This is a genomic window from Pseudomonas morbosilactucae (assembly GCF_023241665.1).
GTDB classification, from domain to species: Bacteria; Pseudomonadota; Gammaproteobacteria; order Pseudomonadales; family Pseudomonadaceae; genus Aquipseudomonas; species Aquipseudomonas morbosilactucae.
On record NZ_JALQCX010000022.1, the window covers coordinates 1 to 57,671 of the forward strand.

Annotated in this window: 46 protein-coding genes, 2 pseudogenes and 1 riboswitch (1 of these 49 running past the window's edge); of the genes and pseudogenes, 29 read left to right on the forward strand and 19 right to left on the reverse strand. The window is 64.2% G+C overall.

The annotated features are described in order from the left end of the window. Nucleotides 1-98: 98 nt before the first annotated feature. Together M1B35_RS13160 and M1B35_RS13165 are read right to left on the reverse strand one after the other, a co-directional pair. On the reverse strand, nucleotides 99-1,370 hold the full coding sequence (locus tag M1B35_RS13160; RefSeq protein WP_268262138.1) for a Zn-dependent hydrolase: 1,272 nt from the start codon (nucleotides 1,368-1,370) through the stop codon (nucleotides 99-101). A 218-nt stretch (nucleotides 1,371-1,588) separates the two neighbouring features. Further along, on the reverse strand, nucleotides 1,589-3,076 hold the full coding sequence (locus tag M1B35_RS13165) for an NCS1 family nucleobase:cation symporter-1 (RefSeq protein ID WP_268262139.1): 1,488 nt from the start codon (nucleotides 3,074-3,076) through the stop codon (nucleotides 1,589-1,591). Between the two features lie 623 nt (nucleotides 3,077-3,699). On the opposite strand from M1B35_RS13165, the gene hydA reads away from it, so the two are divergent. From hydA to preA, 3 genes are all read left to right on the forward strand, one after another. Further along, complete coding sequence (gene hydA / locus M1B35_RS13170) at nucleotides 3,700-5,139, forward strand: dihydropyrimidinase (RefSeq protein ID WP_268262140.1); 1,440 nt, start codon at nucleotides 3,700-3,702, stop codon at nucleotides 5,137-5,139. Nucleotides 5,140-5,319: 180 nt separating this feature from the next. Beyond that, complete coding sequence (locus tag M1B35_RS13175) at nucleotides 5,320-6,687, forward strand: NAD(P)-dependent oxidoreductase (RefSeq protein WP_268262141.1); 1,368 nt, start codon at nucleotides 5,320-5,322, stop codon at nucleotides 6,685-6,687. Continuing rightward, nucleotides 6,688-7,974 carry an NAD-dependent dihydropyrimidine dehydrogenase subunit PreA gene (preA, locus tag M1B35_RS13180; protein WP_123332005.1) on the forward strand — a complete coding sequence of 429 codons (1,287 nt, stop codon included), beginning with the start codon at nucleotides 6,688-6,690 and terminating at the stop codon, nucleotides 7,972-7,974. Between the two features lie 75 nt (nucleotides 7,975-8,049). Here preA and M1B35_RS13185 read toward each other — a convergent pair. Further along, nucleotides 8,050-8,669: pseudogene (locus M1B35_RS13185) on the reverse strand (TetR/AcrR family transcriptional regulator). 172 nt (nucleotides 8,670-8,841) lie between these two features. On the opposite strand from M1B35_RS13185, the gene M1B35_RS13190 reads away from it, so the two are divergent. From M1B35_RS13190 to M1B35_RS13205, 4 genes are all read left to right on the forward strand, one after another. After that, entirely contained in the window at nucleotides 8,842-9,282 is a 441-nt protein-coding gene (locus M1B35_RS13190; protein WP_268262142.1) for a GNAT family N-acetyltransferase, read from the forward strand. Between the two features lie 133 nt (nucleotides 9,283-9,415). After that, nucleotides 9,416-10,786 (forward strand): MFS transporter, encoded by a 1,371-nt coding sequence (locus M1B35_RS13195; RefSeq protein WP_268262143.1) that lies wholly within the window; start codon nucleotides 9,416-9,418, stop codon nucleotides 10,784-10,786. A 19-nt stretch (nucleotides 10,787-10,805) separates the two neighbouring features. After that, entirely contained in the window at nucleotides 10,806-13,184 is a 2,379-nt protein-coding gene (locus M1B35_RS13200) for a glycoside hydrolase family 3 C-terminal domain-containing protein (RefSeq protein WP_268262144.1), read from the forward strand. Between the two features lie 38 nt (nucleotides 13,185-13,222). Further along, nucleotides 13,223-14,170, forward strand: a complete 948-nt coding sequence (locus M1B35_RS13205; RefSeq protein ID WP_268262145.1) for a helix-turn-helix transcriptional regulator — start codon at nucleotides 13,223-13,225, stop codon at nucleotides 14,168-14,170. A gap of 61 nt (nucleotides 14,171-14,231) precedes the next feature. Here the strand turns inward: M1B35_RS13205 and M1B35_RS13210 are convergent, their stop codons facing one another. Both M1B35_RS13210 and M1B35_RS13215 read right to left on the reverse strand, forming a co-directional pair. Continuing rightward, complete coding sequence (locus M1B35_RS13210) at nucleotides 14,232-15,365, reverse strand: HlyD family secretion protein (protein ID WP_268262146.1); 1,134 nt, start codon at nucleotides 15,363-15,365, stop codon at nucleotides 14,232-14,234. Continuing rightward, nucleotides 15,362-17,020 (reverse strand): MFS transporter, encoded by a 1,659-nt coding sequence (locus tag M1B35_RS13215; protein ID WP_123331991.1) that lies wholly within the window; start codon nucleotides 17,018-17,020, stop codon nucleotides 15,362-15,364. The genes M1B35_RS13210 and M1B35_RS13215 overlap by 4 nt, the downstream gene beginning before the upstream one ends. Before the next feature lie 432 nt (nucleotides 17,021-17,452). On the opposite strand from M1B35_RS13215, the gene M1B35_RS13220 reads away from it, so the two are divergent. From M1B35_RS13220 to M1B35_RS13235, 4 genes are all read left to right on the forward strand, one after another. After that, nucleotides 17,453-18,424, forward strand: coding sequence for a TRAP transporter substrate-binding protein (locus M1B35_RS13220; protein ID WP_268262147.1), 972 nt, complete (start codon nucleotides 17,453-17,455; stop codon nucleotides 18,422-18,424). An 80-nt stretch (nucleotides 18,425-18,504) separates the two neighbouring features. Then, complete coding sequence (locus tag M1B35_RS13225; protein ID WP_123331987.1) at nucleotides 18,505-19,032, forward strand: TRAP transporter small permease; 528 nt, start codon at nucleotides 18,505-18,507, stop codon at nucleotides 19,030-19,032. Further along, the gene (locus M1B35_RS13230) at nucleotides 19,033-20,313 is read left to right on the forward strand and encodes a TRAP transporter large permease (protein WP_268262148.1); all 1,281 of its coding nucleotides are present in this window, start codon (nucleotides 19,033-19,035) and stop codon (nucleotides 20,311-20,313) included. Nucleotides 20,314-20,386: 73 nt separating this feature from the next. Beyond that, the gene (locus tag M1B35_RS13235) at nucleotides 20,387-21,256 is read left to right on the forward strand and encodes an aldose 1-epimerase (RefSeq protein ID WP_268262149.1); all 870 of its coding nucleotides are present in this window, start codon (nucleotides 20,387-20,389) and stop codon (nucleotides 21,254-21,256) included. Nucleotides 21,257-21,262: 6 nt separating this feature from the next. Here M1B35_RS13235 and M1B35_RS13240 read toward each other — a convergent pair whose 3' ends face one another. Next, nucleotides 21,263-22,741 carry a DASS family sodium-coupled anion symporter gene (locus M1B35_RS13240; protein ID WP_123331981.1) on the reverse strand — a complete coding sequence of 493 codons (1,479 nt, stop codon included), beginning with the start codon at nucleotides 22,739-22,741 and terminating at the stop codon, nucleotides 21,263-21,265. A 255-nt stretch (nucleotides 22,742-22,996) separates the two neighbouring features. On the opposite strand from M1B35_RS13240, the gene M1B35_RS13245 reads away from it, so the two are divergent. Continuing rightward, the gene (locus M1B35_RS13245) at nucleotides 22,997-24,199 is read left to right on the forward strand and encodes a cyclic di-GMP phosphodiesterase (RefSeq protein WP_268262150.1); all 1,203 of its coding nucleotides are present in this window, start codon (nucleotides 22,997-22,999) and stop codon (nucleotides 24,197-24,199) included. A 27-nt stretch (nucleotides 24,200-24,226) separates the two neighbouring features. Here the strand turns inward: M1B35_RS13245 and bkdR are convergent, their stop codons facing one another. Then, the gene (bkdR, locus tag M1B35_RS13250; protein ID WP_123331977.1) at nucleotides 24,227-24,715 is read right to left on the reverse strand and encodes a Bkd operon transcriptional regulator BkdR; all 489 of its coding nucleotides are present in this window, start codon (nucleotides 24,713-24,715) and stop codon (nucleotides 24,227-24,229) included. 196 nt (nucleotides 24,716-24,911) lie between these two features. On the opposite strand from bkdR, the gene M1B35_RS13255 reads away from it, so the two are divergent. From M1B35_RS13255 to M1B35_RS13295, 9 genes are all read left to right on the forward strand, one after another. Beyond that, entirely contained in the window at nucleotides 24,912-26,147 is a 1,236-nt protein-coding gene (locus M1B35_RS13255) for a 3-methyl-2-oxobutanoate dehydrogenase (2-methylpropanoyl-transferring) subunit alpha (protein ID WP_123331975.1), read from the forward strand. Between the two features lies 1 nt (nucleotide 26,148). Continuing rightward, a complete protein-coding gene (locus M1B35_RS13260; RefSeq protein ID WP_123331973.1) occupies nucleotides 26,149-27,207 on the forward strand; it encodes an alpha-ketoacid dehydrogenase subunit beta in 1,059 nt (352 codons plus the stop codon). Then, complete coding sequence (locus tag M1B35_RS13265) at nucleotides 27,208-28,503, forward strand: dihydrolipoamide acetyltransferase family protein (protein ID WP_268262151.1); 1,296 nt, start codon at nucleotides 27,208-27,210, stop codon at nucleotides 28,501-28,503. Nucleotides 28,504-28,520: 17 nt separating this feature from the next. Then, nucleotides 28,521-29,912, forward strand: a complete 1,392-nt coding sequence (gene lpdA / locus M1B35_RS13270; protein WP_123331969.1) for a dihydrolipoyl dehydrogenase — start codon at nucleotides 28,521-28,523, stop codon at nucleotides 29,910-29,912. A 192-nt stretch (nucleotides 29,913-30,104) separates the two neighbouring features. Next, entirely contained in the window at nucleotides 30,105-31,124 is a 1,020-nt protein-coding gene (locus M1B35_RS13275; RefSeq protein ID WP_123331967.1) for a branched-chain amino acid aminotransferase, read from the forward strand. Between the two features lie 177 nt (nucleotides 31,125-31,301). Beyond that, complete coding sequence (locus M1B35_RS13280) at nucleotides 31,302-31,823, forward strand: sigma-70 family RNA polymerase sigma factor (RefSeq protein WP_123331965.1); 522 nt, start codon at nucleotides 31,302-31,304, stop codon at nucleotides 31,821-31,823. Continuing rightward, a complete protein-coding gene (locus M1B35_RS13285) occupies nucleotides 31,820-32,320 on the forward strand; it encodes a DUF4880 domain-containing protein (protein WP_268262152.1) in 501 nt (166 codons plus the stop codon). Before M1B35_RS13280 ends, M1B35_RS13285 begins: the two co-directional genes overlap by 4 nt. Continuing rightward, on the forward strand, nucleotides 32,227-32,808 hold the full coding sequence (locus M1B35_RS13290) for a FecR domain-containing protein (RefSeq protein ID WP_268262153.1): 582 nt from the start codon (nucleotides 32,227-32,229) through the stop codon (nucleotides 32,806-32,808). Before M1B35_RS13285 ends, M1B35_RS13290 begins: the two co-directional genes overlap by 94 nt. An 83-nt stretch (nucleotides 32,809-32,891) precedes the next feature. Further along, entirely contained in the window at nucleotides 32,892-35,321 is a 2,430-nt protein-coding gene (locus M1B35_RS13295; RefSeq protein ID WP_268262154.1) for a TonB-dependent siderophore receptor, read from the forward strand. A gap of 78 nt (nucleotides 35,322-35,399) precedes the next feature. Here M1B35_RS13295 and M1B35_RS13300 read toward each other — a convergent pair whose 3' ends face one another. The 4 genes from M1B35_RS13300 to M1B35_RS13315 form a co-directional block, all read right to left on the reverse strand. Further along, complete coding sequence (locus M1B35_RS13300) at nucleotides 35,400-36,086, reverse strand: hypothetical protein (protein WP_259740379.1); 687 nt, start codon at nucleotides 36,084-36,086, stop codon at nucleotides 35,400-35,402. A gap of 25 nt (nucleotides 36,087-36,111) precedes the next feature. Further along, nucleotides 36,112-36,978 (reverse strand): TIGR03915 family putative DNA repair protein, encoded by an 867-nt coding sequence (locus M1B35_RS13305; protein ID WP_268262155.1) that lies wholly within the window; start codon nucleotides 36,976-36,978, stop codon nucleotides 36,112-36,114. Further along, entirely contained in the window at nucleotides 36,975-38,195 is a 1,221-nt protein-coding gene (locus tag M1B35_RS13310; RefSeq protein ID WP_123331955.1) for a putative DNA modification/repair radical SAM protein, read from the reverse strand. The genes M1B35_RS13305 and M1B35_RS13310 overlap by 4 nt, the downstream gene beginning before the upstream one ends. Nucleotides 38,196-38,316: 121 nt before the next feature. Next, the gene (locus M1B35_RS13315) at nucleotides 38,317-39,486 is read right to left on the reverse strand and encodes an acetyltransferase domain-containing protein (protein WP_268262156.1); all 1,170 of its coding nucleotides are present in this window, start codon (nucleotides 39,484-39,486) and stop codon (nucleotides 38,317-38,319) included. 181 nt (nucleotides 39,487-39,667) lie between these two features. Further along, a riboswitch (cobalamin riboswitch) is annotated at nucleotides 39,668-39,865 on the forward strand. A 151-nt stretch (nucleotides 39,866-40,016) separates the two neighbouring features. Between M1B35_RS13315 and M1B35_RS13320 the strand changes: the two genes are divergently transcribed. The 4 genes and pseudogenes from M1B35_RS13320 to M1B35_RS13335 all read left to right on the forward strand — a co-directional run bounded on the left by M1B35_RS13320 (nucleotide 40,017) and on the right by M1B35_RS13335 (nucleotide 43,313). Beyond that, nucleotides 40,017-41,033 (forward strand): ABC transporter substrate-binding protein, encoded by a 1,017-nt coding sequence (locus M1B35_RS13320; RefSeq protein WP_268262157.1) that lies wholly within the window; start codon nucleotides 40,017-40,019, stop codon nucleotides 41,031-41,033. Beyond that, a pseudogene (locus M1B35_RS13325) lies at nucleotides 41,030-42,072 on the forward strand (FecCD family ABC transporter permease). Before M1B35_RS13320 ends, M1B35_RS13325 begins: the two are co-directional and overlap by 4 nt. Beyond that, entirely contained in the window at nucleotides 42,069-42,860 is a 792-nt protein-coding gene (locus M1B35_RS13330; protein WP_268262158.1) for an ABC transporter ATP-binding protein, read from the forward strand. Before M1B35_RS13325 ends, M1B35_RS13330 begins: the two are co-directional and overlap by 4 nt. 15 nt (nucleotides 42,861-42,875) lie before the next feature. Then, nucleotides 42,876-43,313, forward strand: coding sequence for a pseudoazurin (locus M1B35_RS13335; RefSeq protein ID WP_268262159.1), 438 nt, complete (start codon nucleotides 42,876-42,878; stop codon nucleotides 43,311-43,313). Nucleotides 43,314-43,325: 12 nt separating this feature from the next. Here the strand turns inward: M1B35_RS13335 and M1B35_RS13340 are convergent, their stop codons facing one another. After that, on the reverse strand, nucleotides 43,326-43,835 hold the full coding sequence (locus M1B35_RS13340; protein WP_123331943.1) for a GNAT family N-acetyltransferase: 510 nt from the start codon (nucleotides 43,833-43,835) through the stop codon (nucleotides 43,326-43,328). Nucleotides 43,836-43,957: 122 nt separating this feature from the next. Continuing rightward, nucleotides 43,958-44,938, reverse strand: coding sequence for a DMT family transporter (locus M1B35_RS13345; protein WP_123331941.1), 981 nt, complete (start codon nucleotides 44,936-44,938; stop codon nucleotides 43,958-43,960). A gap of 112 nt (nucleotides 44,939-45,050) precedes the next feature. On the opposite strand from M1B35_RS13345, the gene M1B35_RS13350 reads away from it, so the two are divergent. Together M1B35_RS13350 and M1B35_RS13355 are read left to right on the forward strand one after the other, a co-directional pair. After that, nucleotides 45,051-45,848, forward strand: a complete 798-nt coding sequence (locus M1B35_RS13350; protein ID WP_268262160.1) for an AraC family transcriptional regulator — start codon at nucleotides 45,051-45,053, stop codon at nucleotides 45,846-45,848. A 60-nt stretch (nucleotides 45,849-45,908) separates the two neighbouring features. Continuing rightward, the gene (locus tag M1B35_RS13355) at nucleotides 45,909-46,706 is read left to right on the forward strand and encodes a hypothetical protein (protein ID WP_268262161.1); all 798 of its coding nucleotides are present in this window, start codon (nucleotides 45,909-45,911) and stop codon (nucleotides 46,704-46,706) included. Between the two features lie 7 nt (nucleotides 46,707-46,713). Here M1B35_RS13355 and M1B35_RS13360 read toward each other — a convergent pair whose 3' ends face one another. From M1B35_RS13360 to M1B35_RS13385, 6 genes are all read right to left on the reverse strand, one after another. Then, nucleotides 46,714-47,046: a DUF6388 family protein gene (locus tag M1B35_RS13360; protein WP_279653806.1), complete on the reverse strand. Its 333-nt coding sequence runs from the start codon at nucleotides 47,044-47,046 to the stop codon at nucleotides 46,714-46,716. Nucleotides 47,047-47,099: 53 nt separating this feature from the next. Beyond that, a complete protein-coding gene (locus M1B35_RS13365; protein ID WP_123331933.1) occupies nucleotides 47,100-47,897 on the reverse strand; it encodes a transglutaminase family protein in 798 nt (265 codons plus the stop codon). Further along, complete coding sequence (locus M1B35_RS13370) at nucleotides 47,894-48,844, reverse strand: alpha-E domain-containing protein (RefSeq protein WP_123331931.1); 951 nt, start codon at nucleotides 48,842-48,844, stop codon at nucleotides 47,894-47,896. The genes M1B35_RS13365 and M1B35_RS13370 overlap by 4 nt, the downstream gene beginning before the upstream one ends. A gap of 3 nt (nucleotides 48,845-48,847) precedes the next feature. Then, nucleotides 48,848-50,257: a circularly permuted type 2 ATP-grasp protein gene (locus M1B35_RS13375; RefSeq protein ID WP_123331929.1), complete on the reverse strand. Its 1,410-nt coding sequence runs from the start codon at nucleotides 50,255-50,257 to the stop codon at nucleotides 48,848-48,850. 725 nt (nucleotides 50,258-50,982) lie between these two features. Continuing rightward, entirely contained in the window at nucleotides 50,983-51,474 is a 492-nt protein-coding gene (locus M1B35_RS13380) for a P-loop nucleotide/nucleoside kinase family protein (RefSeq protein ID WP_123331927.1), read from the reverse strand. Between the two features lie 57 nt (nucleotides 51,475-51,531). After that, on the reverse strand, nucleotides 51,532-52,758 hold the full coding sequence (locus tag M1B35_RS13385; protein WP_259740378.1) for an EAL domain-containing response regulator: 1,227 nt from the start codon (nucleotides 52,756-52,758) through the stop codon (nucleotides 51,532-51,534). 297 nt (nucleotides 52,759-53,055) lie between these two features. Here M1B35_RS13385 and M1B35_RS13390 point away from each other — a divergent pair, with 297 nt between their 5' ends. Both M1B35_RS13390 and M1B35_RS13395 read left to right on the forward strand, forming a co-directional pair. Next, entirely contained in the window at nucleotides 53,056-56,682 is a 3,627-nt protein-coding gene (locus tag M1B35_RS13390) for a transporter substrate-binding domain-containing protein (protein WP_268262162.1), read from the forward strand. Between the two features lie 149 nt (nucleotides 56,683-56,831). Then, a protein-coding gene (locus tag M1B35_RS13395; protein ID WP_268262163.1) for a TonB-dependent receptor crosses the window boundary here: on the forward strand, nucleotides 56,832-57,671 show its beginning. Its footprint extends 1,323 nt past the window's final position; the window shows 840 of its 2,163 coding nt (coding positions 1-840); the start codon lies at nucleotides 56,832-56,834; the stop codon falls past the right edge of the window.

The window sequence follows — 57,671 nt, forward strand, 5'->3', positions numbered from 1 at the left end:
CCCCAGGCCCCCGGTAGGAGCTGGCTTGCCAGCGAAGGCGTCGGCCTGGGCGGTGCATGCCTGGCGGGCCTCTTCGCCGGCAAGCCGGCTCCTACGGTTCAGCGCTGGGCGATGGCCTGGGAGGCGGCGAGCATGGCGCGCAGCAGCACCGCGCAGCCGGCCGCCAGGTCGTCGGGGTCGGCGTTTTCGATTTCGTTGTGGCTGATGCCGCCTTCGCACGGCACGAAGATCATGCCCGCCGGGCCCAGTTCCGCGAGGAAGATCGCGTCGTGGCCAGCGCCGCTGACGATGTCCATGTGGGACAGGCCCAGGCCTTGCGCCGCCCCGCGCACGGCCTCGACGCACACCGGGTCGAAGTACAGCGGCGGGAAGTCGGCCGTCGGCGTCAGTTCGAAACTCAGGCCGTGTTCTTCGCAGGTGCTGTCGATCACCTGGCGCACCTCGGCAATCATCGAATCCAGGCGGGCCGGCTCCAGGTGGCGGAAGTCCAGGGTCATGCGCACTTCACCGGGGATCACGTTGCGCGAGCCTGGGTAGGCTTGCAGGCAACCCACGGTGCCGCAGGCGTGGGGTTGATGGCCGAGGGCGGCGCGGTTGACCGCCGCCACCACCGCCGCGGCCCCCACCAGGGCGTCCTTGCGCAGGTGCATCGGGGTCGGTCCGGCATGGGCTTCGACGCCGCGCAGCTTGAGGTCGAACCACTTCTGGCCGAGGGCGCCGAGGACAATGCCAATGGTCTTGCGCTCATCCTCGAGGATCGGCCCCTGCTCGATATGCGCTTCGAAATACGCCCCCACCGCGTGCCCGCTGACGTTGCGCGTACCCGCGTAGCCAATGGCATTGAGCGCATCGCCCACGGTCACGCCGTCGGCATCGGTCTTGGCCAGGGTGTCTTCCAGGGTGAACTTCTCGGCAAAGACCCCGGAACCCATCATGCACGGCGGAAAGCGCGAGCCTTCTTCGTTGGTCCAGACCACCACTTCCAGGGGCGCCTCGGTTTCCAGCTTGAGGTCGTTGAGGGTACGCATGACTTCCACCCCGGCCAGCACGCCAAAGCAGCCGTCGAACTTGCCGCCGGTGGGCTGGGTGTCGATATGGCTGCCGGTCATCACCGGCGGCAGTTGCGGGTTGCGTCCGGGGCGCCGGGCGAAAATATTGCCGATGCCGTCCACGGTCACGGTGCACCCGGCGTCCTCGCACCATTGCACGAACAGGTCCCGGGCTTGGCGATCGAGGTCGGTCAGGGCCAGGCGACAGACCCCGCCCTTGACCGTGGCGCCGAGCTGGGCCAGTTCCATGAGCGACTGCCACAGGCGGTCGCGGTTGATGTGCTGATGGCTGGATTGCAGAACCTCTACGGCAGCGTTCATGGTGATCTCCTCAGGCTTTTTTTCTGATCGTTCCCAGGCTGCGCCTGGGTGTTCATTGCTTTCTGGTCCTGCTCTGCGGTGACGCGGAGCGTCGCGGGGGCATTCCCACGCCGAGCGTGAAAACCAGCGACGCCCCGGCTTCTGGTTCCCGAGCTCCGCGCCCCGTGCCCGCCGTGATGCTGAACATCACAGCGGGCCTGCACGAGTGGCGGCTGGGTTCATACCGGGGTTTTGACGGCCACAGTCTGTGGGCTGCGCAGGCTGCACAGGCCGTAGTAGAGCAAGCCGCCCAGGGCCGAACCGGTGAACCAGCCGTAGCTGTAGAACCAACTGAACAGGTCGCTGCCCAGGGACAGCAGGGTCAGCACCACCGGCACACCGAAGGCGATAAAGCCGTTCCAGTTCCACGCCGGGTAGACGTCGTCGCGGTACAGCCCGGGCAGGTCCAGTTGCTGTTTCTTGATGATGAAATAGTCCACCACCATGATCCCGGCGATCGGCCCCAGAAGGCTCGAATAGCCCAGCAGCCAGTTGGAATAGACCGTCTCCAGGCTCACGTCGGAGACCAGCAGGCCGAGCTTTTTCAGCAGTTCGTGGGCCATCAGCGCCAGGCCCACCAGGCCGGTGAGGATCACCGCCTTGGTGCGCCCGATCAGCTTCGGTGCCAGGTTCTGGAAGTCATTGGTGGGCGAAACGATATTGGCGGCGGTGTTGGTCGACAGGGTGGCGATGATGATCAGCGCCATGGCCACGGCCACCCAGCCCGGGCTCTGGATATGCCCGATCAGGCTCACCGGGTCGGAGACGGTCACCCCCACCAGCTTGGCCGAGGCGGCGGTCAGCACTACGCCGAGGGATGCGAACAGGAACATGGTCAGGGGCAAGCCGTAGATCTGCCCGAGAATTTGCGCCTTCTGGCTTTTCGCGTAGCGGCTGAAGTCGGGAATGTTCAGCGACAAGGTGGCCCAGAAACCCACCATCGCCGTGAGCCCAGCCATGAAGTAACCGGTGACGCTGGCGCCTTCAGGACGCTTGGGCGGCTGGGCCAGCAGCTCGGTCAGCGAGACATTCGGCAAGGCCCACACCAGCAGCCCCGCGCCCACCAGGACCAACAAGGGTGCAGACAGGGTTTCCAGCCATTTGATCGACTCGGCGCCGCGCAGCACCACCCACAGGTTGAGGGCCCAGAAGATCATGAAGCCGATCACCTCGCCGGTACCGCCCAGGGCCTTCCAGCCTTCGAAGACCGAGCCGAGGAACAGGTGGATGGCCAGGCCGCCGAACATCGTCTGGATGCCGAACCAGCCACAGGCCACCAGGGCGCGGATCAGGCACGGCACGTTGGAGCCGATGATGCCGAACGACGAACGCAGCAGCACCGGGAACGGAATGCCGTACTTGGTCCCGGGAAAGGCGTTGAGGGTCAGGGGGATCAGGACCACGACGTTGGCCAGGAGGATCGCCAGCAGCGCCTCCCCCACCGACAGCCCGAAGTAGGCGGTGAGCACCCCGCCCAGGGTGTAAGTGGGCACGCAGATCGACATGCCGACCCACAATGCGGTGATGTGCCATTTGTTCCAGGTGCGTTCCGCGACCTTGGTCGGGGCGATGTCGTGGTTGTAACGGGGGCTGTCGAGTACATCACTGCCGGCGTCCAGCTCGTACAGGCCGTCGCGCTCGGTCACTTGAGATCTGTTCTGTTGCATGGCCGCTCCACTGTTCTTTTGATTATTTTGCTCATCAGGCGGCTGGCGGGGGGACCGCGAGCCGGACGATGGCCGGAGAACTTACGACTTTCAGCCACCGGCCAACCTGTCAGCGGCGGCACTCAATAAACGTGCCGGGTTGCCCATTGACGGTTCTGCCGAATCACTGAAATCCATGTAAACAACTGATGTTAATCAGTTTTATCCGTGCAACTAAGCAGCCGTCGGTTAGTTGCCTCTCCACTCAGGCCGAATGCAAGGCAAGTTGTCCGTTCAGTCAGGACTCAATCTGGTGCACAGGTATTTTTTTCAACACTTTCCTATAGGCGGCAAGCACCCCTCAAGCAGCTGATTTCACATAGGAAATCTTGACCATATTTGGATCCTGTCAAGTGCGTCAAAATGGTGAAGGGCTGCACCATTTTGCGGATTTTGTATTTTTATCGTTATTTTTCAATAACTTAATAACGATATAAGCTTATGAAAAATAATCTTGCTCATTCTTACAACAGCGACTAGTTTTTATTCCTGACACCGCTGACAGGAATAAAAAATCCCTCAGCATGCTCATTACAAAACACTTAGAACCGGCATAAGCCGGTCAAGCCTGCGAGGAACTCGGCATGTCTTTGTTGATCCGTGGCGCCACCGTTATTACCCATGATGAAAGTTATAAAGCCGATGTCTTGTGCGCCAATGGTGTGATCCAGGCCATCGGTACCGACCTGGACATTCCCTCCGCATGCGAAGTGCTCGACGGCAGCGGCCAATACTTGATGCCCGGTGGCATCGACCCCCACACCCACATGCAACTGCCGTTTATGGGCACCGTGGCCAGTGAGGACTTTTTCAGCGGCACCGCCGCGGGCCTTGCCGGTGGCACCACCTCGATCATCGACTTCGTGATTCCCAACCCGCAGCAGTCGTTGCTGGAGGCCTTTCACCAGTGGCGCGGCTGGGCCGAAAAATCCGCCAGCGACTACGGCTTTCATGTCGCAATCACCTGGTGGAGCGAGCAGGTCCGCGAGGAAATGGCTGAGCTGGTGAGCCAGCACGGGATCAACAGCTTCAAGCACTTCATGGCTTACAAGAACGCCATCATGGCCGCCGACGACACCCTGGTGGCGAGCTTCGAGCGTTGCCTGGAACTGGGCGCCGTGCCTACGGTGCACGCGGAGAACGGCGAGTTGGTCTACCACCTGCAGCGCAAGTTGCTGGCCCAGGGCATCACCGGGCCGGAAGCCCACCCGCTGTCGCGTCCGTCCCAGGTCGAAGGCGAAGCCGCCAGCCGAGCCATCCGCATTGCCGAAACCCTGGGTACGCCGCTGTACCTGGTGCACGTCTCGACCAAAGAGGCGCTGGACGAAATCACCTACGCCCGCAGCAAAGGCCAGCCGGTCTACGGTGAAGTGCTGGCCGGGCACCTGCTGCTGGACGACAGCGTGTACCGCGACCCGGACTGGCAGACCGCTGCCGGTTACGTGATGAGCCCGCCCTTCCGCCCCCGTGGCCACCAGGAAGCGCTGTGGCACGGCCTGCAATCGGGCAACCTGCACACCACTGCCACCGACCACTGCTGCTTCTGCGCCGAGCAGAAAGCCGCGGGCCGTGAGGACTTCAGCAAGATCCCCAACGGCACCGCCGGTATCGAAGACCGCATGGCGGTGCTCTGGGATGAAGGGGTGAACAGCGGGCGCCTGTCGATGCAGGAGTTCGTCGCCCTGACCTCCACCAACACCGCGAAGATCTTCAACCTCTACCCGCGCAAGGGCGCGATCCGCGTGGGCGCCGACGCCGACCTGGTGCTCTGGGACCCGCAAGGCACGCGGACCATTTCCGCCAAGACCCACCACCAGCAGGTGGACTTCAACATCTTCGAAGGCAAGACCGTACGCGGCGTGCCCAGCCACACCATCAGCCAGGGCAAGCTGGTCTGGGCCGACGGCGACCTGCGGGCCGAACGCGGTGCCGGGCGCTACATCGAACGCCCGGCCTACCCGGCCGTGTTCGACCTGCTGAGCAAACGCGCCGAGCTGCACAAACCGACCGCCGTCAAACGCTGATCCTTGTGTAGGCGCTGGCTTATGTAGGAGCTGGCTTGCCAGCGATAGCGCCCCCCAAACACAGCGCATTGCTCAAGGGCCCTTCGCCGGCAAGCCGGCTCCTACCTAAAGCGATGTTGTGTGTAACGCCAAGCAGATGCCCGTCAGAGGCAGCCGATAAAAAACCGTGAGGCCTGAACCGTGATCAAGACCCTGAACCATTTGCCCCATCCCTCTCAGGACGGGGCCACCCTCGCTGGCCATTTCACCGACCTGGCCCCCGCGCTCAACGCCCGCCAGGCGCACCTGGAAGCCTCGCGCTGCCTGTATTGCTACGACGCACCGTGCGTCAATGCGTGCCCCAGCGACATCGACATTCCGTCGTTTATCCGCAATATCCACACCGACAACGTGCAGGGCGCGGCGCAGAAAATTCTCTCGGCCAACATCCTCGGCGGCAGTTGCGCCAGGGTCTGCCCGACCGAGATTCTGTGCCAGCAAGCCTGCGTCAGAAACAACGCCGAGGAATGCGCCCCGGTGCTGATCGGCCTGCTGCAACGCTACGCCGTGGACAACGCGCACTTCAGCCAGCACCCGTTCCAGCGTGCGGCGGCCACCGGCAAGCGGATCGCCGTGGTCGGGGCCGGCCCGGCCGGGCTGTCCTGCGCCCATCGTTGTGCGTTGCACGGCCACGACGTGGTGATTTTCGAGGCCCGGGAAAAAGCCGGCGGCCTGAATGAATACGGGATCGCCAAATACAAGCTGGTGGATGATTTCGCCCAGAGGGAGCTGGAGTTTTTGCTGCAGATCGGCGGCATCGAAATCCGCCATGGCCAGAAGCTCGGCGACAACCTGACCCTGACCGACCTGCACCAGCAATTCGACGCGGTGTTCCTCGGCCTCGGCCTGGCCGCCAGCAAGCAGTTGGGCCTGGCCCACGAGGACGTCCCCGGCCTGCTGGCCGCCACCGACTACATCCGTGAACTGCGCCAGGCCGACGACCTCAGCCAACTGCCCCTGGCCGACCGCTGCATCGTCTTGGGCGCCGGCAACACCGCCATCGACATGGCCGTGCAAATGGCCCGCCTCGGCGCCCGCGACGTGAACCTGGTGTATCGCCGTGGCCTCGAAGAAATGGGCGCCACCGAACATGAGCAAGACATTGCCAAGGCCAATCAGGTGCGACTACTGACCTGGGCCGCCCCCGAGGAGGTGTTGCTCAACGACCAGGGCCAGGTGCGCGGCATGCGCTTTGCCCGTACCCGCCTCACCGAGGGCCGCCTGCAGACCACCGGGGAAACCTTCGAACTGGCAGCCGACGCCATCTTCAAGGCCATCGGCCAGGGCTTCGACGGCGCGGCCTTGAGCGACCCCTTGGCGCGGGAGTTGAAACGCGCCGGCGAGCGCATCCAGGTCGACGAGCAACTGCGCACCAGCCTGCCCGGGGTGTACGCCGGCGGCGACTGCGTCAGCCTCGGCCAGGACCTCACCGTGCAGGCGGTGCAACACGGCAAGCTGGCCGCAGAAGCCATGCATGCCCAACTCATGCTCAATGTGGAGGCTGCGTAAATGGCCGATCTCTCGATTGTCTTCGCCGGTATCAAAGCCCCCAACCCGTTCTGGCTGGCCTCCGCGCCGCCCACCGACAAGGCCTACAACGTGGTCCGTGCGTTCGAGGCGGGCTGGGGTGGCGTGGTCTGGAAAACCCTGGGTGAGGACCCGGCGGCCGTCAACGTTTCATCCCGTTACTCGGCGCACTTCGGGCCCAACCGCGAGGTCATGGGTATCAACAATATCGAGCTGATCACTGACCGTTCCCTAGAGATCAACCTGCGGGAAATCACCCAGGTGAAAAAGGACTGGCCGGATCGCGCCTTGATCGTTTCGTTAATGGTGCCGTGCGTCGAAGAATCCTGGAAAACCATCCTGCCCCTGGTGGAAGCCACCGGCTGCGATGGCATCGAACTGAACTTCGGTTGCCCCCATGGCATGCCGGAACGGGGCATGGGCGCGGCGGTGGGCCAGGTGCCGGAATACGTGGAGCAGGTGACTCGCTGGTGCAAGACTTATTGCTCGCTGCCGGTGATCGTCAAGCTCACGCCGAACATCACCGACATCCGCACCGCCGCCCGCGCCGCCCATCGCGGCGGGGCGGACGCGGTGTCGCTGATCAACACCATCAACTCCATCACCAGCGTCGACCTGGAGCGCATGGTGGCCCACCCGATGGTCGGCAGCCAGAGCACCCACGGCGGTTATTGCGGCTCGGCGGTCAAGCCGATTGCCCTGAACATGGTCGCGGAAATTGCCCGCGATCCGCAGACCCACGGCCTGCCGATCTGCGGCATCGGCGGCATCGGTAGCTGGCGGGACGCAGCGGAATTCGTGGCCCTGGGCTGCGGCGCGGTGCAGGTGTGCACGGCGGCGATGCTCCATGGTTTTCGCATCGTCGAAGAGATGAAGGACGGCTTGTCGCGGTGGATGGACAGCCAGGGCTACCACAGCCTGCAAGACTTCTCCGGGCGCGCGGTGGGCAACACCACCGACTGGAAGTACCTGGACATCAACTACCAGGTCATCGCCAAGATCGACCAGGATGCCTGCATCGGCTGCGGCCGCTGCCACATCGCCTGCGAAGACACCTCGCACCAGGCGATTGCCAGCCTCAAGCAGGCGGACGGCACCCATCACTATGAAGTGATCGACGATGAGTGCGTGGGCTGCAACCTGTGCCAGATCACCTGCCCCGTGCAGGACTGCATCGAGATGGTGCCCCAGGACACGGGCAAGCCCTTCCTCGACTGGCTGCACGACCCGCGCAATCCTTACAGGGAAGCAGCTGCAAGCGGTAAGTAGTAAGAGCAGCTACAAGCGGCAAGCGGCAAGCCTGGAGCTCACTTGCAGCTTGTCGCTTGCAACTTGCCGCTGCCTCTAAGGCTCGAGGCCGATGCCCCGCAGGATGACGCTGGTGACGGTCTGCACCGCCCGTTCGAACTGCATGTCCGACAGCGCTTGGTGGTCGTTGAGGATCATCACCTGATGATCGAAGTCGGCGTAGTGCTGGGTCGAGGCCCAGATCATGTACAGCAGGCTCGACGGCTCCACCGGCAGGATGCGCTTGTCCTCCACCCACTGCCGGATCTTCGCCTCTTTCATCTTGGCCCAGTCATACAGGCTGGCATCCAGCGCTTCGCCCAGGGTTGGCGCGCCGTGGATGATTTCGTTGGCCCAGACTTTCGAACCGTAAGGCCGACTGCGGGAGTGGTTCATCTTGGCGCGGATGTAGCTGCTGAGGACCACCCGTGGGTCATCGAACATCTCGAAGCACAACGCGTCCTGTTTCCACACTTCCAGCAGATCGAACAGCACCGCGCTGTACAGCTCGCTCTTGGTGCTGAAGTAGTAATGCAGGTTGGAACGCGGCAGTTGGACCTGTTCGGCGATATCGGCCATGGCGTGCCGGCATAGCCTTTTTCGGCGAAGACTTTCTCGGCGCCGAGGAGGATTTTTTCAACGTTACTGCGACGAATCTCGATCTTGTGATTGCCCATATGGGCTCCCTGGCAACAGCGTTAGGCAAGACTAGCATCCAGCCTCATACAACTACGAAACTTCCTGAACATGCCTTCCCCGGTGATAACGCCGGGGGTAGCATTCACCCGCACGCACTTGGGCCGCCTCAAGCGAAGCCGCCCTCCTGCCCTGACCCGATGGAACCTGCCCATGCCCATTCGCCTCCGCCGCCCCAGTGACGATGTGCCTCTGGCCGCGCTGTGGCTGCGCTCGGTGCGCGCCACGCATGACTTTCTAGACGAAGCGGACATCCAGTTGCTTTACCCCCTGGTGCGCGATGCCTACCTGCCGGGCCTGGAAGTGTGGGTGCTGGACAATCCCGATGGCCGCCCCGGCGGCTTTATCGCCCGGGCCGCCGACAAGGTTGAAATGCTCTTTGTCGAACCGGCCCAACTCGGCCAGGGCATCGGCCGCCAGTTACTGGACCATGTCAAAACCCTGCACGAGCACCTGAGCGTCGACGTTAACCAACAGAACCCCAGGGCCCATGGTTTCTACCGTCACTACGGCTTCGTCGAGTACGCACGCTCGGAAACCGACGGCGAAGGCCGGCCATTTCCAGTCATCCACATGCGCCTGGCAACCTCCTGAAGCCCGGGCCTGGGGCGTGGCTCGCCCCCTTCGGCAGCGACACAAAAATGCCCCAGCATTCGCACAAATAACGACAAGTCGCCCACAACCGGAGTTCTTAGAATCAGCGTTCCTCTTGCTGCGGACAACAATAATGACTACGCCAACCGCCAGGATCACCGAGAGCTATGTGGTCCTGGGTGCCAAAGAGAAGATCGGCTACGGCCTGGGTGATCTGGCCTGCAACCTGTCCTTCGGTTTCGTCTCGCTGTTCCTGTTGTATTTCTACACCGACATCTATGGACTGTCCGCCGCCGAGGCCAGCCTGATCTTCGTCATCGCCCGGGTGATCGACGCCCTGTTCAACATCCTTGTCGGCTATGCCGTGGACCGCACCCACAGTCGCCACGGCAAACTGCGCCCCTACCTGTTGTATGGCGCCCTGCCCCTGGCCGGCTTGAGCATCCTGTGTTTCAGCGCCTGGAACATCGAGCTCAAATTCACCTACGCACTGATCAGCTACACCCTCTATTGCCTGGCCTACACCACCGTCAACACGCCCTACTCGGCACTCACCAACCGCATGACCCAGCACGAGGGCTCCCGGGCCTCGCTGTCGGTGTACCGCTTTGTGCTGGCGGTGATCGGCTACCTGATCGTGGCCACCAGCGCCGAGCGCCTGGTGGCGTTGTTTACCGAACCCAGGGATGGCTACGTCTTCGCCGTCAGCCTATTCGCGCTGCTGGCGACCTTCTGCCTGATCGCCTGTTTCGGCATGACCCGGGAACGGGTGGATACACGCCAGGACAGGCCCTCACCCTCGCTGCGCGACATGCTGCGGGCGGTGTTCGATAACCTGCCGCTGATCCACCTGTCGCTGTTCACCCTGTTCTTCTACATCGCCTACACCCTGTGGATGGCCATCGCCGTGTACTTCATCAAGTACGTGATCGGCGACGAGGGTTTCAGCCCGCTGTTCTTCGCCCTGCAGACCGCTGCCTACATCCTCGGCACCGTGCTTTCGCAGACGCTCATTGCAAGGCTGGGCAAGAAGAAAATGACCCTCGGCGTGCTATTGCTGGGGATCGGCGGGCTGGTGATCCAGTACATCTTCGCCAGTCACAACCTGCCCCTGACCATGGTTTGCATCGGCCTGTACAGCATCACCCTGGGTGCCGGGTTCGTCGCCATGTGGTCGATGATTGCCGACACCGTGGAATACGCCGAATGGAAGAACGGCCACCGGGCCGAGGGCGCGATCTATGGTTTTTTCAATTTCGTGACCAAGATCGCCATGGCACTGGGCGGCGGCCTGGCTGGCCTGCTGCTGCAACTGTCGGGCTACTCGGCGGCCCAGGTGGATGCCCAGGCCATCAACGCCATAACCCTGATGATGACCCTGGTGCCCGCCCTGATGTTCGCCCTGGGTTTTGTCTTCGTGCTGTTCTACCCCCTGGACGAACAGAGCTACCGCAACCTGCTGCAGCGTATTGAACAACGCAAGCAAACGGCCCTAGCCCCCTGACCCTAAGGAGTTCCCCACCATGACCGATCCCCACGCCCCGTTGCTGGCCCGCATGAGCGTCGCCGACAAGGTCAAGCTGCTCAGTGGCCAAGGCTTGTGGCGCAGCGCCCGGTTGGAACACCTGGGTATCGATGACTTCATCATGACCGACGGCACCTACGGCGTTCGCTACAGTACCCAACAGATCGAGGACGGTGCCAGCTGGAGCTTCGAGGACTTTATCCAGGTGGTGAACCAGAGCTCTGGCGACACCCCGCAGCCCAGTGGTTCCGAGGCGCTGTTCAGCGCGTCGAAACCCGCTACGTGCTTTCCCAACGGTTCCAGCCTGGCCTGCTCCTGGGACCTGGACCTGGTGTACCGCATGGGCCAGGCCCTGGGCGTGGAATGCCAGCACTTCGGTGTCGGCCTGCTGCTGGGGCCGGGGATCAATATCCGCCGCACGCCCCTGGCCGGGCGCGGCTACGAATACTATTCCGAGGACCCAATCCTCAGTGGCGAGCTGGCCGGAGCCCTGATCAACGGCCTGCAGGACCAGGGCGTGGGTGCCAGCCTCAAGCATTTCGCCTGCAACAACTCCGAGTACCGGCGCACGGAAATGGACTCGGTGGTGGACGAGCGCGCCCTGCGCGAGATCTACCTGGCCGGCTACAAGCGCGCCATCGACCGCGCCCAGCCCTGGACGCTGATGTCTTCCTACAACCGCCTCAACGGCGTGCAGACCTCCCAGCATCACTGGCTGCTGACCCAGGTGCTGCGCGACGAATGGCAGTACCCGGGGCTGGTGATGTCCGACTGGTACGGCATCAAGGACCGGCCGGCGTCGCTGCTGGCGGGCAATGACCTGGGCATGCCGCAAAGCCAGCGCGACCAGCGCGAACTGCTGGCCGCCATCGAGCAAGGCCGGGTGCCCCCGGAGTGCCTGGACCTGGCCTGCCGGCGCATGCTGACCCTGATCGACAAGGTTCGGCGCGGCCGCAAACCCGAGACCCGGGCCGACTTCAATCAGCATCACGAACTGGCCCAGAGCCTGGCGGCGGAATCCCTGGTGCTGTTGAAAAACCAGGATCAACTGCTGCCCCTGTGCCCACGGAAAACCCCACGCATCGCCGTGCTGGGCAAACCGGCCCAGGCGCCGGTGATCCAGGGTTCGGGCTGCGCCACCACTCGGCCTTACCTGCTGGACCGGCCCCTGGACGAGATCTTCGAACTGGGGACCGAAGCCTTCGATATCCGCTATGCCGTGGGCACCCCGGATGACCATCAGCTCGACCCCATGGCAATGGCGCAAGCCCTGGATACCGCGCGAACCGCCGATGTGGCGATCCTCTTCGTCAGCACCGCGATTGGTGAAGACGGTGAAAACGGCGACCGGCAGAACCTCGATATTCTTCCCAGCCACGAGCAACTGATTATCCAGGTGGCCAAGGTCCAGCCCAATGTGGTTGTGGTCCTGGCCAACAGCGATGCGGTGGTCATGCCCTGGCTGGATCAGGCCAAGGCCGTGCTGGAAACCTTCTTTGCCGGCCAGGGCATGGGCCGCGCCGTGGCCCAGGCATTGTTCGGGCTGGTCAACCCCAGCGGCAAACTCACCGTCAGCGTGCCCCACTGCCTGGAACACACCCCGGCCTTCCTCACCTACCCCGGGGAAAACCTGCAACAGCGCTACAGCGAGGGGCTGTTCGTCGGCTACCGCTACTACGATAAACGTCGCCTGGAGCCCTTGTTCCCATTCGGCTTCGGCCTCAGCTACACCCATTTCGAGTACCACTCGCTGGCCACCTCCAGCGCCACCCTGGAGCCCGGCCAAGCACTGACGGTCACCGTGGAGCTGGGCAACAGCGGTGAACGTTTCGGCAAGGAGGTGGTGCAGTTGTACCTGGCCCCGCCGGCCTGCCGCCTGCCCCGGGAGGTCCAGGCCTTGAAGGCCTTTGCCAAGGTGGCCCTGGAGCCTGGGCAACGTCGCTGCGTCGAGCTGCACCTGGATTGGCAGGACTTCGCCTATTACGACCCCGCCTTCGCCCGCTGGGTCGTGGACAGCGGCGAGTACCAGGTGCGCGTAGGGGGTTCTTCGCGGCACATCGAACTCGTGGCCAGGGTCCAGGTGCAGGCCCCGGTGCTGTACCCACCGGTCAACCTCCACAGCTCCCTGGTGCAACTGCTGGACAACCCGCCGCTGTTCGAACGGGTGGCGAAGCTGGTCGCGGACAAAAGCGGCATGCCGGAAGCACATACCAGGGAAAAACTGCGCAAGATCGCCCCGGAGCTGTTTTGCGGTTTACTGATCACCCTCACGGAAATGCTCGAACTGGATATTTCCCGCGAGGAGCTGGCGGCCGCCCTGGACGCCGAGGCAGGCGCACCAGCGGGTGGCTCGGCCATGCTCACCGGGCCACAGTAAAGCCTGCACGCCGACGCCACTGACTGGAGACGCCTGAAATGCTGCCCTTCGCCCTGACTCGCAACCCCATGCCGACCCTGCCCGGCCATGAACTGGTGGAGTTCGATCGGCAGCAGATCAACCTGTTCGCGGCCCAGGTGCAGCGCTGCGAGGCCCACTGGCACGCCGCCGCTGAACTGATCCATGTGCTCCAGGGCCGGTTTGCCATCCGCCTCGACCAGCACAGCCAGGAGTTGGGCCCTGGCGGCATGCTGTACATCAACCAGGAGCGCATCCACGAGTTGCAAGCCTTGGAGCCCGATAGCCAACTGCTCACGGTGCAGTTCTCGCCCCACCTGTTCAATGATTTGCAGCCCGCCCTGCTGATCCACTATCAGGTGGCCGACAGCCTTCACTACAGCGCGCGCGACCGGGAAATCAAAGCCGCCCTCAAGCAACTGGTGGAACAGCAACTGCAGGGCACCGACCGGGATCCGTTTCGGCGGATCGCGCTGATCTACCTGCTGCTGTCCAGCCTGCAGCAGGCCAACGCCGGACCGCGCCAGCCGCCACCGGAGCCCTTGCGCAGCAAGGACCAACAGCTGATCAAGCACTGTATTGACTACATCCACTGCCACTACGAACGGGAGTTGCCCCTGGCGGAAGTCGCCGCCCAGGCCCACCTCAGCTACCACCACTTTTCCAAGCTGTTCAAAAAGGTCAACGGCTGCAATTTCAAGGATTACCTGGCTCAGGTACGGATCAACCGCGCGCGCTTCCTGCTGAAACATACGCCGCTGCCGATCACCGAGATCAGCTACAGCTGCGGCTTCAGCGAGCACAAGCAACTGATCGCGGCCTTTCGCACCTACTGCGCCCTGACCCCCAGCGAGTACCGCAAGCAGTACCTGTCACAACTGCAACGCGACTACCACGATGCCGGGCGCGATGTTCGCTGTCTGGAATGGGACAGCCGGCTGATGGGCCTGCTGGCCCCGTCGCCGTAAACAGGCCGGCCGCGACGTGCCCCATCGAGGCCGCCCTGGGCCTCCGAGGCGCCGGCCAGCGCTATGGGGTTGGGCCCGCCGTATCAATGCTCACCACCACCGACATGCCCGGGCGCAGGCGTTGGCTTTCATCCTGGTCGGGGTCGACGCTGATGCGCACGGGCACGCGCTGGGCGATCTTGACGAAGTTGCCGGTGGCATTGTCGGCTTGCAGCAGGCTGAATTCGGAGCCGGTGGCCGGTGAGATGCGCTGCACCCGGCCATGGAATCGGCGGTGGTTCAAGGCGTCCACGGTGAAGCTCACCGGCTGGCCGATACGCACTTGGTCCATCTGGGTTTCCTTCATGTTGGCGATCACCCACAGCTGGTCAGGCACCAGCGCCATCAACTGCGCCCCGGAGTTGACATAGGCCCCCAGGCGCACGCCGATCTGCCCCAGTTGGCCATCCCGTGGGGCCAGGATCCGGGTGTTGGACAGGTCGATGCGGGCCAGTTGCACCGCGGCCTCGGCATTGGCCACGGCGGCTTCCAGGGAGCCGCGATTGACGATCACCGTTTGCAGGTCTTGCCGGGCGATTTCCAGGGACGCCTGGGCCTGGGCCACGGCCGCCACGGTCTGGGCGTTGGCAGCGCGGGCCACGTCCAGCTCGCGCTGGGACACTGAACCGTCGCTGACCAGGGCTTCATTGCGCCGCAGGTCTGCCGCGCTCTTGCGCGCCTGGGCCTGGCTATCGGCCAGGGCGGCCTGGCGCAGCTTGATGGTGGCTTCGGCGCTGTTGCGTTGTTGCAGCACATTGGCCAGCGCCGCCTTCTGCACCGCCAATTGGGCCAGGGACTGATCCAGGCGCTGCTGATAGATACGGTCGTCGAGGCGCACCAGCAGGTCGCCCGCCTTGACGAACTGGAAGTCCTGCACCGGCACCTCGAACACATAACCGCTGAGCTGCGGGCCGATGATGGTCACTTGGCCGCGCACCAGGGCGTTCTCGGTGCTTTCGATGGCGCTGCTGAACGGCGGCAACTGCCAGGCGTACAAGACAATCAGCACGCCGGCCAGGGCCACCGCGGCAAAGCCCAGGGACGAAAGCAGGCGCACCCGCAGCGAGCGCGGCGCAGTGGCCGGGCTGGACGGTGGCGCCGTGCCCTCGGGGGTGGCGGCAATGGCATGGGTGGTCGTGGTGGTGGGTTCGCTCATGAAGAAGGGGCACCGCTGGGTTGAGTGGGCGCAGCCGCCGGCTCGACCGTTCGGGTCGTGCTCAGCAGCCACAGGCTACGAATGAAAATCCAGATCATGGTCAGCACGGCGATCACCGCGATCAGCATGAACACGTCGTTATAGGCCAGTACGTTGGCCTCCCGGGTCGCGGCCGTGGCCAGGCTGCGAATGCCCTGCAGGGTGCGCAGGTCCGGGTCGGCGATCAGCGAACCATAGGCTGACCCGCCGCTCTGCACCCGCGCCAGGACCCGGGGGTCGAGCAGGGTCAATTGCTCGACGATATGGCTGGAATGCACCTTCTCGCGGATGACCTGGAAGGTCCCGAGCAAGGCCGCGCCGATCAGCCCGCCGAGGTTCTGGCAGATGCCGAACAGCACCGAGAAACTCACCAGGTTGCGCGGGTTGGTCAGCACGTTGCGGGTGCCCAGGACCATGGTCGGGCCGAGGAAAAACGTGCCGCCGAAGGCCAGCAGGAACTGGCTCAGGTACATGTTGGCCGGGCGCGTCAGGTTGCTGGAAAAGCTATCCATCACCGAGCCCACGGCCATCAGCGCCAGGGAAATGATCAGCGGCATAAACAGGTGCGCCGGGTTGATGGTCAGGGCACTGGTGGCCAGCCCGGCGATGCTGCCCAGGAGCATCACGCCATAGAGCAGGCGCATCTGCTCGCTGCTCATGTTCAGTGCCTGGAGAAACCCCACCGCGCCCGTGGACTGTTCGGACAGCACCATGCGAATCAGGATCACCGCCAGGGCCAGGCGGATGATCGCCCCGCTGCCCAGCCAGCGAGTCATCAGCATCGGGTTGCTGCGGTTATGTTCGATGCACAAGCCGGCCATGATCAGCACGATGGAGCCGGCCGAGGCCAGGCCGATCCACGGCGCCTCCAGCCACCAATCGATGCGCCCCAGGGACAGCACCGCACACAGCAGCGCCACGCCGCTGGCCAACAGGGCAAAGGTCAGGAAGTCGAGTTTTTCGAAGGTCTTGAAGCGGTCCCCCGGTGGCAGCTTGAGCATGAACACGCAGCCCAGGGAGGTCAGCGCCAGGCCCAGTTCGAACAGGTACAGGCCGCGCCATTCGGCGATCTGCAACAGGTCTTCGGAGAACAGCCGGGCCAGGGGCAAGGCCAACTGGGACGTGCCCAGCCCCAGCACCAGGGCCTTGAGCCGCCATTTCGCCGGAAAGGCCTGAACCATGTAGTACAGGCCCAGGGAGCTGAGGGCCGCGCCGACCATGCCGTGGGCGGCGCGCACGGCAATCGCCGAATTGAGGTCGTTGACGAACAGATGGCCGAAGGTCACCAGGGCGTAGAGCACCAGGAACACTTCGGTAAAGGCCCGCAGGCCGAACTGCTGGCGAAACTTCACCAGCAGCAGGTTCATCGACACGTTGGTCATCACATAGGCCGCCGGCAACCAGGCCATCTCCGCCGTGGTCGCCCCCAGCGCCCCTTGCAGGTAAGGCAGGTTGGCAATCACCAAGGAGTTGCCCAGGCCGCCAGTGAGCGCCACCAGCAGCCCTACCAGGGCAAAGGCCAGGCGCTTGTGGGTGGGGTGCAAAGGGGTCGACGGGGAACCGGGCAAGCTGGGCTTTTCGTGGGGCTGCCACTGGCGCGGGGCGTAGTGATCCATTACCTGACCTTGTGCGGTGCGCCGACCACTGCTGTCGGCGCGATACCGCTAAATAGTATTTCAAGGGATGAAGCGAGGCTGATTTTTTTCACCTCATCCTTCGCCCCCGGCACGCTGGCGGCACACACAGGCGTGCCGGCAGTGGCAGCGGCGCGCCCTCGGTGCCAGGCCAGTGACATCGACCAAACGCCAGGTCATCACACAACATCAAGAAACTCCCCTCTGTTGGATCGAACCACCCCGCCTGGACTGATCGTCTAAAAACTGCACTTAACACGGCACAAAACCGTAAAAAAGCCTACTCCTCGGTACATCTTTTTCAGCCGGGAACGTTGACAAATCCCCCTAGGGACCACAACACTCCGCACAGTCATACGACAACCTACAACATGACGCGCTCATGGAATAAGAACAACAACACGGAGACTCACCATGCACTTCAAACGCACCCTGCTGCTGGCTGCCCTGCCGCTGGCCATCGGTTTTTCAAGCCTGACCCAGGCCCTGGAAATCAAATTCGCCGACATCCACCCCGCCGGTTACCCCACCGTGGTGGCGGAAGAGAACCTGGGTAAAACCCTGGTCAAGGAAAGCAACGGCCAGTTGACCTTCAAAATGTTCGCCGGTGGCGTGCTGGGTTCAGAGAAGGAAGTGGTGGAACAGGCTCAGGTCGGGGCGATCCAGATGGCCCGGGTCAGCCTGGGCATCATCGGCCCGGTGGTGCCAGACGTGAACGTGTTCAACATGCCGTTCGTGTTCCGTGACCAAGCCCATATGCGCAAGGTCATCGACGGCGAAATCGGCCAGGAAATCCTCGATAAAATCACCAACTCCGAATTCAACCTGGTGGCCCTGGCCTGGATGGACGGCGGCACCCGCAACCTCTACACCAAGAAACCGGTGCGCACCCTGGCCGACCTCAAGGGCATGAAAATCCGCGTGCAGGGCAACCCGATGTTCATCGAGACCATCAACGCCATGGGCGGTAACGGCATCGCCATGGACACCGGGGAAATCTTCAGCGCCCTGCAGACCGGGGTCATCGACGGTGCGGAAAACAACCCGCCGACCCTGCTTGAGCACAACCATTACCAGAGCGCCAAGTTCTACAGCCTGACCGGGCACCTGATCCTGCCGGAACCGATCGTGATGTCGAAGCTGACCTGGAACAAGCTCACCCCCGAGCAACAGGCCCTCGTGAAAAAGGCCGCCCAGGCCGCCCAGCTGGAAGAGCGTCAACTGTGGGACATCAAGTCCGCCAGCAGCGAGGCCAAGCTCAAGGCCGCCGGCGTCGAGTTCATCACCGTGGACAAGAAGCCTTTCTATGACGCCACCGCCAGCATCCGCCAGAAGTACGGTGCCCCGTACGCCGAGCTGATGACCCGCATCGAAGCCGTCGAATAACCCCCTCTCTTTCCGCTAGCAGGCCCGGCCGAACGACCGCGCGCAGGCGTGGGCGCTCGGCCCGGTTACGGTGAAACCCGATGAAGAAGCTCGTGCTGAGCCTCAATGACCGCCTGTACATGACCTGCATCTGGGTCGCCGGGCTGTCGATCCTGGCCATCTCCCTGATCATCCCCTGGGGCGTGTTCGCCCGCTACGTGCTGGGCACCGGCTCCAGTTGGCCGGAGCCCACGGCGATCCTGCTGATGATGGTGTTCACCTTTATCGGCGCCGCCGCCAGCTACCGCGCCGGCGCCCACATGGCGGTGGCCATGGTCACCGATCGCTTGCCGCCCAAGGCCAAGGCCGCTGCAGCGCTGCTGGCGCAACTATTGATGGCGACCATCTGCCTGTTCATGACGATCTGGGGCACCAAGCTGTGCCTGGCCACCTGGAACCAATTCATGAGCGCCCTGCCGACGTTACGGGTGGGCATCACCTACATGCCGATTCCCGTGGGCGGCGCCGTGACCCTGGTGTTTGTCCTGGAAAAACTCTTGCTGGGCGACCAGAGCCAGCGCCGCGTGGTGCGTTTCGACCTGGTCGAAGAAAACGAAGGGGCCGCGTAAATGGATGCGCTGATTCTGTTGGGCAGCTTTATCGCCTTGATCCTTCTTGGCATGCCGGTGGCCTATGCCCTGGGCCTGTCGGCGCTGATCGGCGCCTGGTGGATCGACATTCCGTTCCAGGCCCTGATGATCCAGGTGGCCGGCGGCGTAAACAAATTCTCCTTGCTGGCGATTCCATTCTTCGTGCTGGCTGGGGCCATCATGGCCGAGGGCGGCATGTCCCGCCGACTGGTGGCCTTCGCCGGGGTGCTGGTGGGCTTCGTGCGCGGCGGCCTGTCGCTGGTCAACATCATGGCCTCGACGTTTTTCGGGGCGATTTCCGGCTCCTCGGTGGCCGACACCGCGTCGGTAGGCTCGGTGCTGATTCCGGAAATGGAACGCAAGGGCTACCCCCGGGACTTCTCCACCGCAGTGACCGTCAGCGGCTCGGTGCAGGCGCTGCTGACGCCGCCCAGCCATAACTCGGTGCTCTACTCCCTGGCAGCCGGCGGCACGGTGTCGATTGCCTCGCTGTTTATGGCGGGCATCGTTCCGGGCCTGTTGATGAGCGCCTGCCTGATGGTGCTGTGCCTGATCTTCGCGAAAAAGCGCAACTACCCCAAGGGCGAAACCATCCCCCTGAAACAGGCGCTGAAAATCTGTGGCGAAGCGCTCTGGGGCCTGATGGCCATGGTGATCATCCTCGGCGGCATCCTGTCCGGGGTGTTCACCGCCACCGAGTCGGCGGCGATTGCCGTGCTCTGGGCGTTCTTCGTCACCATGTTCATCTACCGCGACTACAAGTGGCGTGAACTGCCCAAGCTGATGCACCGCACGGTGCGGACCATTTCCATCGTGATGATCCTGATCGGCTTCGCCGCCAGCTTCGGCTACATCATGACCCTGATGCAGATCCCGTCGAAAATCACCACGATGTTCCTGACCCTGTCGGACAACCGTTACGTGATCCTGATGTGCATCAACGCCATGCTGCTGATGCTGGGCACGGTGATGGACATGGCGCCGCTGATCCTGATCCTGACGCCGATCCTGATGCCGGTGATTCTGGGGATTGGCGTGGACCCGGTGCATTTCGGCATGATCATGCTGGTCAACCTCGGGATCGGCTTGATTACCCCGCCGGTGGGCGCGGTATTGTTTGTCGGCTCGGCAGTGGGCAAGGTCAGCATCGAAAGCACGGTCAAGGCCCTGCTGCCGTTCTACGCCGTGCTGCTCCTGGTGCTGATGGCCGTGACTTACATTCCGGCGCTGTCGCTGTGGTTGCCGAACCTGGTGCTCTGAGCGCACCGCTGAAAACCCCGGGCCCCGCCAAGGCGGTGGCCCGGGCCCTCTTTCCCTTGCCTGGTGCCGTTGCATGCCTGCACGCTTGCTGACCCTCGAAGACTCATTCACCCGCCTGACCCTGGCGCCCCAGACAGGCGCCGCCATCGTCAACTGGAGCGTGCTGGGCAGCGACCTGCCGCTATTGCGCCACAGCGACGCGGCGGCCATTGAAAGTGGCCTGCCGGGCAAGCTGGGTTGCTATGGCTTGATCCCCTGGTCCAACCGCATCGCCCAGGGCGGCTTCCAGTGCCCCGAAGGCTGGCTGGCCCTGACGCCGAACAACCCCGGCGACCCGCTGCCGATTCACGGCAGCGCCTGGCAGCAACCCTGGGAAGTGCTGGAACAGCAGGCCGACAGCGTGCTGCTGGAGCTGCACGCCGACTACCCCTTCGCCTACCGCGCCCGGCAACGGGTGCAGTTGAAGGACGGTTGCCTGAGCATTGAACTGCAGGTCACTCACCTGGATTCGGCGCCGGCCTGGCATGGCCTGGGCCTGCACCCTTACTTCCCGCGGCGGGCCGACAGCCGCTTGCAGGCCCATGCCGAGCAGGTCTGGCATTGCGCCGAGACGCGCCTGCCCACCGAACTGGGCGCATTGCCGCCAGCATGGAATTTCCGCCAGGCCAACGACCTGCCGCCAACCCTGGTGGACAACGGTTTTACCGAGTGGGACGGCCAGTGCCGGATCATCGAAGCAAGCGCCGGCTACCAGTTGCTGTGCCAGGCCAGCGGCGCCGACTACTTCCTGCTGTACTGCCCGCCGGGCAAAGCGTTCTTCTGCTTCGAGCCGGTCAGCCACCCGGTCAATGCCCACCATCTGCCGGGGCACCCGGGGCTGCGGCTGTTGGAACAGGGGCAAAGCACCGAGCTGACGTTCAGCCTGCAGTACCAGCCCCTGTAAGACGGCCTAGAGCCAGCCCAGCCAGCTCCAGTAGGTGGCGGCGAACACCAGCAGTAACAGGTAGCCCACCAGGGTCACGATCACCCCGACCCGGGCGAACTGCCGAGCGGTGAAGGTTTCAGTGCCCAGGCAGACCATGTTCTGTGGGGCGTTGATCGGCAGGATAAAGCCGAAGCTCACGGCAAACCCCAGGAGCATGGTCATGCCCAGGCGACTGAAGTCCCCGGGCAGGGTTTGCAGGACCGCCATGAGGATCGGCAGCAACGCCGAGGTCAACGCCGTGGCACTGGCAAACCCCAGGTGAATCAGGATCAGGAAGCCCCCAAGGATGGCAAACACCGCCAGCGGCCCTAGCTGATCCAGCCCGGTGCGCCCCACCACCTGGCCGCCCAGCCATTGCCCGGCGTGGGTGGTCAGCAGGGCCGAACCGAGGCTGATGCCAACCCCGAAGACAATCACCGTGCCCCAGGGAATCCGCGCCTGCACGTCCTTCCAGGTCATGATGCCGATCCGTGGCAACAGCAGGACTACCAGCCCGGCGTAAGTGGTCGTGGTGGTGTCGAAGGCGTGCAACTTGCCTTCCGTGGCCCAGGCCAGAAGCAGCAGCACCGACACGCTGAGCAAGCGTTTCTGCGGACCGCTCATGGGGCCCAGCTCCGCCAGGGACTGGGCCACCGCCTCCTTGCCGCCGGGGATGCTGTCGCTTTCCGGTGGCAGCAACTTCAGCACCAGCCACAGCAGCACCACGGACATGATCAGGGCCCAGGGCGCGCCGGCAATCAGCCAGTCGATCCAGGACACGCGCTGGCCGAGCATCTTGTCCATAAAGCCCAGGGTCAGCAGGTTCTGGGCGGCGGCAGTCTGGATCCCGACGTTCCAGATGCTGGTGCCCTGGGCCACCACAATCATCAGCCCGGCGGCGATGTTCGAGCGCTTATCCACGCCAAAGGCGGCAATCACCCCCATCATGATCGGCACCACGCAGGCGCTGCGGGCCGTGGCGCTGGGCACCAGCAGGCTGAGGAGAATGGTCACGGCAATGGCGCCGATCAGGATGCGCCGGGTGCTGGTGCCGACCCGGCTCAGGGTGATGAGGGCGATGCGCCGGTCGAGCCCGGTGTGGGTCATGGCCGCGGCGATAAACAAGGCGCCGGTGACCAGGGCCAGGGCCGAGTTGGAAAACCCGGTCAGGGCCAGGGTGATGGCGGCGGAACTGCCGTAGGTCTGGCTGGGGTCCTGCAGGGTGGGGGCGGTGCCGATCAGCACCGCCATCAGGGCGGTGATCATGATGGCGCTGGCCTCGTAGGACACCGCCTCGCTGATCCACACCACCACGGCAAACGCCAGGATCGCCAGCATGCGCTGCCCTGCTATCGGCAAGTCGGCGGGCAGGGGCAACAGCAGCACACCGATCATCGCCAGTACGGCCAGCATCAATCCCAGGGGTAAACCGGCCTTGACCGCAGGTGCTTGAGTGGCGGGCATGGGCCTAATCCTTATTCAGATGAAAGGTCGGCAGCATGCCGGGAAACACCCGCGACCCCTTTGATAAAGGTCAAGCCCGCGGGTTTGCGCCGGTTCCAGGTCGGTAAAAAAGTGGCTTCAACGGGCTTTCGGCCGTGGCCAGAAAATATTTTCTCTCCGCGACCGCACATTTTTTTGCGCAGAAAGGTCAAAGTGCCATCAAGGCGACAAGGAGTCGACGTGATCACGACCAACACTCCCTCTGCAGGTGCCTTTATGCTGAAACTCATCGCGTTGAATCAATTGCGGATGGGCATGTACATCCATCAATTCTGCGGTTCCTGGCTGGACCACTCGTTCTGGAAAGCCGGCTTCATCCTCGACAGCCCCCAGGACTACCAGCGTCTGCAACGCTCCAGTATGCACAACCTCTGGATCGACTCGGCCAAAGGCCTGGACCTTGCGCCCAGCGAGCCGGTTATGACCGAGCATGACGAGGCGCTGTCCGCGCCCACCCTGCGCCGCCCGCCCCAGGTGCCCATGAGCGAGGAACTGGAACGGGCACGCACGCTGTGCGCCCACTCCCGGCAAGCAGTGATGAACATGTTCCAGGAGGTGCGCCTGGGCCGGGCCGTGGACATGCAGCACGCCGGCGCCCTGGTGGAGCGCATCACCGATTCCCTGCTGCGCCACCCCAACGCCCTGATCAGCCTGGCGCGGCTGAAAACCGCCGATGACTACAGCTACATGCATTCGGTGGCGGTGTGTGCCCTGATGATCGCCCTCGCTCGCCAACTGGAACTGCCCGCCCAGCAAGTGCAACAGGCCGGGATGGCCGGGCTGTTGCATGACATCGGCAAACTGACCATCCCCGACAGCATCCTCAACAAGCCGCACAAGCTATCGGACAGCGAATACGACCAGATCAAGCACCACCCCCAGGCCGGCAGCGAGATTCTGCGACAAAGCCAGGAGGTGGACGCACTGGTGCTCGACGTGTGCCTGCATCACCACGAAAAGGTCGATGGCTCCGGCTACCCGCACCAATTGGAAGGTGAGCAGATCAGCCTGTTCGCGCAGATGGGCGCAGTCTGCGACGTGTATGACGCGGTGACCTCAAACCGCCCCTACAACCGCGGCTGGGACCCGGCCGAGGCGATCCATCGCATGTCCGGCTGGGACGGCCATTTTGACACCCGGGTGTTCCAGGCCTTTGTCAAAAGCGTCGGCATTTACCCGGTGGGCTCCCTGGTGCGCCTGCAAAGCGGACGCCTGGGGGTGGTGCTGGAGCAACATGCCAGCTCGCTGCTGATGCCCAAGGTCAAGGTGTTCTTTTCGACCCGCTCCAACCTGCCGATCCAGCAAAGCGTGCTCGACCTGGCCAAGTTGCGCGGCCAGGAACGCATCATCGGCCGTGAAGCCCCCGAGGACTGGGACTTCAACTACCTCGAACAGCTGTGGACCGGGGTCGCCCACTAAAACCCCGCCCGCCTCCTGTGTCCGGCCTTAGCTGCCCAAGCTCAGGCCATTGGCCGGCAGCGGCAGCGCGGTCTTGTAGCGCACCTGCTTGAGGGCAAAGCTGGAGCGGATATTGGCCACCCCCGGCACCTTGGTCAGGAAGTCCATCATGAAGCGCTCCAAGGACTGGATGGTCGGCACCAGCACCCGGATCAAATAATCCGGGTCACCTGCCATCAGGTAGCACTCCATGACTTCCGGGCGGTCGGCGATGGCTTCTTCAAAGTGCTGCAGGGCCTCCTCCACCTGTTTCTCCAGACTGACGTGAATGAACACGTTGACGTGCAGCCCCAGCAGCTCGGCATCCAGCAGGGTCACCTGCTCGCGGATCACCCCCAACTCCTCCATGGCCTTGACCCGGTTGAAACACGGGGTGGGCGACAGGTTCACCGAACGGGCCAAGTCGGCGTTGGTGATGCGGGCATTCTCCTGAAGGCTGTTGAGAATGCCGATGTCCGTACGGTCCAGTTTGCGCATGAGATAAAACAACCTTCTTTTTGTGGTTATGCAGAATTTTTATCTGCAAATAACCGCCAGCGCAATGAAACACAGATAAATATTCTCCTTGGCCCGGCCTATGATGTTTGTAGGACAAGATTTCCCTTACCCAGGGAATAACGGTCAGCTAAGCGCGCCCAATTACAAGAATTCACAAGATCGAGCGTAATAAGCCATGAACCAAGCGTACGAACCGCTGCGCCTGCACGTTCCCGAACCCTCGGGCCGTCCCGGTTGCAAGACCGACTTCACCTACCTGCACCTGAACGATGCCGGCCTGGTGCGCAAGCCCCCCATTGATGTGGAACCCGCCGAGACCGCCGACCTCGCCCGCGGCCTGATCCGTGTGCTCGACGACCAGGGCAACGCCTTGGGCGAGTGGGCCGCCGACGTACCGGTTGAGATCCTGCGCAAGGGCATGCGCGCCATGCTCAAGACGCGGATCTTCGACAACCGCATGGTGGTCGCCCAGCGCCAGAAGAAGATGTCCTTCTACATGCAGAGCCTGGGCGAAGAAGCCATCGGCAGCGCCCAGGCCCTGGCCCTGAACATCGATGACATGTGCTTTCCCACCTACCGTCAGCAGAGCATCCTGATCGCTCGCGACGTGCCACTGGTGGACATGATTTGCCAACTGCTGTCCAACGAGCGTGATCCGCTCAAGGGGCGCCAGCTGCCGATCATGTATTCGGTCCGCGAGTCGGGCTTCTTCACCATCTCCGGCAACCTGGCGACCCAGTTCGTGCAAGGGGTGGGTTGGGGCATGGCCTCGGCGATCAAGGGCGACACCAAGATTGCCTCGGCCTGGATCGGCGACGGCGCCACCGCCGAATCGGACTTCCACACCGCCCTGACCTTCGCCCACGTGTACCGCGCGCCGGTGATCCTCAACGTGGTCAACAACCAATGGGCGATTTCCACCTTCCAGGCCATCGCTGGCGGTGAAGCCACCACCTTCGCCGGACGCGGCGTGGGCTGCGGCATTGCCTCGTTGCGGGTCGACGGCAACGACTTCATCGCGGTCTACGCCGCTTCGCGCTGGGCCGCCGAACGTGCCCGACGCAACCTCGGCCCGGCCCTGATCGAATGGGTCACCTACCGCGCCGGCCCGCACTCCACCTCGGACGACCCGTCCAAGTACCGCCCGGCTGACGACTGGAGCCACTTTCCCCTGGGCGACCCAATTGCCCGCCTCAAGCAGCACCTGATCAAGATTGGCCAGTGGTCCGAAGAGGAACACGCGGCGGTCAGTGCCGAGCTGGAAGCCGAAGTCATTGCCGCGCAGAAGGAAGCCGAGCAGTTCGGCACCCTCGCCGGCGGCCAGATCCCTAGCGCCGCCACCATGTTCGAGGACGTCTACAAAGACATGCCCGAGCACCTCAAGCGTCAACGCCAGCAGCTGGGGATCTGACATGAACGATCACAACAACGCTATCCAGTTGGACACCGCCATGACCACGACCACCATGACCATGATCCAGGCCCTGCGCTCGGCCATGGATGTGATGCTTGAGCGTGACGACAACGTCGTGGTGTTCGGCCAGGACGTCGGCTACTTCGGCGGCGTGTTCCGCTGCACCGAGGGCCTGCAGGCCAAGTACGGCACCTCGCGGGTGTTCGATGCGCCGATCTCCGAAAGCGGCATCGTCGGTGCAGCCATCGGCATGGGCGCCTACGGCCTGCGGCCAGTGGCGGAAATCCAGTTCGCCGACTACGTCTACCCGGCCTCGGACCAGATCATTTCCGAAGCCGCGCGCCTGCGTTATCGCTCCGCCGGCCAGTTCACCGCGCCCATGACCCTGCGCATGCCGTGCGGCGGCGGCATCTACGGCGGCCAGACCCACAGCCAGAGCATCGAGGCGATGTTCACCCAGGTCTGCGGCCTGCGCACCGTCATGCCGTCCAACCCCTACGACGCCAAGGGCCTGCTGATCGCCTCCATCGAAAACGATGACCCGGTGATCTTTCTCGAACCCAAGCGCCTGTACAACGGCCCGTTCGACGGCCACCACGATCGCCCGGTTACGCCCTGGTCGAAACACCCGTCGGCGCAAGTGCCGGACGGCTACTACAAAGTGCCGCTGGACGTGGCGGCCATCACCCGTCCGGGCAAGGACGTGACCATCCTCACCTACGGCACCACCGTCTATGTGTCGCAAGTGGCGGCCGAGGAAACCGGCATCGACGCCGAGGTCATCGACCTGCGCAGCCTGTGGCCCCTGGACCTGGACACCATCGTCAAGTCGGTGAAAAAGACCGGCCGCTGTGTGGTGGTGCATGAAGCCACGCGCACCTGCGGTTTCGGTGCCGAGCTGGTGTCGCTGGTGCAGGAACACTGCTTCCACCACCTGGAAGCCCCGATCGAACGCGTCACGGGTTGGGACACGCCCTACCCCCACGCGCAGGAGTGGGCGTATTTCCCAGGGCCGTCCCGAGTGGGCGCGGCGCTGCAACGGGTCATGGAGGTCTGAATGGGCACGCACGTTATCAAGATGCCGGACATCGGCGAAGGCATCGCAGAAGTGGAACTGGCGCAGTGGCACGTGAAAGTCGGCGATCTGGTGATTGAAGACCAGGTGCTGGCGGACGTGATGACCGACAAAGCCATGGTCGACATCCCCTCCCCGGTTCACGGCAAGGTGATTTCCCTGGGCGGCGAGCCCGGTGAAGTGATGGCCGTGGGCAGCATCCTGATCAGCATCGAAGTGGAAGGCGCGGGCAACCTCAAGGAGGCCGCCCAGGCCCCTGCGGCGGCAAAAGAAGCGGCGCCTGCGCCGCAGCCGGCACCCGCCGTTGCAACGCCGTCGGTGGAAAAAACCGCGCTCGAGAACAAGCCCGCCTCCTGCCGCGCGGCGCCCCAGGCCCCGGTGGCCCGAGAGGCCGAGGAACGCCCCCTGGCTTCGCCGGCCGTGCGCAAACACGCCTTGGACCTGGGCATCCAGCTGCGCCTGGTGCAAGGCAGCGGCCCCGCCGGGCGCGTGCTCCACGAAGACTTGGACGCCTACCTGGCCCAGGGCAGCCAACCGTCGCGCAGCCACTCGACCGCAGGCCCGGCCTACGCCGAGCGCCACGATGAAGAGCAGGTCCAGGTGATCGGCATGCGCCGTAAGATCGCCCAGCGCATGCAGGAAGCCACCCAGCGCGCCGCCCACTTCAGCTACGTCGAGGAAGTGGACGTCACCGCCGTGGAAGAACTGCGTGCCCAGCTCAATGAAAAATACGGCGCCAGCCGCGGCAAGCTGACCTTGCTGCCGTTTCTGGTGCGGGCCCTGGTCGTGGCCCTGCGGGACTTCCCGCAGATCAACGCCCGTTACGACGATGAAGCCCAGGTCATCACCCGCCACGGCGCGGTGCATGTCGGGGTCGCCACCCAAAGCGACGTCGGCCTGATGGTGCCGGTGGTGCGCCACGCCGAAGCCCGCAGCCTGTGGGGCAATGCCGAGGAAATCTCGCGTCTGGCCAAGGCCGCCCGCAGCGGCAAGGCAGCGCGGGACGAACTGTCCGGCTCCACCATCACCCTCACCAGCCTCGGCGCCCTGGGCGGCATCGTCAGCACCCCAGTGCTCAACCTGCCGGAAGTGGCGATTGTCGGGGTCAATAAAATCGTCGAGCGCCCCGTGGTGATCAAGGGCCAGATTGTGATCCGCAAGATGATGAACCTCTCCAGTTCCTTCGATCACCGGGTGATTGATGGCATGGACGCAGCGCAATTCATCCAGGCCATTCGCGGCCTGCTGGAACAACCCGCCACCTTGTTTGTGGATTGATGATCCGTGGAGCACCCATGCAACAGATTCTGAATACGCAACTGCTGATCATCGGTGGCGGCCCTGGCGGTTATGTGGCCGCGATCCGTGCCGGCCAGCTGGGCATTTCCACGATCCTGGTGGAAGGCCAGTCCCTGGGCGGCACCTGCCTGAACATCGGCTGCATCCCGTCCAAGGCGCTGATCCATGTCGCTGAGCAGTTTCACCAGACCCGCCATCACAGCCAGGGCTCGGCCCTGGGCATCGAAGTGGCAGCGCCGACCCTGAACATCGGCAAGAGCGTGGAATGGAAAGACGGCATCGTCGACCGCCTGACCACCGGCGTTGCCGCCCTGCTGAAGAAACACAAGGTCCAGGTGATCCAGGGCTGGGCCCAGGTGATCGATGGCAAGACCGTCGAGGTCAGCAGCGCCAATACCCGCATCCAGTGCGAGCACCTGCTGCTGGCCACGGGTTCGAAAAGCGTCAACCTGCCGATGCTGCCCCTTGGCGGGCCGATCATCTCGTCCACCGAAGCCCTGGCGCCCAAGGCCCTGCCCAAGCGTTTGATCGTGGTGGGCGGCGGCTACATCGGCCTGGAGCTGGGCATCGCCTACCGCAAGCTGGGGGCGGACGTCAGTGTGGTCGAGGCCCAGGAACGCATGCTTCCGGCCTATGACGCCGAGCTGACCCAGCCCGTACTGGAGTCGGTGAAACAGCTGGGCATCAAGCTTTACCTCAAGCACAGCGTCCAGGGGTTCGATGCCGCCAGCAGCACCCTGCAGGTCAGCGCGCCCGACGGCGAGACCCTGAACCTGGAAACCGACCAAGTGCTGGTGGCGGTCGGCCGCAAGCCCAACACCCAGGGCTGGAACCTGGAAGCCCTGAACCTGGACATGCAGGGCGCGGCGATCAAGATCGACAACCGCTGCCAGACCAGCATGCGCAACGTCTGGGCCATCGGCGACCTGAGCGGCGAACCTATGTTGGCGCACCGGGCCATGGCCCAGGGCGAGATGGTCGCCGAGCTGATCGCCGGCCAGCACCGCGAGTTCAACCCGGCGGCGATCCCGGCGGTATGCTTCACCGACCCGGAACTGGTGGTGGTCGGCAAGACCCCGGACGAGGCCAAGGCGGCCGGGCTGGACTGCCTGGTGTCGAGCTTCCCCTTCGCCGCCAACGGCCGAGCCATGACCCTGGAGTCGAAAAGCGGCTTCGTGCGGGTGGTGGCGCGCCGTGACAATCACCTGATTGTCGGTTGGCAGGCGGTGGGGGTCGGCGTGTCCGAGCTGTCCACGGCCTTTGCCCAATCCCTGGAAATGGGCGCACGCCTGGAAGACATCGCCGGCACCATCCACGCCCACCCCACACTGGGTGAAGCGGTACAGGAAGCGGCGCTGCGCGCACTGGGCCACGCCTTGCATCTGTAGACAGAAAAACCGGCGGCGTGAATTGGCATCCCGTGGCGGAGGAGGAAAGATCGTGAGCAGGCTAAGATTTTTGCCGTTCCCCCCATCGCCCGGGCTGCGATTTACCCCTGGAATGCAGTATTGTTGTGCCCATCCAAAAAAACGTCAGAAGCCTTGAGCCGTTGCGGCGGTTGTTAAGCGATAGAGGGTGTCATGGGTAACGAAAGTATCAATTGGGACAAGTTGGGTTTTGACTACATCAAGACAGATAAACGCTATCTGTCGCACTGGCGTGACGGCGCCTGGGACTCAGGCTCCCTGACCGAAGACAATGTGCTGCACATCAGCGAGGGCTCCACCGCCCTGCACTACGGCCAGCAATGCTTCGAAGGCCTCAAGGCCTACCGTTGCAAGGACGGCTCGATCAACCTGTTCCGCCCGGACCAGAACGCCGCCCGCATGCAACGCAGCTGCGCACGCCTGCTGATGCCCCAGGTGTCCACCGAGCAGTTCATCGAAGCCTGCAAGGAAGTGGTTCGTGCCAACGAGCGCTTCATCCCGCCTTACGGCACCGGCGGCGCCCTGTACCTGCGTCCGTTCGTGATCGGCGTGGGTGACAACATCGGCGTGCGCACCGCCCCCGAGTTCATTTTCTCGATCTTCTGCATCCCGGTCGGCGCCTACTTCAAGGGCGGCCTGACCCCGCACAACTTCCTGATCTCCAGCTACGACCGTGCGGCACCGCAAGGCACCGGCGCCGCCAAGGTCGGTGGCAACTACGCCGCCAGCCTGATGCCCGGCTCCCAGGCCAAGAAGGCCAGCTTCGCCGACTGCATCTACCTGGACCCGCTGACCCACACCAAGATCGAGGAAGTCGGTTCGGCCAACTTCTTCGGCATCACCCACGACAACAAATTCGTCACCCCGAACTCGCCATCGGTACTGCCGGGCATCACCCGCCTGTCGCTGATCGAGCTGGCCAAGACCCGTCTGGGCCTGGAAGTGATCGAAGGCGACGTGCTGATCGACAAGCTCTCGGACTTCAAGGAAGCCGGTGCCTGCGGTACCGCTGCGGTGATCACGCCGATCGGCGGCATCGAGTACCAGGAAAAACTGCACGTGTTCTTCAGCGAAAAAGAAGTCGGCCCGATCACCCAGAAGCTCTACAAAGAGCTGACCGGTGTGCAGACCGGCGACGTGGAAGCGCCAGAGGGTTGGATCGTCAAGGTCTGATCGCGCCCGGTTCCACCCAGCCCGCCCCTGCTTGCCAGGGGCGGGCTTTTTTATGTCGAGAAGCCCAACTGTCAGCCTATTTCCGAGGGGCATCAGACTTATCTTGCCGAGCCAGGGTAGCGATCTATATGATAAGAGTTATCATTCGCGACTTTCCTGCCCCGGTATCTTTTCGCCATGCCTTCACCTGCTCAAGCCAGTGCCAGCGATCTGACCCTGCTGTATCGCCAGCAACATCAGTGGCTGAAAAACTGGCTGCGCCTGCGGCTGAACTGCTCCGACAGCGCCGCCGACCTGGCCCAGGACACCTTTGTGCGGCTGCTGGCCAAGCCCGAGCCGGTGCAGATCCAGGCGCCGCGGAGCTTCCTGGCCAAGGTGGCGCAGAGCGTACTGAGCAACCACTACCGGCGCCAGAAGCTGGAGCGGGCCTACCTTGAAGCGTTGCAGCAGTTGCCCGCCCATGTCGTGCCAGACCTGGAGACCCAGGCCATCCTCCTGGAAACCCTGACCCAGCTGGATGCCGTGCTCGAACGCCTGGAGCCCGCAGTACGCCAGGCCTTTCTCTGGTCGCAGCTCGATGGCCTGGGCCATGAACAGATCGCCGAGCGCCTGCAAATCTCGGTCACCACGGTCAAGCGCTACATCGTCAAGGCCGGGGCCCAGTGCATCCTCTTCGACGACAGCCTGGGGCTCTCGTGAAACCGTCCTTGAGCACCGCGCCCCAAGCCCTCGACCTGGATATGGCCGAGCAGGCCATGCAATGGCAGCTCGACCTGCAAGAACCCGAGGTCAGTTCCGCCACCCTCGCCGCCTGGCAACGCTGGCGCCAGGCCCATCCGCAGCATGAGCAAGCCTGGCAACGGGCCGAGGCCCTGACCCAGCGCCTGCAGCAGGTGCGCAGCCAGGGCCACAGCGAACTGGCCCGCGCCACCCTGGCACCGAACCTCGGCCGCCGCCGTGCCCTCAAGCAACTGGGCCTGCTGCTGGCGGCCGGTGCCGGGGCCTGGGCCGCACGGGACACCGCCCTGATGCAGGATTGGAGCGCCGACTACAGCACCCAGGTCGCCAACAACGACGCGTCACCCTGGCCGACCAGACCCAGGTGCAGCTCAACACGGATACCGCAATCGCGGTGCGCTTCGATCAGCAGCAGCGGCGCATCAAACTGCTGCGCGGCGAGTTGCTGCTCACATTGACGCGGCAAACCTCGGCCCTGCCCCTGAGCGTTGAAACCGCCGAAGGCTGGATCGACAGCGCGTCGGCGCGCTTCAGTGTGCGCCAACAAGCCGGGCACACCGAACTGGTGGTCTACCAGGGCAACCTGACCCTGCGCCCGCGGGATACCGGGCACGCGAGCTTGTCCCTGGCAGCCGGCGAGTTGGCCCGTTTCAATCGTCACGGCCTGCTGCTGCGCCAGGCCCAAAACAACCCGCAACCGGCCTGGAGCCTGGGCATGCTGGTGGCCCAGGGGCAGCCCCTGGCGGAGTTTCTCGAGGAGTTGGGGCGTTACCGCCCGGGCCACCTGGCCTGCGACCCGAGCCTGGCCAGGCTGCCGGTTTCGGGGACCTTTCCCTTGGGCGATACCGACCGCGTGCTGTTCGCCGTGGCCGAGACCCTGCACCTGCAGGTCCGTCAATTCACACGTTATTGGGTGACCCTGAAACCCCGCACCGACCTGGGTTAAAAATATTTTTGCCTACAGGTGGTCTGTTTTTCGTGCTCGCGAGACTTAACCCCCAGAACATTCATTTGCAGGGGGAGCAACCCATGTCATTCGCCGCACAGCCACGCCGCAACCGGCCCTTTTCACTCAAGCAAAACCTCGCCGGCGCCGTAGCCCAGGGCCTGGTCTGCCTGACCGCCACCAGCACCGCCGTGCTGCTGCCGGCCTGGGCCCAGGCGGCCGAACAGGCCCAAGTGGAGTTCGACATTGCGCCGGGCAACCTGGCCGGCGCCCTCGCCCGTTTCGGCCAGACCGCGCACATTCTGCTGTCCTACCCGGCGACCCTGACCGAAGGCCGCAGCAGCCCCGGCCTCAAGGGCCGGTATGCAGTCGACAGCGGCTTGACCCTGCTGCTGGCCGGCACCGGCCTGCAAGCCGTGCGCGGCGCCAATGGCAACTACTCCCTGGAAGCCCGCAGCGCAGACGGCAGCCTGGAACTGAACCCGGTGTCGATCTCAGGCAAGGCACCAGGCTCCATCACCGAAGGCACCGGCGAGTACACCACCTACTCCTCCAGCAGCTCGACCCGGCTCAACCTGACGCCCCGGGAAACCCCACAGTCGATCACCGTAATGACCCGCCAGCGCATCGACGACCAGAACCTCAGCACCCTGACCGACACCCTGGAAGCCACCCCGGGCATCATCGTCACCCGCGACGGCCTGGGCGCGGAAACCGACAGCTACTGGTCCCGCGGCTTCGCCATCCAGAACTACGAGATCGACGGCGTGCCCACCAACACCCGCCTCGATAACTACTCCCAAAGCATGGCGATGTATGACCGGGTGGAAGTGGTGCGCGGCGCCAGCGGCCTGATCAGCGGCATGGGCAACCCGTCGGCCACCATCAACCTGATCCGCAAGCGCCCCACCAGCGAGGCCCAAGCCAGCATCACCGGCCAGGCCGGAACCTGGGACCGCTATGGCGGCGGCGTCGACGTCTCCGGGCCACTGACCGACAGTGGCAATGTGCGCGGGCGCCTAGTGGCCGACTACAAGACCGAAAGCGCCTGGGTCGACCGCTTCAAGCAAAAGACCCAACTGATGTACGGCATCAGCGAGTTCGACCTCACCGAAGACACCCTGCTGACCCTGGGCTTCAGCTACCAGCGCACCGACGTCGACTCGCCGCTGCGCACCGGCCTGCCCACGCGCTTCAGCACCGGTGAACGCACCGACTTCAAGCGCTCCACCAACACCGCGCCGACCTGGTCCTACAACGATCACCAGCAAAGCAGTTACTTCGCCTCCATCGAGCAGCAACTGGGCAACGGCTGGAGCGGCAAGATCGAGTTCACCCACGCCGAGAACCAGTTCGACGAGGTGTTCAACTTCGCCATGGGCGACGTCAACAAGGACGGCAGCGGCGCCACCCAGTTGCCGGTGCGCTTCTCCGGCACCCCGCGCCAGGACAACCTCGACCTGTACGTCACTGGCCCCTTCAGCCTGTTCGGCCGCGAGCACGAGCTGATCGGCGGCGTGACCCTGTCCCAGTACAAGGAGCGCACGCCCAATTGGGGCGGCTGGCGCTACGACTACGCCGGCTCCCCGGCTGGGGTCATCGACGACCTGAACGACTGGGACGGCCACTCGCCCAAACCGGAGTTCACCGTCAGCGGCAAGTCGGCGATGGATGAAAACCAGTACGCGGCCTACCTGACCTCGCGCTTTCGCCTGACCGACGACCTGAGCCTGATCCTCGGCAGCCGGGTCATCGACTGGAAACGCGACACCACCGACAGCCCGTACGGCGGCACCGAAACCCAAGTCAATCGCGAAGAGAACGGCGTGTTCATTCCCTACGCCGGGGTGGTCTACGACCTGGACGACACCTGGTCGGTGTACGCCAGCTACACCAGCATCTTCAACCCCCAGGCGTCCTGGGTTCGCAGCGAAGAGAACAAGCCCCTGGACCCGATGGAAGGCAAGGGTTATGAGCTCGGGATCAAGGGCAGCCACTTCGACGGCCGCCTGAATTCCAGCCTGGCGCTGTACAAGCTGCAACAGGACAACCTGGCGATCTGGCAACACGACAACGTCTACAGCGCCGAGCAAGACACCACCTCCAAGGGGGTGGAGCTGGAATTCAACGGCGAACTGGCCGAAGGCTGGCAAGCTTCGGCGGGCTACACCTACTCGGTCACCACCGATGCCGACGACCAGCGCATCAACACCGGCCTGCCGCGCAACAGCTTCAAGACCTTCACCAGCTACCGCCTGCACGGGCCGCTGGACAAGCTGACCGTGGGCGGCGGGGTCAACTGGCAGAGCAAGGTCGGCAACGACCTGCACACCTTTACCCAGGGCAGCTACGCCGTCACCAACCTGATGGCCCGCTACGACATCAGCCGCAACCTCAGTGCCTCGCTCAACCTGAACAACCTGTTCGACCGCGAGTACTACAGCAACGCCGGCCTCTACGGGAACTACGGCGCACCGCGCAACCTGATGACCAGTTTCAAATACAGCTTCTGAGGCCGGCCCGGCCCCAGGCAAGTTGAGTGGTCATACTGCAGTCCCGCCCTTCGCCCCGGCGAAGGCGGGCTTGCCAGGCTACAACCGACCCTCCAGCAGCTCCAGCACCTGTTGCAAGCCATTGACGACCAGAAGCGCCGTCTGCGCAGCCATGAAGGTATAGAGACAACTGACCACCAGCACCGAGAGTTCGAACCAGACGAACATCGGCCAGTTGCTGGCACGCAAGGGTCGCCCGCGCATCAGCTCTTCCACCTTGTTGCGTGGAAGGTGATAGACGATCTCGAAAATCTTCGTCTCGCGAAAGTTGCTGACCACGCTGTACACCAGGGCCACCACGGTCAACCCGGCCATCCACCAGAACATCATGAGCTGCACGTTATTGTGCGGATCTTCGTTGAGGCTGACGCTCTGCTGAAAAAAATGCAGGCCAATCCCCGAAACCAGGGGCAATACGATGCCGAAATAGATCAACAGCCCCAGGCAAGCCATGGCGATACCGCTGGCGAAGACACAGGCGCGGATCACCCGGGCGAGAAAGCCCGGAGAAAACTTCGAGTAGGCCCGCTGCGTTTCAATCACCAGCAACGGGATGAGCATGGTCAGTACCCCGACCGCGATATCCACCCCCTTGAAGCCCGTTTTGGGCAACAGCAACGCCGCCAGGAACGTCATCCCGCGACTCCCCACCCGCCATAGCATCTTGGCGTCATCACTCACTGCCTTCGACCAGAACTCCTCGGTAATGCCCTTACCATCATCCATCCGTGACGCTCCTTGATCGTCCATTTCAAATCGGCCCTTGGGGCCCGCTACCAATACGTTTGCCACGGCGGTTGGCCACCTGGCTGGCCTGCCCATCCCGCTGCTTGCCGTGGCGGGCTTCGCTGATCAGCCCGGGAATCAGCGGCCCTTCCGGCAGGTTCTTCCAGAAGCGTGCCGGGAAATGCCCTTGCATGACCTTGGGGTTGAGCCGTGCGGGGTTGAAGATGTGGCTGTAGTAGGCCAGCCACATCTCGCCGCCGGGGTCTTCGACGCTTTGTGCAAGCTGCTGCCAGGCCTGCGGGCAATGGCGGTGCACAATCAGTTCATGGCCGTCGTAATACACCCCGTCCCGGGGTGTGGCGATCATCCAGCGATGCCGGCCCATGCGCCCGATAAAGTGCTCGCTGGCGCTGGCCAGGATGTCATGGGCCGGCTCATGCCAGGCCACGTAGTGCGGCTGCACCAAGTCGACCTCTGCCCCTTGCAGCATTTGCGGACAGGGTGGCACCGCGACAAAACGCACAAACGCATGCAGGTGATGCGCCTCGCGACTCACCTGCTTGATCCGCCGCTGCAACTCGCTGCCCAGTTGATCGCCGCTGAGCATGGCCGTGCGATCACCGTGGCTGACCCGCCACAGCACCTCGTACAACAGGCTCCAGCGCTGCTCGCCGCGATAACAGGCGGCGCGCTCCAGCAGGCCGAGCAAGGCCTGGGGAATTCGCGCCTGGAACGGCCCCATCCCGGGCGGGCATTCTTCATCGGTGGCAAACAGGTCCTGCACCTGGGCATCGGACCAACTGACCCGGCTCGGGTCAATGGAATGGCTGAGCAACCAGCGCGCTTGCTGGCGCCAGGTGGCGAACAGCTCGTCGCAGTCCAGGCGAATCATCCCCACAGCCCCATTTGCTGCGGTTGCGGCCGCTCGCGCAATTGCTGATAGAGCAGCGTGCTGCTGGTTTCGGCCTGTTGCGGGTGGTAATCGCTGGTGATGAAAAACGGCTTGGCCTTGCTCAGCACGCAGCGCATGCGGGCCAGGTCTTCGTAGCGAATTCGCCGCTCCCGGCGCAGTTCCACCAGGCGCTGGGTGGTGCGCAGGCCGATGCCGGGGATGCGCGCGATCAGGCTCGGCTCGGCGCGGTTCAGGTCCAGGGGGAAGACGCTGCGGTTGTCCAGGGCCCAGGCCAGCTTGGGGTCCATGTCCAGGGCCAGGTGCCCCGGCCCCTTGAGCAACTCGTCGGCCTTGAAGCCGTAACTGCGCAGTAGGAAATCCGCCTGATACAGACGGTGCTCGCGCATCAGCGGCGGCGCGGCCAGGGGCACGCTTTTCGGGCTGTTGGGAATGGGGCTGAAGGCCGAGTAGTAGACCCGGCGCAGGCGGAAGTCGCCGTACAGGCTTTCGGCGCTGTGGAGGATGGTGCTGTCGTCGGTGTCGTCGGCGCCCACGATCATCTGGGTGCTCTGCCCCGCTGGGGCGAAACGCGGGGCCCGCGGCTCGTTGAGCACGGTTTGCTCGCCCGTGTAGATGGTGCCCATGGCCCGCTTGATCGAGCCCAGTTGTTTTTCCGGGGCCAGGCTCTGCAGCCCCTGGTCGGTGGGCAGTTCGATGTTGACGCTGAGGCGATCGGCGTAACGCCCCGCTTCGGCGATCAGCAGCGGGTCGGCTTCGGGGATGGTTTTCAGGTGGATGTAACCACGGAACTCGTGCTCTTCACGCAGCAACTTGGCGACCCGCACCAACTGTTCCATGGTGTAGTCCGCCGAGCGGATGATGCCGGAGCTGAGGAACAGCCCGCTGACGCAATTGCGCCGGTAGAAATCCAGGGTCAGGGTCACCACTTCCTCGGGGCTGAAGCGCGCCCGGGGCACGTCGCTGGAACGACGGTTGACGCAGTATTGGCAGTCGTAGAGGCAGAAGTTGGTGAGCAGGATCTTCAGCAGTGAGACGCAACGACCGTCTGGCGTGTAGCTGTGGCAGATGCCCATGCCATTGGTCGAGCCCAGCCCGGACTGGCCGGCGGAGCTGCGTTTTGGCGCACCGCTGCTGGCGCAGGAGGCGTCGTATTTGGCCGCGTCGGCGAGGATGCTCAACTTGTCGATCAGCTGCATGACGATTCTCGGTACTGGGTTTATATACAGTAAAGAGTTGCACTGGTCCGTTCAAGCGAGCATTGCCTCGGTCGACAAAAAAAACCGCCCAGCACCCCAAAGGGCGATGGGCGGTCAGGGGCTACAGGTACTTCAACCAGGCGATGTCCCGGCGTCGTGCCTTCAACGCCGAGAACCAGCGCACCGGCGGGTACAGCGCCACCGCCAGCAAGGCCGACACCAGCCACACGGCCCAGATGCCGTCGAAGCCGAAGTACTGGCCCTGGTTCAGGCCGAACAGCGCCACGCTCAGCAAGTACAGGACCTTGAGCACATACAGGTGCAGCAGGTAGAAGAACATCGGTGCCGACCCGAACACCGTCAGCGGCCGCATCCAGGCACTGCCCTGGCGCCGCTCGAACCACAGCAACAGCAACAGGCCGACGCTCAGGGTCAGGGTGATGAACAGCAAGGACGGCGGGTACTTGGTGATGTTGAAGAAGCCCATCAGCGTCTGCATCGCGCTGTCCGCCTGGGCCATGGGCTTCTCGCCGTAGCCGTTGACCAGGCGCAGGGCGACAAAGCCCAGCAGGCCGGCCACACCGCACAGCCACAAACGCCGTTGACGCAGGGCCGCGTCCGCCCCGCGAGCAAACCACGGGCCCAGGGCATAACCCAGGCCGATCACGCCGATCCACGGCAGCACCGGGTAGGACGTGCGCAGGCGCAAGGTGTCGGAAAACTCGATCCAACCGCGGTCATGCAACACCGCCCACGGCACATGCAGGGCCGACTCCAGGGGAAAGTGCAGGCCGTCCAGCAGGTTGTGCCCGGCAATGATCCCCACACTCAGCACCAGCAACAGCGCCCGGGGCAGCCAGACCATGGCCGACAGGGCCAGCATGCTCAGACCGATGGCCCAGATCACTTGCAGGTAGATCACCGTGGGCGGTAGCTGGAAGGTCCAGGCAAAGTTCACCAACGTGATTTCCAGCAGCACCAGGAACAGGCCGCGCTTGAACAGAAAGGCGCAGACATCCGCCTTGCCCGCGTACTTCTCACCGAACAGATACGCCGACAGCCCCGTGAGCAAGACAAACACCGGCGCACACAGGTGGGCCAGGGTCCGGCTAAAAAACAGCGACGGCTCGGTGCTGGTGACATCCATGGGGTCGATCACCTGGCGATGCAGGAAAAAGGTTTCGCGGACATGGTCAAGCAGCATGAAAACGATCACCAGCCCGCGCAATGCATCAATGGAAAGCAGGCGGCCGGCAGCGGTGCCGGAGTGAGGGACAGCAGCGTGTGTCATGGGGGTTTCGCAACGCAGAGGGTGGATTAAGACGCCCCGCCGGAGCGGCCAGGGGCAAACGGCGGTTACTCTATAACATTTCAGTGGCAATTCGTAGCGATTCTCAACGCCTTTTACTCAGCCGTGCGGCAGCGCAGCCGCCGCTGGCCAAAAACAAGCGTGGTCTGACGTCTGCCTATCCTTTACCATGCTGCCCGCCGGTTTCCGCAAGGAAATAATAGGGAATCCGTCAGCCTCCAAGCGAGCGCTGAAACGGAACTGCCCCCGCAACTGTAGGCGCCGAGCCTGCTCCCGAAGCATGCCACTGGGTCACCCCGGGAAGGCTGGAGCCAGGTGATGACGCGCCAGTCAGGAGACCTGCCGGCCAGCGTCATCAACTAACCGGCGGGGTGTCCGGGAAGGACATCCGTCGGCCGGTCTGCAACGACTCGATCCGCTGTACCCGGGCTTTTTTTCGCCCGCGGCGTGGGATGTGTTTTCCAAACCTGTGCGCTCCGCCTGTGCACGCGTTCGAATGGAGATCGCCTTTCATGTCCCTGCCCCGCCTTGCCACCCTGCTGGCCGCTGCCGGCTTCAGCTCCCTGGCCCTCGCCGCCCCGGCGACCCAGTACCCCTTGACCGTGGAAAACTGCGGCGCCCGCCTGACCTTCAACCAGGCCCCGGCCCGCGCCGTGACCATCGGCCAGTCCGGCACCGAGATGCTCTACGCCTTGGGCTTGGGTTCGAAACTGGCCGGCACCTCCCTGTGGTTCAACGACGTGCTGCCCGAGTTCAAGGCGCAGAACGACGCCGTGGAGCGCCTGGCGGACAACGATCCGAGCTTCGAGTCGGTGATCGGCAAGCGCCCCGGCCTGGTGGCGGTGCAGTTCGAATGGATGGTCGGCGCCCAAGGCGTGGTCGGCACCCGGGAGCAGTTTGAAGAACTGAAGATCCCGGTGTACCTGATGCCGTCGGACTGCGAAGGCAAGGACAACCTCAGCGGCGCCGACGGCACGCGCCTGGAAACCTTCCGCATCGACAGCCTGTACAAGAGCATCGAGCAACTGGCGCAGATCTTCGACGTGCAAGCGCGCGGCGAACAACTGGTGGGGCAGCTCAAGGCCCGCCTCGCCGCCGCCGTGGCCAAAGCGGCACCGACTCAGGGCCAGGCGCCCTCCGCGGTGTTCTGGTTCTCCAGCGCCGACCTCGATATCGACCCCTACGTGGCCGGGCGCAAGGGCATTCCCGACTTCATGCTCAACACCCTGGGCATGCGCAATGTCATCGAATCCGACGAGGAATGGCCCACTGTCGGCTGGGAAACCATCGCCAAGGCCAACCCGACCTTCCTGATCATCGCCCGCATGGACCGCCGCCGCTTTCCGGCCGATGACTACCAGAAGAAGCTGCAATTCCTCAAGAACGACCCGGTGACCCGCAATATGGAGGCGGTCAAGCACGACCGCATTCTGATCATTGACGCCCATGCCATGCAGGCCAGCCTGCGCCTGTTCGACGGCATCGACGCCCTGGCCCAGGCCAGCCAGCGCCTCCAGTCGCAACCATGAGTGCCCTCGGCGTCGCCCGGGCATGCGCGCCGCTGCTCGGGCACGGCCTGTGGGTCAGCCTGGTGTTGCTGCTGGGAGTCCTGGCAGCGGTGAGCATCGGCGAAACCCACATCGACCTGCAGGTGGTGCTGCAGGTCCTGGCCAACAAACTCTGGGACGCCGGCCACGTGCTGGACCCCATCGATGAAGGCATCGTCTGGAACTACCGCCTGGCCCGGGCCTGGTGGCCGCCGCCTGCGGCACCGGGCTGGCGCTGTCCGGGGTGGTGCTGCAAGCCCTGCTGCGCAATCCCCTGGCTGACCCTTACCTGTTGGGGATTTCCGCCGGGGCGTCCACCGGCGCCGTGCTGGTGGCGATTCTCGGCTTGGGGGCCGGCGCGCTGTCACTGTCGGCCGGGGCCTTTTTCGGGGCCGTGGCGGCGTTTACCCTGGTCACCCTGCTGGCCCGCAGCGCTCGTGGTGGCGCGGCGGCCGGGCAAATCATCCTCGCCGGCATCGCCGGTTCGCAGTTGTTCAACGCCCTGACTTCCTTCCTGATCACCAAGTCGGCCAGCGCGGAACAGGCCCGGGGCATCATGTTCTGGCTGCTGGGCAACCTCAGCGGCGTGCGCTGGTCATCGGTCAGCCTGGCGCTGCCGGTGGTGCTACTGGGCCTGGTGCTGTGCCTGTGGCATCGCCGCGCGCTGGACGCCTTCACCTTTGGCGCCGACTCGGCCGCGGCCCTGGGTATTCCGGTGCGTCGGGTGCAGATCCTGCTGATCGCCAGCGCCGCGCTGATGACTGCGGTGCTGGTGTCCATCGTCGGCTCCATCGGTTTTGTCGGCCTGGTGATCCCCCACGCCATGCGCCTGCTGGTGGGCCCGCGGCATGGCCGGCTGCTGCCCCTCAGCGCCCTCAGCGGCGCCCTGTTCCTGATGGCCGCCGACGTGTTGTCACGCACCCTGATCAAGGGCCAGGTGTTGCCGATCGGCGTGATCACCGCCTTGATCGGCGCCCCGGTCTTCGCCCTGATCCTGATCCGCGGGAGCCACGCCCGATGAACGCCTTGAACCCCCAATCCCGGACCACGGTGCTGGCCTGTTCGGGCCTGAGCTATGCCATCAAGGGCCGACCGCTGCTACAGGATATCGACCTCAGCGTCCGCGCTGGCGAAACCCTGGGCATTGTCGGCCCCAACGGCTCCGGCAAATCCACCCTGCTCAAGCTGCTGTCGGGCATCCAGCGGCCCCAGGCGGGCGAAGTGCGGTTGATGGAGCAGCCCCTGGCCCGGCTCGGCCGGCGGCAGATCGCCCAGTGGCTGGCGGTGGTCGAGCAGCAGGCCAGCACCGACGACGCCATCAGCGTGCGCGACGCCGTGGAACTGGGGCGCACGCCCTGGCTGTCGGCCCTGACCCCCTGGAGCACCGCAGACGACGCGATTGTCCGCGAGTCCCTGGAGGCGGTGGCCATGCTGCCCCTGCAAGGGCGCAGGTGGCACAGCCTGTCCGGTGGCGAACGCCAGCGGGTGCACATCGCCCGGGCCCTGGCCCAGCGGCCCCGGGTCCTGCTGCTGGACGAGCCCACCAACCACCTGGATATCCAGCAGCAACTGAGCATTTTGCAACTGGTCCAGCACCTGCCGGTGACCACGGTGATCGCCCTGCACGACCTCAACCAGGCCCTGGGCTGCGACCGCCTGGCGCTGATGCAGGGCGGCCGCCTGGTGGCCCTCGGCAGCCCCACCGAGGTGCTGACCCCGGAACGCTTGCACAGCGTATTCGGCGTGCGCGGCCACTTCATCACCGACCCTCTGGACGGCAGTCGCTTCCTGCGCCTGCGTTCCCACTGACGCCTGGAGCCCTGCATGTTGCTCAAGCCCAAACTGGCCTGGCTGGCCCTGCTCCTTGGCACCTCGGCCCTGGCTGACGTGCACGAGGTCAAGATGCTCAATCGCGGCGCGGCCGGGAGCATGGTCTACGAGCCGGACTTCCTGCGCCTGGCCCCCGGTGACAGCGTGCGTTTCATCCCCACCCAGAACGGCCACAACGCCGCCTCCATGGACGGCCTGCTGCCGCCCGGCGCCAGCGCCTTCAAAAGCCAGCTCAACCAGCCCGTGGAGCAGAGCTTCGAGGTGCCCGGTTTCTACGGCATCCAGTGCAGCCCCCATGTGGCCATGGGCATGGTGATGCTGATCCAGGTGGGCACGCCCGCAGAGACCCTGCCTAAGCTGCCCGAAGGCTTGGCGCCACGGGCCAGGGAGCGCCTCGGCGCAATTATCCAGCGAGTACTGGCGCCCCACTGAAGGGACGGGCCTTCAGCCCTGGGCCAACACGCACTGCATATGGGTGGTGTGCCACGGCGGGTCGTTATCGACGCACAGCGTGGTAAAACCCTGCTTGTGCCAGAAGGCGATGGCCCCCGGCAGAAATGGATGGGTGTGCAGGTACAGCACCTGCACCCCATCGGCCTCGGCCAACGCCTTGAGCGCCTGGTACAAGCGCGCCGCCAGCCCCCCACGCCGCTGCTCGGGGCTGACGAACAAACGCACCACTTCCACCACCTTGCGCCCGGCAAAGTCGAGCTGGGGAAAACGACCGTCATACGGCAGGTAACCGATCGCAGCGACCATCTCGCCGCCGCAACGAGCGATCAGGAAACGCCCCTGCCCCGGCGTCAGATAATGCGCGGAAAAGTCCGCCAGATCGGCGGGCAGCGCCCCGGCCTCAAGCCAGGGAAACATCTGCGCCCGGGCAGCCATGACGAAATCCCGAGTGGCGGCGATTTCGTCAGGCTGGACCGGGGTAATCACAACAGCGGATGACATGCAGCTCCCTCAAACGGTGCAAAGCCCGCAAGGCTACGGCAATCCTCGGGGATGCACCATGCAAGCGCCTGCCCACTGCAGGCAGGGCGAGTGACGCCTGGGTTGTCTTCGCCCTACCCCACCTACAAACGCCCCGTCCGGCCTTTATCGTCGGCCAGTCCGCAGCTGGCGTGGTCACTGGTGCTGGCGCGGCGGGTGGACAGGCGCTGCTGCAGCCATTCATAGCCGCTCACCAGGACGATGCCTGCCAGCACCAGCAAGGCGCCGACGATGAAGTTGGGTTCCAGGGGCTCATCCAGTAGCCACACGCCAAACCCCACGCCGAACAGCGGGGTCATGAATGACAGGACGCCGAGGCGCGACGCCAGGTAGCGGCGCAGCAGGCTGAACCAGATCAGGAAGCTGGCAAAGGACACCAGCAGCACCTGGAACGCCAGGCTGCCCCACACCACGGGCGTGAAATGCACCGTGAGTTGTCCGGTGGCCAGCGCCGCCAGGGACAGCCAGAGGGCGGCACCGAGCAATTGGTATTGCAAGGTGCGGGTGGTCGGGCTGGTAGCCAGTTGCGAGCAGCGCACCACCACGGTGGTGGCGCCCCAGGCGGCGCCGGCGAGGATCCCCAGGCCATCGCCCAACAGGCTGCTCGCCGACGGTGCCGCGCTGGCAGGACGGGTGAAGGCCACCACCACCCCGGCGAAGGCCACGGCGATGCCCAGCCATTGCGCCGCCTTGAGGCGTTCAGAGGGCAGTTTCCAGTGCAGGCCCAGGGCGGCAAAGATCGGCGCGGTGTAGAGAAAGATCACCATGTGGGAGGCCGTGGTGTGCCGCAGCCCCTCGCCCACCAGCAGAAACTCCAGGGCGAACAGGCCGCCCACCACCAGCCCCGGACGCCAATGGCCGCTGGCCAGGCCGAGGGTTTCGCGGCGCACGCTCATCAGCAACCCCACCAGCAACGCAGCTCCGGCGGAGCGCAGGGCAATCTGCAGAATGGGCGCAATGTCCATCGCGGTGGCCTTGAGCGTTACCTGCTGAAAACCCCAAAGGGCGCAGAGCAACACCATAAGGCCGAAGGCGGGTCCATCGAGTGTCTGGCGGGGTGCCATGGTGGGTCCTTGGTCGGGGGAACGTGATGGGGGATTGTCAGGCTGACAGTTTTCCTAGATATAGTGCCAATCCGACAATCCATCGCACTTATCCGCCAAGCCGGTGCCCATCGTGAACAACCTTGCCCACTACCTGCACTTTGCACCGTACAACGATGCCTTGCCGGCGCCGATTTTCTTTCGCAGCGCGCAATTGCCGGCCCACGCCACCTACCCCCGGCACAGCCACGCCTGGGGCGAGTTCGTCTATTCCTACAGCGGCGTGATGGAGATCCAGCTCGACGACCACCATTACCTGGCGCCACCCCAATACGGCATCTGGCTGCCGCCGAATGTCGAGCATATCGGCTTCAATCATCAGCAGGCCTGTCATTGCTCCCTGTATTTGGCCGTCGAGCTGTGCGATGCGTTGCCGGCCAAGCATTGCGCGCTGACCGTCAGCCCGCTGATCCTGGCCCTGCTCAATGACCTGCGCCAGGCGCCGCCAGGGCTGCCGCAAAGCCCCCAGCACCAGCGCCTGTTGCAGGTACTGGTGGACAAGCTGTCCAGCACCTCGTGCGCCGGCAGCTACCTGCCGTCCTCGGTGGACCCGTTGCTGGGGCCCGTGCTGGAGGCCCTGAAAGCCAACCCCGGCGACCCGCGTTCGCTGCCGCAATTGGCCCACGCAGCCAACACCACCGAGCGCACCCTGATGCGTCGCAGCCAGCGCGACCTGGGTATGTCCTTGAGTGAATGGCGCCAACGGCTGAGGGTGGTGCAGGCCCTGGCCCTGCTGGAACAGGGCCAGAGCGTGGAAACCATCGGCCTGGACCTTGGCTACAGCAGCGCCTCGGCCTTTATCAGCATGTTCCGCAAAATGATGGGCAACACCCCCGACGAATACCGCAAGGCCTACCTGACCCCACATTGAGCGGCCACGGCGTGGCGGTTTTTTCTTATACTGGCGCCCCCCTCTCGCCCAGGACGGCCCATGACCTCCAGCACGCAGACCGTGGAGCGCTTTATCGCCTCCGGCCAAGCCAGTTTCGAGCAAGGACTGAGCTACAACGACTACGCCTGTATGCATCACCCGGCAATCACCCCACTGAGCAGAAAGCCCCCCAAGGACCTGCCTGACAGCACCCTGGAAGACTTCTATTACTACCTGCTGCTCGATGGCCAGACCCCGCCCATCAACAAGCCGCTCCATTGGCCGTTGCTGACCCAGGCCGCCGCGCGGGTCGCCGTGGTGCTGGAGCAAGAAAGCTACCCGCGCTGCCGGCTCAAGCGCTGGGTCATGCGCCTGCTGTTCGACGGCGAGCTGTCGTTGCCGGGGTACTCGCGCAAGCTGGCGCTGCTCAATCAGGCCAGGCGCTTCTCGCACCAGCCAGGCATGCTGAGCAAAAAAGCCAAGCTTAAGAGCGAGTTCGCCGAAGACCCCTGGCTGCATGCCGAGCTGGCCGGCCTGCTGCATCGCGTGCCTCTGGCGGCGGTGGATTTCGACCGCCCCATGCTCAGTTGGGACCTGGACCTGCTGGGGGTGTTGTGGGTATTTCTGCTGGGTGCGGACGACGCCTCTCAACGCTTGCTCGAACAGTGGTTCAACCAGCACGCCGAGCACATTGTCGATATCCCCCAGTACCGCACGCGCGACCAGTTGGTGCGGCCCCTGGTCTGGACCTTGTTCCGCTTCAGCGACGCTGCCGATACCGAGCTGTTGAGCCAAGCCTTGCTCGACCGTTACGGCAGCTCCTGGTGCCGGGACTATCAAGACCCCAGGGCCAGCTGAGCCGCAACTAGGCCTTGCGCCCAGTCAGGGCGCAGTACTCGGCCCACGGCATATTGGCGAATTCGGCAATCTCGCGATGGGCGGCCAACTGCAAGGCCGCCAGTTCCTCGGGGCTGCTGGCCAGCAGTTGCAAGTGCAATTCCCACGGCGCGATGTGCAACGCCGCGGCCTCCTCATCCAGGGCCTGCTGCACGTAGGCCGCGTGCTGCGCCAGCGGCAGTGTGGCCAACTGCTGACGCAGAGCCGGCCGGGCCTCGACATAGGCCTGCAATGCCAGACGCTGGCGGTGTTCGTGAACGCTGATCGTCGCTACTCCTGTGGCGCCTGATGACCCCGGCAGTGCCGAGGTGGAGGGTTGCGCCGCCGTGCTGGCTGCAGGCGGCGCTCAAGGTCCTACTGCAGTTGCACCTGGACCATGGAACTGACCTGGACCCGTGCCAGCATCTGCTCCGCCCCGCCGCCGCGGCGCATGCCCCGTACCGGGCAGGCGTCGAGGTAATCCAGGCCCACCGCAAGCTTCAAGTGGCGCTCCGGACGGATCAGCTGGTTGGTCACGTCGAAGCTGTACCAGCCGTCATCCAGCCAGGCTTCGGCCCAGGCGTGACTGGCCAGGTGGCTCTGATCTTCGGTGCACAGGTAGCCGGACACATAGCGCGCCGGAATCCCCAGGCTGCGGGCGCAGGCCAGGAACACATGGGTGTGGTCCTGGCAGACCCCGGCGCGGCCGGCAAAGGCCTCGGCGGCGCTGCTGCTGACTTCGGTGGCGCCCGGGCTGTAGGGCATGTGCGCACCCAGGGCCTGCATCAGCTCGGTCAGCGCCTGGCGGTCCCGACGCTCGCCGCAGTGCTGCACAGCAAAGGCCGTCAGCGCCTCATCGGCCTGGGTCAGGCGGCTGGTGCGCAGGAACGGCAACGGCGATTGCTCGTCCCCTTCCACGTCCCGCAGCGGGTCGATTTCCACCTCGCCATAGGCCGTCAGCACGATGGCGCCGTGGGGCTCGTCCAGGGTCAGCACATGGAGGATGTTGCCGTAGGGGTCGAGCTGGCTGCGCACCCGGCGCGGCAGTTCCAGGTGCCACTGGAGGATGCGCTGGCGCTCGCTGTTCTGCGGCGTCAGGCGCAGGAACTGGATGCTGGTGCAGACTTCATCGGCGTAGCTGTAGGTGGTGTCGTGACGTATGGAAAGTTTCATACGACCTCCAGATAGGATTCGTGCACGGTCTGACCCAGGTGGCGGATCTGCGCAATGTATTCGGTGAGCCACAGGTGCAGCCCCGAGGCCAGGATCTCGTCAATCCCGGTGTAGCGCAGCCGCGCGTTCAGCTCGGCGGCCAGGCGCTGGGCCGGACGGCCGTTGTTGCCCGGCAGGCTGGCGAGGATGTGGTCCAGCTCCTCGACACAGGCGTGCAGGGAGCGCGGCACATCGGCGCGCAGCAACAGCATCTCGGACACCTGCTCGGCCCCCGGAGCGTTGCGGTAGATTTCGTTGAACGCCTCGAACGACGACAAGGCGCGGAGCAAGGCGCTCCACTGGTAATAGCCACGGGCCGAGTTGTCGCTGACCTCCTCGGATTCCTCGCCGAACATTTCATAACGCGCATCCAGCAGGCGCAGGGTGTTGTCGGCCCGCTCGATAAAGGTCCCCAGGCGAATGAAGCAATACGCATCGTTGCGCATGATGGTGCCCGAGGTGGCGCCGCGGAACAGGTGCGAACGCTCCTTGACCCACTCGCAGAACTGGCTGATGCCGTAGCGCCCCAGGCCGTTGCTGGCGATGTTGCGCATCTCCAGCCAGGTGGCGTTGATGTTCTCCCACATGTCGGCGGTGATGCGCCCACGCACCGCGTGGGCATTGCTGCGCGCCGCGCGCAGGCAGCAATAGATGCTCCCCGGGTTGGTCTCGTCGAGGGCGAAGAAATGCAGCATGCGCTCGGTGTTGAGTTCACCGTAACGCTGGTTGTAGTCATCCAGGGTGCCGGCCGCCAGCAGCGACATGGCCAGCTCGGCGCGACCGTCGCCCCGCCCGGCCTGGGGCATCAGCGACAGGGAATAACTGACCTCGAGCATGCGCGCCAGGTTCTCCGCGCGCTCCAGGTAACGGGACATCCAATAGAGGTCCGCAGCGGTTCTTGAAAGCATGTGTCAGTCCTCCACTACCCAGGTGTCTTTGGTGCCGCCGCCCTGGGACGAGTTCACCACCAGCGAGCCTTCACGCAGGGCCACGCGGGTCAGGCCGCCGGGCACCAGGCGGGTTTCGCTGCCTGAGAGTACGAATGGGCGCAGGTCGATGTGCCGCGGGGCAATCCCGCTTTCGACAAAGGTCGGGCACGTGGACAGCGACAGGGTCGGTTGGGCGATGTAGGCCTCGGGGCGGGCCTTGAGCCGGGCGCGGAAATCCTCGATCTCCGCCGCCGTGGCCGCTGGGCCCACGAGCATGCCGTAGCCGCCGGAACCCTGGGTTTCCTTGACCACCAGGTCTGGCAGGTTGGCCAGCACATGGGACAGTTCGGCAGGCTTGCGGCACTGCCAGGTGGGCACGTTCTTGAGGATCGGCTCTTCGCTGAGGTAGAAGCGGATCATCTCGTCCACATAGGGGTAAATCGACTTGTCGTCGGCGACCCCGGTGCCCACAGCGTTGGCCAGCACCACGTTGCCCGAGCGGTAGGCGGCAATCAGCCCCGGCACCCCGAGCATGGAGTCGGGATTGAACGACAGCGGGTCGAGGTAGGCATCGTCGAGGCGGCGATAGATCACGTCCACCGCTTGCGCGCCGGAGGTGGTGCGCATGAACACCCGGTCATCACGCACAAACAGGTCGGCGCCTTCCACCAGCTCCACGCCCATCTCCCGGGCCAGGAACGCATGTTCGAAATAGGCGCTGTTGAAGCGGCCCGGGGTCAGCACCACCACCGTGGGATTGTCCAGGGGGCTGGAGCTCTTGAGGGTGTCCAGCAGCAGGTTCGGGTAGTGGTCGATGGGCGCCACGCGCTGGGCGGCAAACAGCTCGGGGAACAGACGCATCATCATCTTGCGGTCTTCGAGCATGTAGCTCACGCCGCTGGGCGTTCGCAGGTTGTCTTCGAGCACGTAGTAACTGCCGTCGCCATCACGCACCAGGTCGACCCCGGCAATGTGTGCGTAGATGCCGCGGTGCAAGTCCAGGCCACGCATGGCCATCTGATAGCCCTCGTTGGCCAGCACCTGTTCGGCGGGAATGATGCCTTCCTTGAGGATGCGCTGGCCGTGGTAGATGTCCGCGAGGAACATGTTGAGGGCCTGGACTCGCTGGATACAGCCGCGTTCCACGCTCTGCCATTCGCTGGCCTTGATGCTGCGGGGGATGATGTCGAAGGGGATCAGGCGTTCGGTGCCCTGCTCGTCGCCGTACAGGGTGAAGGTGATGCCAGCGCGATGGAACAACAGGTCGGCTTCGCGGCGACGCTGCTCCAGCAGCTCCAGAGGGGTGTCCGCCAACCAGCGGGCGAACTCTCGATAATGCGGGCGGCAGCCCCCGCTGGCGTCATACATTTCATTAAAAAAAGCACGGGACATACCCCAACTCCTCGCCGTGGTTTAAACGGCTTTTTATGCACACTTTTCTATTCCAATAGGTTCGGCCTTACGTGCTTGTCTGCTACCCGGTAATGAAGCACCTCACTGTGCGTGGTCGATATCCAACCTGAAAAATCCCCGCGAATCGGCGCCCTGGACAAGGTGCAGGGTGTGCGCCTTTTTTCCGGCAAGCCCTGGGCGCCCTGACCGCCATGGGTGCATGGCAGGGGTCAGCCTTGGGATTGAATGGGAACGTCGATTTGAAAGATCGCGGCGGGCCCGCCTGGGGCCTGAATGCCAGGGAGGGCTGGCAAGAAATTTACCAAGCCCTGATAGAGGGTTAGCAATCGCTATGCCCAAAACCCGGATCGCCGCAAAGAAAGTCACCCAGCGCTCAAAGTCATTGATAAGGCGACATTTTATTTCATTCAGGCGACACGCCAGGGGTGAAGCACTGAACCGTTTAAGTCCAGGGGCCCGCGCCAGGGCCCTGCACAACCCTGGCGCGAACAAAAAAAGTGCAGAAAGCCCGGGAACGGTTTTTTTTGCCCTGTTAACGGGACTTTTTTACCCAACCGGCAGCGTGCACCGGCGTAACCCAGGCACCACGCTGCCCGTCTACCGCCCCCTCCGCGCACTGTTTATGTTCGGCATTACGCACCAGCCAGGGGCGTAATGCCCTGAAATCCAGCCTGATCGCAGATTTTTCCGCTATCTCCGCGGATTTACCCAAGGTGCCGCACAATCACCTGGACCGCCTCGTGCGGTAACAACACTGCACTGTCCAGGCGCAGGGGCGGCGTGTCCCAGGCCTGGTAGTCGTGCTCGAGCACCGACTGCCAGGTCGGCAAGACCAGCCCCGGCACCTGCGATTCGCGGCCCTCGACCCGGCGCCGATGCTCGTCGCGATCCGAACAGATGACTTCAATATTCAGCAACGGTACGCCCTGGCGCTGGGCAATCGCCTGCCAGTTCTGGCGACTCTCGGCCACCGGGTTGACGCCATCGGCAATCACCCGCAGGCCCAACCCCAGGTTGGCCTCGGCCAAGGCATTGGCCACCCGGTAACCGGCCGTACCCACGGCCGCCAGGCCCTCGTCGCGCAGGGCCTGCTCGATGCTGTCGATGCGCAGCCAGGTGGCTTGCAACTGTTCGGCCAGGGCGCGGGCCAGCGTGCTCTTGCCGGTGCCCGGCAAGCCGCTGAAAACAATCAGCATGACGTGCTCCACATTGGCTAAAAAGATGCCGAGCCTGGCAGCCGCGGAGGCGCTCGTCTACTGCCCGGTGAGCATGCCGCCACGGGGCCAGGCCAGCAGGTCGGCCTCGGGCATCGGCCGGGCGTATTCATAGCCCTGGCCCAGGGTGCAGCCCATTTCCAGCAAGAGGCGGCACTCCAGGGCCGTCTCCACGCCCTCCACCACCAGGCTCATGTCCAGGTTGCGGGCCAGGGCCAGGGCCGCGCCGACCACCGCCCGGCAACGGGGCTGGCTCACCAGCTCGCGAACGAAGTGGGCATCGAGTTTGATCTGGTTGAAGGGCAACTCGCACAGGCGCTGCAGGGAGGAATAACCGGCGCCAAAATCGTCGATGGCCAGGTTGCACTCCATCATGCGCAGGCGCACCAGGTTCTCCAGGCTGATGGCCGGGGCCTGCACCAGGCCGACCTCGGTGATTTCAAAGGTCAGCAGGCGCGGCGGGATGCGGTGCCGCTCGATGGCCGCGCGAATCCAGTTCACCACATCGCTCGAGGCCAGTTGCCGTGGCTGCAGGTTGAAGGCCAGCTCCAGGGGTTCGCCCGCTTGCAACAGGCGCTGTTGCAGCGCCATGCCCTGCTCCAGTTGCTGCAGGAACACCCGATCCAACAGGCCTTCGGCTTCCAATGCGTCGAGAAACACCGCCGGGGCCAACACCCCGTGCTGCGGGTGCTGCCAGCGCATCAGCACTTCGGCGCCGCAACAACGGCGGCTGCTCATCTCGAACTTGGGTTGGTAGTAGGCGATGAATTCACCTCGCTCGACGCCACGGTGCAAGTCCTCGCGACTGACCCCGATCAAGGGGCGCGGCGCCGACTCGGGTTGCTGCCAATGCCGCTGCAGATAGAGTTCGAGCATGCCGCGCATGGCCGATAACGGCGCCGGCTTGCTCACATCCCCCAGCACCACCAGGCCCAGCAGGCTGATCATCTGCAACACCGCGCGCCGCAGGTCGGACTCGATCAGGCTGAACAGGATCACCGCTCGCAGCAGGCGGGCGTCACTGGCCCGACGCAGGAATTCCAGGCCGTCCATGCCGGGCATCTGCAAGTCGCACAGTACGATATCGACTGCGCCGTGCTCCTGCAGCAGGCTCAAGGCGCTGACCCCGTCAGACGCTGCCAGGGGCTCGACCGCACCCAGGCGCAGCAACTGTTCGACGGCCAGCATCTGCTGCACGGGATGGTCTTCCAGAACAAGTATCTTCAAGGTATTCAAGCGCGCACCCTGGGTAACCGGTACTGCCAATATTGAACGCCTGGACGGCCACTGAATCCGCTTGGCGGCGACCGTCCGACACCCCCCGCTGACGCTGTGCGGATAACCCAAGCGTATCGCTAACCGCAAGCCGGTCAAGGCGCCGGCAACACCTTCGGTCTGCCCACAACAACGGGCTTGTCCGAGGCGCGACCCTCCAGGAAAATAAGCCGATTTGGCACCAACCCTTGATCTATATTGAGACTCAGCATGGGCCGCCAGACCTTGTGCAGCCTGCGTCCTCCCCCTTCGACCGATCCTTGTGCCGTGATCCGCCCAGGAGCCCCAATGCCTCGTTTTCTTCTGCTGGCGCTGATGTGGCTGGCCTGCCTCCCGGCCCTGGGCGACGCCACCACTCCCTTGCAACTGCTCGACTACGAATCGCCCCACCACCCCGACCTGCGCCTGAACGCCGACGACCGGCAATGGCTGCGGGACAAGCGCGAACTGGTCCTGGGCACCTCACGCGAGCAACTGGCGCCCCTGGAAATGCTCAACGAGTCCAACGAGTACGAAGGCATCACCGCCGACTACCTTGGCCTGCTGGCGGACGCCTTGGGGGTGAAGGTCAGCCTCCGTGCCTATGAAACCCGTGAGCAGGTCTTCCACGCCCTGGCCAACGGCGAGATCGATTTCATGGGCCGCGTCACCGCCAGCGCCGCCCAGCAGCACCACCTGTTGCAGAGCCAAAGCTACCTGGTCAATCGCCCGACCCTGGTGGCCCGCCTGGGGGATGCGCCGTCGCTGAAAAATGGCCTGCAGGACCGCCGGCTGGCCATTTCCCTGGACACCATCACCCTGCCCGTCGCCCAGGCCATGTACCCCAAGGCCCGGATCGACAGCTACAGCACCGCGGATGCCGCCATGGCGGCCGTGGCCTTCGGTGATGCCGATGTGTTGCTGAGCGATGCGGTCACGGCGCAGTTCCTGATCTCGCGCAACTACAGCGACTACCTGCGCATCATCTACAGCGGCCCGGCCAGCGTCTCGGGCTTTGCCTTCGCCATCAACCCGGGCAACCCACGGTTGCAGCGCCTGATCGACACGGCGCTGCAATCGATCAACAAAGAGCAGGACGTCAGCATCCGCAATCGCTGGGGCGATCGCCTGCTGCTGAGCATGGAGAAAACCAACCTCACGGCCGATGAACAACGCTGGATCGAAAAGAACCCGGTGGTGCACATCGGCATTCACCGTTACCTGCCGCCGATGTCCTACTTCGACGCCGATGGCAATTACCTGGGGATCACCGCCGACCTGCTGGCCATGCTGGAGGCCAAGACCGGGCTGACCTTTGAAATCCACACTCGGCCCAGCTTCACGGAGCTCAACGAGGCTGTGCGCGAAGGCCTGGTGCAGATGGTGGCCGATCGGGCGCGCAACCCTGAACGCGAGGCCTATCTGCAATTCACCCGGCCCTACCTCGTGGGCCCTTACATGCTGATTACCCGCGACGGACCCGATGCGCCGAAAAGCCTGGAAGACATGGCCGGCAAGACCCTACTGATTGGCAGCGGCCATGCCTTGGTGCCGCTGCTGCGCCAACGCTATCCGCAGATCCGGATCAAGGAAGCCCAGACCAACTTCGAAGCCCTGACCCTGCTGCGCGAGCGTCAGGCCGACGCTGCCGTGCAAGCGGAAATCGCCGTCAGTTTCAACTTGCCACGCATCAGGGAGGACCGGCTCAAGGTCAGGTCGGCCCTCAACCTGCCGCTGCTCAACGAAACCTTTGGCATCCGCCGCGACCAGGTGGAACTGTTCAGCATCATCGACAAATCCCTGCGCAGCATATCCCCCGACGCCCTCACTGAACTCAACAACCGCTGGCGCTCGAAGGCGGCGGTCGCCCCACCGTCCTGGCGCGACTACCGCACCACCCTCTACCTGGCCGGCGTCGGCTCGGCGCTGTTGCTGTTGATCGCCCTGGCCTGGGGCTACGCCATGCGCCGCCAAGTCAGCCAGCGCGAACGGGCCGAACAGGCCCTCAACGACCAACTGCGTTTTATGGACGCATTGATCAACGGCACGCCGAACCCGATCTATGTGCGCGACCTCAACCGCCGCCTGGTGATCTGCAACGACAGCTACCTCAAGGCCATGGGCGCCGATCGCCAGAGCATGCTGGGCACCAGCCTCGACCAACTGGCGGTGCCCGAGGCCCCACTGTTCGCCGAAGACTTCAAGACCATCCTCGCTGGCGGCCAACCGCTGCTGATCGACCGTGAAGTGCACATCCGCGGCCAGCGCCTGAACATCTACCACTGGATGCTGCCGTACCGAAATGCCCAGGGTGACATCCAGGGCATCATCGGGGGCTGGCTGGACATCAGCGAGCGCCAGCAACTGCTGGAGGAACTGACCCAGGCCAAAAACGACGCCGACAAGGCCAATCGGGCCAAGACCACCTTCCTGGCGACCATGAGCCACGAAATCCGCACCCCCATGAGCGCGGTGATCGGCATGCTCGAACTGGCCCTCAAGCGCGCCGACCAGGGCCAGTTCGACCGCCCTTCGATCGAGGTGGCCTACGGATCGGCCCTGGGCCTGCTGGACCTGATCGGCGACATCCTCGACATCGCGCGCATTGAAAGCGGGCGTCTGAGCCTGAGCCCGGAACGAGCCAACCTGCAGGAGCTGGTGGGGTCGGTGATCCGGATGTTCGACGGCCTGGCCCGGCAAAAAGGCTTGCGCCTGGAGCTGGAACTGGCCGGTGATACCCACAGCGATGTGCTGGTGGACCCGCTGCGCTTCAAGCAGGTGCTGTCCAATCTGATCAGCAACGCCATCAAGTTCACCGAACAGGGCGGCATTCAGGTGCGCCTGGAGGCCCAGGCCGAGGGGCCGCAGCGGCTGCTGGTGCAACTGTCGATCAAGGACAGCGGCATCGGCATCAACGCCGAAGACCAGCAACGGTTGTTCCAGCCCTTCAGCCAGGTGCCCGGCCAGCACCAACACGCCCGCTCCGGCACCGGCCTGGGCCTGGCCATCTGCCGCACCCTGTGCGAAATGATGGGGGGCCAACTGGAGCTGCACAGCCAGCCCGGCCACGGCACCACCCTGCGGGTGCAACTGCCGTTGAGCCGCCTGGACCCGCTGCCCCTGGTGCCCCGGCCAGCCCAGGCGCCCAGCGAACCTCCCGCCAAGCAGGCACTGCACATCCTGGTGGTGGACGACAGCCAGGCCAACCGTCAGTTGCTGTGTGAACAACTGCGCTTTCTCGACTACTCCCTGGACCAGGCGCAGAACGGCGTCGAGGGCTTTGAACGCTGGCAGCAGCAGGCATTCGACGTGGTCATCAGCGACTGCAACATGCCGCTGATGAGTGGTTACGACCTGACCCGCAAGATCCGCCAGGCGGAGCGCGATCAGGGACGCCCGGCGACGACGATTTTCGGCTTCACCGCCAACGTCCACCCCGATGAGGAGCAGCGCTGCCTCGACGCCGGTATGAACGGCTGCATCTTCAAGCCCATCGCCTTGCCCGACCTGGACCGTTGCCTGCGCCAGCTAGCGCCCCTGCCCCCACGACCGGCCCAGGCACCGCCGACGACGATCCGCTACGACATACAGCAACTGGACCACCTGACGGGCGGCGACCCCGCCGCCATCCAGCGCATGTTGCAAGGGCTCTTGCACAGCAACCGCCTGGACCTGGCGCAGGTCCGCCAGTTGCAGTCGGGGAATAACCCCAAAGGTATCGCCGAACTGGCCCACCGGGTCCGCGGCGCGGCACGCATCATCAAGGCCCAGGCCCTGATCGAGCACTGTGAGTCCCTGGAACTGGCCTGCAGCCAGGGCAGCGCCATCGCTCAGGTCCAAGCGGCTCTGGCCCGACTGGAGCAGGCCATGGTCGAACTGGATCAAGACTTGTTGGCCCTGAGCACGCGCCAACCTTCGCCAAATACGCAACAATAAGTTTCAAACATCCTCTAAAAACAACAAAATGTTACTAATTTCAGAATAACCTCAAGCAATTGTTGTAAATTTCGTAAAGATCCTTCGGTATCCAAACCCTTACAAATAGCATCGCTTCGCATTCAATCTTCTTTGCGAGCACTGCCCTCATGACCGAAAAATACCGTAGCGCGTTCGCCAGATCGCCGTTGTACAGCGCCCTCGGCCTCGCCGCCTGCAGCTCCCTCAGCCAGGCCGCCGAGGACGCCGAGCCCCACATCCCCAACGCGCTGCAACTGGACCCGATCCAGGTCAGCGGCAAACAGCACGCCCCCTACAAGGTCGATCACGCCTCCTCGCCGAAACTCGGCGAACCGCTGCTGGAGACGCCCCGCTCCATCACCATCATCAATGAGCAATTGATCAAGGAACGCGGCGCCACTTCACTGACCGACGTGTTGCGCACCACCCCGGGCATTACCCTGGGCGCCGGTGAAGGGGGGACGCCCCTGGGGGACCGGCCCTTCATTCGCGGCTTCGAAGCCAGCACCGACATCCAGATCGACGGCGTTCGCGACCTGGGCCGGGCGTCCCACGAGGCCTTCAACCTGGAGTCCATCGAAATCCTCAAAGGCCCCGGCTCCGCCTATTCCGGCCGAGGCTCCACCGGCGGCAGCCTGAACCTGGTGAGCAAGTCGGCAGGCACCGAAGACTTTGTCGCCGGCAGCATGACCCTGGGTTCCGACAGCCTGTGGCGCCACACCCTGGACGTGAACCAGTACTTTCCCGAGCAGGACCTGGCCTTGCGCCTCAACGCGATGAAGCATGAAGCCGACACGCCGGGCCGCGACGGGGTGGACGTCAGCCGCTGGGGCATTGCCCCGACAATGACCTGGGGCCTGTCGGGCCCGACCCGGATCAGCGCCAGCTACTACCACCTGCAAAGTGATGACATTCCGGACCAGGGCCACCCCATTTCCAACGTCACCCAGCGACCGGCCAAGGTCGAT

Excerpts from the sequence above, each read along its gene's own strand:
- M1B35_RS13320 (WP_268262157.1), top strand. The coding sequence starts at position 40,017 with ATGTCCCTGCCCCGCCTTGCCACCCTGCTGGCCGCTGCCGGCTTCAGC.
- M1B35_RS13200 (WP_268262144.1), top strand. The coding sequence starts at position 10,806 with ATGACCGATCCCCACGCCCCGTTGCTGGCCCGCATGAGCGTCGCCGAC.
- M1B35_RS13160 (WP_268262138.1), bottom strand. The coding sequence starts at position 1,370 with ATGAACGCTGCCGTAGAGGTTCTGCAATCCAGCCATCAGCACATCAAC.
- bkdR (WP_123331977.1), bottom strand. The coding sequence starts at position 24,715 with ATGCGCAAACTGGACCGTACGGACATCGGCATTCTCAACAGCCTTCAG.
- M1B35_RS13245 (WP_268262150.1), top strand. The coding sequence starts at position 22,997 with ATGCTGAAACTCATCGCGTTGAATCAATTGCGGATGGGCATGTACATC.
- M1B35_RS13225 (WP_123331987.1), top strand. The coding sequence starts at position 18,505 with ATGAAGAAGCTCGTGCTGAGCCTCAATGACCGCCTGTACATGACCTGC.
- M1B35_RS13235 (WP_268262149.1), top strand. The coding sequence starts at position 20,387 with ATGCCTGCACGCTTGCTGACCCTCGAAGACTCATTCACCCGCCTGACC.
- M1B35_RS13195 (WP_268262143.1), top strand. The coding sequence starts at position 9,416 with ATGACTACGCCAACCGCCAGGATCACCGAGAGCTATGTGGTCCTGGGT.
- M1B35_RS13190 (WP_268262142.1), top strand. The coding sequence starts at position 8,842 with ATGCCCATTCGCCTCCGCCGCCCCAGTGACGATGTGCCTCTGGCCGCG.
- M1B35_RS13305 (WP_268262155.1), bottom strand. The coding sequence starts at position 36,978 with ATGATTCGCCTGGACTGCGACGAGCTGTTCGCCACCTGGCGCCAGCAA.
- M1B35_RS13365 (WP_123331933.1), bottom strand. The coding sequence starts at position 47,897 with ATGAAACTTTCCATACGTCACGACACCACCTACAGCTACGCCGATGAA.
- M1B35_RS13355 (WP_268262161.1), top strand. The coding sequence starts at position 45,909 with ATGACCTCCAGCACGCAGACCGTGGAGCGCTTTATCGCCTCCGGCCAA.
- M1B35_RS13300 (WP_259740379.1), bottom strand. The coding sequence starts at position 36,086 with ATGGATGATGGTAAGGGCATTACCGAGGAGTTCTGGTCGAAGGCAGTG.
- M1B35_RS13345 (WP_123331941.1), bottom strand. The coding sequence starts at position 44,938 with ATGGCACCCCGCCAGACACTCGATGGACCCGCCTTCGGCCTTATGGTG.
- preA (WP_123332005.1), top strand. The coding sequence starts at position 6,688 with ATGGCCGATCTCTCGATTGTCTTCGCCGGTATCAAAGCCCCCAACCCG.
- M1B35_RS13295 (WP_268262154.1), top strand. The coding sequence starts at position 32,892 with ATGTCATTCGCCGCACAGCCACGCCGCAACCGGCCCTTTTCACTCAAG.
- M1B35_RS13335 (WP_268262159.1), top strand. The coding sequence starts at position 42,876 with ATGTTGCTCAAGCCCAAACTGGCCTGGCTGGCCCTGCTCCTTGGCACC.
- M1B35_RS13275 (WP_123331967.1), top strand. The coding sequence starts at position 30,105 with ATGGGTAACGAAAGTATCAATTGGGACAAGTTGGGTTTTGACTACATC.
- hydA (WP_268262140.1), top strand. The coding sequence starts at position 3,700 with ATGTCTTTGTTGATCCGTGGCGCCACCGTTATTACCCATGATGAAAGT.
- M1B35_RS13240 (WP_123331981.1), bottom strand. The coding sequence starts at position 22,741 with ATGCCCGCCACTCAAGCACCTGCGGTCAAGGCCGGTTTACCCCTGGGA.
- M1B35_RS13230 (WP_268262148.1), top strand. The coding sequence starts at position 19,033 with ATGGATGCGCTGATTCTGTTGGGCAGCTTTATCGCCTTGATCCTTCTT.
- M1B35_RS13265 (WP_268262151.1), top strand. The coding sequence starts at position 27,208 with ATGGGCACGCACGTTATCAAGATGCCGGACATCGGCGAAGGCATCGCA.
- M1B35_RS13255 (WP_123331975.1), top strand. The coding sequence starts at position 24,912 with ATGAACCAAGCGTACGAACCGCTGCGCCTGCACGTTCCCGAACCCTCG.
- M1B35_RS13375 (WP_123331929.1), bottom strand. The coding sequence starts at position 50,257 with ATGTCCCGTGCTTTTTTTAATGAAATGTATGACGCCAGCGGGGGCTGC.
- M1B35_RS13380 (WP_123331927.1), bottom strand. The coding sequence starts at position 51,474 with ATGCTGATTGTTTTCAGCGGCTTGCCGGGCACCGGCAAGAGCACGCTG.
- M1B35_RS13220 (WP_268262147.1), top strand. The coding sequence starts at position 17,453 with ATGCACTTCAAACGCACCCTGCTGCTGGCTGCCCTGCCGCTGGCCATC.
- M1B35_RS13370 (WP_123331931.1), bottom strand. The coding sequence starts at position 48,844 with ATGCTTTCAAGAACCGCTGCGGACCTCTATTGGATGTCCCGTTACCTG.
- M1B35_RS13280 (WP_123331965.1), top strand. The coding sequence starts at position 31,302 with ATGCCTTCACCTGCTCAAGCCAGTGCCAGCGATCTGACCCTGCTGTAT.
- M1B35_RS13165 (WP_268262139.1), bottom strand. The coding sequence starts at position 3,076 with ATGCAACAGAACAGATCTCAAGTGACCGAGCGCGACGGCCTGTACGAG.
- M1B35_RS13260 (WP_123331973.1), top strand. The coding sequence starts at position 26,149 with ATGAACGATCACAACAACGCTATCCAGTTGGACACCGCCATGACCACG.
- M1B35_RS13330 (WP_268262158.1), top strand. The coding sequence starts at position 42,069 with ATGAACGCCTTGAACCCCCAATCCCGGACCACGGTGCTGGCCTGTTCG.
- M1B35_RS13340 (WP_123331943.1), bottom strand. The coding sequence starts at position 43,835 with ATGTCATCCGCTGTTGTGATTACCCCGGTCCAGCCTGACGAAATCGCC.
- lpdA (WP_123331969.1), top strand. The coding sequence starts at position 28,521 with ATGCAACAGATTCTGAATACGCAACTGCTGATCATCGGTGGCGGCCCT.
- M1B35_RS13315 (WP_268262156.1), bottom strand. The coding sequence starts at position 39,486 with ATGACACACGCTGCTGTCCCTCACTCCGGCACCGCTGCCGGCCGCCTG.
- M1B35_RS13215 (WP_123331991.1), bottom strand. The coding sequence starts at position 17,020 with ATGGATCACTACGCCCCGCGCCAGTGGCAGCCCCACGAAAAGCCCAGC.
- M1B35_RS13310 (WP_123331955.1), bottom strand. The coding sequence starts at position 38,195 with ATGCAGCTGATCGACAAGTTGAGCATCCTCGCCGACGCGGCCAAATAC.
- M1B35_RS13210 (WP_268262146.1), bottom strand. The coding sequence starts at position 15,365 with ATGAGCGAACCCACCACCACGACCACCCATGCCATTGCCGCCACCCCC.
- M1B35_RS13205 (WP_268262145.1), top strand. The coding sequence starts at position 13,223 with ATGCTGCCCTTCGCCCTGACTCGCAACCCCATGCCGACCCTGCCCGGC.
- M1B35_RS13390 (WP_268262162.1), top strand. The coding sequence starts at position 53,056 with ATGCCTCGTTTTCTTCTGCTGGCGCTGATGTGGCTGGCCTGCCTCCCG.